Here is a 55241-nt window from a genome sequence, read left to right on the forward strand (position 1 = left end):
GTTGTGGTTGATCCCATAGACGGTTCCTACAACTTCGCCGCGGGAATACCGATATTCGCCTTCAGCTTTGCGGTTTTCAAGGGGAAAAAGCCAGTTTACGGGGCCATCTACGAATTCGTGCCGAAGCACTTCTACGAAGCTGTGCCGGGAAAGGGTGCGTTCATGAACGGCAGGCGGATAACGGTCAGGAAGCCAGAGCGCGGGAAAGAGGCCCTGAGCTTCTACACGCGCGGAAGGTGTACCGGACTGATAAAGAGGGTCAAACGCGTTCGCGTCCTCGGGGCGATAGCCGTTGAGCTTACCTACCTGGCAAAGGGGGCCCTCGATGGCGTTCTGGATATCCGGAACTACGTCCGCCCGACGGATATAGCCGCCGGTGCGCTGATAGCGAAGGAGGCGGGGGCCATCGTGACCGACGAGACCGGTAGGGAGCTGGAGATACACCTGAGCGCGACCGAACAGACGAACATAATAGCCGTGAACGACCGCTACCTGCTCGACATGATAATGGAGGAGCTGGAAAATGGGCGTTGAGAGATATTTCTACCGCTACGGAAAGGCGACGTTCACGCTGTTCCTGATAAACGTGGCTGTTTATGTGATCGAGGTAATCCTCAGCGGAAACCCGCTCAGCATAGGCATCGAGGTCTTGGCAAGGCTCGGCCAGTGGAACTACGCGGTTCTTTACCTCAACTACTGGTGGCAGCTCCTCAGCGCGATGTTCGTGCACGTCGGCATACTCCACATAGGCTTCAACATGTACTTCCTCCTGATGATGGGCAGGCAGCTCGAGGGCATACTCGGGCCGAAGAGGCTCGTCATGGTTTACCTCGTCTCGGGCCTTGCCGGGAACCTTCTGACGCTTCTCCTGTTGCCCCTTAACTCGGTCAGCGCCGGCGCGAGTGGGGCGCTCTTCGGCATAGTCGGGGCGCTGATACTCATAACCGGAGTCGTCGGTGGCAACATGCAGGGGGCGTTAATAAACGCCTTCGTGCTCTTCCTGATAAACAGCCTCCTGCCGAGCGTTAACATCTACGCCCACCTCGGCGGGCTCGTCGTCGGAATGGCCATTGGCTACTACTACGGCAAACGGATTAAGAGACACCTGATGGCGAGGATGTATGGGTACGGGTGGTGACGTCCCGTTTTTTCAATTTTATGAATGTCCGAGGGTCATAACTCCCCAGTGACCAGTTTAATCCCTAGATAGTAAAACGCTGTGGACGGTAGTTGGGGAGTAAATTCGGGAATATTTTTAGAATCGCACGTGATCTTCTGTCAACGCTGAAGCTTTTGGAAAATCTTCACCAAAGAAACTTTGCGCAGGCAAAGTTTCATCAAAGTTTGTGATTCTTCCTTAAAGTGCAGTTGGGGGGAGTTTGCACTACCAAACTATCATTTTCAAGCAGGAATTCACTCTCAGAGCTCCTGAAACGTGGGTTTAAACTCCTAAAGCGCTCCAACGGAGCGCGGGGAAAGTAAACCCACTCAAACAAAGCAACTTGAACAAGGAATTCCTCAATAAAAACCACACTCAAAGAGGCAAACCCTCCCAGAGAAGCACCTTAGAAGAGAATCACGAACCTTGATCAAACTTCGCGAAGGCGAAGTTTGAATGGTGCCGGGGCGGGGCTTTGAACCCCGGACCTCTCGGTTTCTCAGGCTCCCCCGAAGGGGAGCGGCCCTATGAGCCGAGCGCTCTGACCAGGCTAAGCTACCCCGGCACTGCCCGAGCGCTCGGGTTATACCTTTCGGGGGGCCTTTTTAAATCTTTCGCCATTTTCCCAGAACCTCTTGAGGTAGAGTCTCATCCTCCCCAGATCAACGGGTCTCACCGTTTCCACCATCCAGTCCGGCAGGTCTTTCTTTATCCCTCTCCAGAGCAGGCGGTAGTCGAGGACCACTATTGAACCCTTCTCCTCCGCCGAACGGTGCACCCTTCCCGCCGCCTGGACGAGCTTTCTGTGAGCCGGCAGGTAGTAGCCGTAGTACCTGCCCTTCTCCGGGAACTTGCGTTCGAAGTACCTTATCCTGGCCTGAACCCTCGGCGTTGGCCTCGCGTAGGGGATTCCGACGAGCACCACGCCGTTCATTTCATCCCCGCTGTAGTCCTGTCCCTCGCTGTTCCTGCCGCCCATCACGCCGAGCAGGACCGCCCCGTTGCCCCTCGCGTGGGCCTTGAACTGGGCGACCATGAGGTCGTTCTCGGCCGAAGAGACACCCTGCTTCTCGATGAAGACCGCTTTTCCCGTCTCCTCCAGCCTAACCTGGAGGTTCGCCGATAGAAGGCCCTGGAGAACCTCGTAGGATGCCGCGAAAACCCCGACGTTCTTCGGGATTATCCTCGCCGCTTCCACTATGTAGTCCACCATCTTCCTGTAAACCTGGAGCGAGCGCTCATCGCCCCTAGTCGAGACGTCTTTGGCCACCAGAACCTGGGCGTTCTCGCGCTTTACCATCCTCGGGAACTTCTTCAGGCGGGCGTTCTCCACGCCCATGACATCGCGGAAGGCCTCAAGCGGGGTGAGAGTTCCGGACATGAATATCGCGCTCTGGACGTCCTTTATGAAGCTCAGGGCCTTGGATGGGTCGAGGGCAACGAGCTCGAGGCTCAGGCCCCTGTCCCTGCTCATGAGGAACAGGTAGTCCTCCCTTCCGATGAGGGAGAGCCACAGGAGAAGGAACTCGCCGACGCGGCCGATGTAGGAGCGGGGCGGCTTGCCCTTCTCTATTCTGTCCTCCCTTATCGAATCCCCGACCGCCACCATGTCGTTGAGTGTCTTGACGAGCCACCTCGTGTCCAATCCAAGAACCTCGACAACGTGAGAGAACACCAGCTCCGGCTGGATCGGGGTCTCCTGGATGTCCTTGCTCCCAAGCTTCTCCTGGAACAGTATCTCCAGTCCCCGGCCCAGGATGCTCAGGAAGTTTGCTATCTCGTGCTCGTTGTATTCGTCGGCCTCTTTTATTGCCCTGTTAATTGTGTTTATGCTTATTTTATCGCTGAGTGCCGAAATCGCCTGATCCGGAAGGTTGTGGGCCTCGTCAAAGACGACTATCATGTCGGAGTAATCGAGGTCCAGGGAGCTTATGAAGTTCTCACGTATGGTGGGGCTGAGGAGATAGAGGTAGCTGGCGACTATCACGTCGGCCTTCTCCGCTATCCTCTTGGTTAAATCGTAGGGGCACAGCTCCAGGGTCTGGGAGTAGTCGAGTATCTCCGCGGGGTGACTCGGCTCCCCGAGGAAGAAGCGCACCAGCTCGTCGAACTCCGCCTTTTTCTTCTTTTCGTTCTCGTAGAACTCGCACTTGCCCATCTTCTTGAGGTTCTTGCAGACGACCATTGCGGTGTATGCGTCGCTCGTGAACTGGGTGAGGTACGTGTGCAGGCAGAGGTCCTTCCTGCTCCTGAGCTCAACGCCGGAAACGGGGCTCTTCCTGCTTATTGCCTTCAGCTCCTCTATGACCCTGTCCATCTGCCTGTGTGTTCTGGCCAGGTAGAGCACCTTGTAGCCCATTTCCTTGGCGTGGGGGAGTACTCCCGCCAGGACGCTCACGGTCTTTCCGAATCCTGTGGGTGCCTCGATGATGACGTTCTCTCCGTTTTCAACTGCCTTTGAGACCAGTTCTATGAAATCGCGCTGGTTCGGTCGCAGGTTTTTGTATGGAAAGTAGTCGGTCATGGGAAAGAGTTTTAACGGCTCGCTTTTAACTTTTCCCCAGGTGACAGTAATGGACGAGAAGACGGGCAGGTTCATCGAATACGCGGTTGAGGCCCTCGTGGTGACGTGGCTGGGATACCTGTTCCTCTATCAGAACTACCTGCTCTATCGGTGGCACCGTGGTCTCCCGCTGCCTTCCAGATTCCCGTTCATCATCATCGGGGTAATTCTTGGGATTCTGTTCTTCTGGTACGAGTGGAACCGGTTCGAGAAAGAGCTCGCCAAGAGGGAGGAAGCCGCCAGTGAGTCTGCGATCCCCGTGGTCTCCCGAAGCTCGAATTCCCCCGAGGAGCCCTCCGAAGGGGCATCGGAGACGGGAGAAAGCGAAGGGACTACTCCCTGATCCTGATGACGTACTCTCCCCTCGCATCTATCCCCTCAAAATCCTCCGCCCCCACGTTTAGAATCCCCTTCTCCACCTCGATGATTGAACTCCCTGAATCAGACCCGTACTCGACCCTTCTCACGATGTCGTTCTCCACCGTGACCGTGAACCACTCCCCTCCGTTCTCGCCCCTGAGGGTGAACGAGGGGCTTCCGATATTGAACCGGACGTACCTTATCGTGTGTGCCATTAGGAAAGGCTCAAAGTTTCTTATTATGAAGTTCCGGGGGGAGCCGAAGGCCCTGGCCGCTATCGTGTGGTGACTCTCCGCCATTCTGACCAGGGCGGTGCCGGAGCCCTTCGCCAGAAACTCAAGCTTCCTTCCCATCATCCTCTCACCGGGGATGTCGGCCGAGGCCCTCGCCACGAGCTTTTCCCCGAGGGCGGCGAAGGAGAGTATCAGAAGCCCCTTATCCCCCTTGATGACGTAGGTGACGTGGGGTTTGTTGAACGTGAACTCCAGAACTCCCTCAAACTCGAACCTGAGCAGAAACTTCCTGATGGCAAACCTGGCGAAAACCTTCTCACCCCTCTGGGTTACCCCGGCCTCATACTGAAACGTCGAGAAAACCCTCTCCGGCCTTGAAGCTACCCCCACAAGCGCTTCCCACCCTGCCGAGAAGGGCACCTCTGCCGTCCTTGACTCCATGGGGCGCACCCTTGTGCATTCGTCCCCAGAATGTACTCGAACGGGTTTTTAAATTTGGCGATGAAAACGAGGAAAAATAGGGGGAAGGTTCAGAGCTTGAGCTCCGGAATCTCCTCAAGAACCTTGACGGTCAGCTTAACCGCCGCATCGACGTCGCGCTCGTCAACGACCTCCGTGTTGGAGTGAATGTAGCGCGCTGGAATGCTTATTCCGCCGCTCGGAACGCCGGCCTTGTTGAGGTGTATCGCTCCCGCGTCGGTTCCGCCGCCGGTGAGGATGTCCCACTGGTAGGGAATCTCGTGCTTCTTGGCGAGCTCCTCCATCCAGCGGACGATGGTCGGGTGGCAGATGACGGAGCGGTCCATTATCTTAATCGCGACGCCCTTTCCGAGCTGGGTTATCTGCTTGTGCTCCGGCGTTCCCGGAACGTCGGCCGCTATGGTGACGTCAAGGGCAAAGCCGTAGTCGGGGTCTATGCCGAAGGACGAGACCTTCGCACCGCGGAGGCCGACCTCCTCCTGAACGGTCGCGACGAAGTAGACATCTGCGTCAGTCTCGGCCAGCTGCCTCGCGGCCTCGACGAGGATGTAAACCGCTATCCTGTCGTCGTGGGCTATGCTGACGAGGCGGTGCTTTCCGAGCCTCTCGAGCCTTCCGTCCCAGGTGATGACGGTGCCTATCCTAACGCCCATCTCCTCGGCCTCTTCCTTGCTCTCGGCGCCTATGTCTATGAAGACCTGGTCCCAGGTCGGGGCCTTGCTCCTCTGCTCCGGCTTCTGGATGTGCGGCGGAACGCTTCCACCGACGCCGTAGACGAACTCGTTCGGGCCGATCCAGACCTTGAAGCGCTGGGCGATGAGCGTCCTCGGGTCAACACCGCCAACCGGTGCAACGCGGAGGAATCCGTTCTTCTCGATGTGGGTCACCATGAGGCCAATCTGGTCCATATGTCCAGCGAGCATGACCTTCGGGCCCTTGCCCTTCTTGTGGGCGATAACGTTGCCGAGCTTGTCGACGGTTATCTCGTCGACGTAGGGCTTAAAGGCCTCGATAACAACGTCCCTGACGCCGAGGAACTCGTAGCCGGAAACGCCCGGCGCCTCTATAATCCTTTTGAGAAGCTCGTAGTCAACCATCACAACACCCCCTTCGTTTAGATTTCCATCTAAATGCTCATGGCTGGGATATTTAAGGTTTTAGGTGGGGTTCACACCCAGTTGACTCATGGGTAAATCTTAACCCCCATTTTATCCTCGCCGTTGTCGTATATCTCACGGATCTTGAAGAGATACGCCGGCGTTCTGCTCCAGTCCCGTGGCTTTTTTGGCCTGTGGAAGATGTCGTGGAGGGCGTTGGTGTACTCCCACACGGGGCCATCCTCATGTATCTCCACGTCGCATCTGACCTCGTAGGAGGTGCTGGGCGGGGTGAAGAAGAGCACCGTTGCCTCCTTCCTTCCCTCGGTTAGGTTTTTCCAGGTGTGCTTTCTGGCGAGCTCGAGGGACACCAGTTTCGTGAAGTCTATCCTTTCCCTCACGTAGATTTCCTCCAGGAGAAACCTGCCCGCGTTTAGTGGGTTGTAGGGCCTCCTGAGTTCCTCCCTCATCTTTTCGATGGTCTCGGCGAGAAGTTCCTCCCTGTGTATGAAGCCCACGCCTTTAATAGAACCGTTCACGCCGGCGGGCCCGCAGGTGATTATCGCCGCGTTGTGCCGTGTGAAGCTTATCAGAACCTCCGGGCCAAACTTTCCGTTCAGGAGGTGCTTTATTCCCTCGACCCTTTCCTCGAACGCGTATCTGATGAACTCCTCGGGGAGCATGTTCCCACCGTGTCCGATACGGCGCTATCGTTAAAAGCCCTCCCCCGGAGGAGGTTCGGGATTGAAAATGACGACCCTGCTGAAGCTCAGTGTGGTCCCCTGCATCTTCCGCAAAAGGCTCAACCGCTTCGTGGCGCTGGTCGAGGTTGATGGTGAGGAGAGGAGAGCCCTGGTGACCAACACCGGCCGATTGGAGGAGTTCATGGTTCCGGGCAGGAAGGCCTTCTGCACGCCCAAGACCGGCGGAAAGACGGACTTCGTTCTGGTTGCCTTCGATGACCATGGAGGAAAAGGAGCGGTGATAGACACCAGAACCCAGGCCAAAGCCTTCGAGCAGGCGGTGGAGCTTGGTTTGGTACCCTGGCTGAGCGGCTGCCGGATAAAGCGGAAGGAAATCGCGGTCGGCAAATCGCGCCTCGATTACCTCTTTGAATGCCCCGAGGGCGAGGTCTACGCCGAGATGAAGAGCGCCGTCCTGCGAGGGGGTGAAAGAGGGGAGTACGCGATGTATCCGGACTGTCCGAGCGTCAGGGGGCGGAAGCACATCAGGGAGCTTATAGAGCTCTCGAAAGCTGGGAAGAAAGCCATGATCTTCTTCATCGGCGCGATGCCGGGCGTTGAAAAGTTCAGGCCCTACGGGAGGGGCGACTCGGAGATAGCGAGGCTCCTTAGAGAGGCGGACAAGGTAGGCGTTGAAATCCACGCGCTGGGCATATCCCTTCTGCCAGATGGGAGGGTCGTTCTTGAGAGGCCGAGTCTTGAAATCGAGCTCTAAACCGCCGTCCGCGGGGTCTTGTACCACACCTTCTTGGCCTTTCCAGCCTCCCACAGGCCGGCCAGTGAGATGAATATCCATATCTGGGAGTAGGTGTAGTACATGAGCAGCGCAAGGAGCCAGCAGCCAACGCTCCTTATCTTCCCGTCGTAGAGGCCGGCGAATATCTCCAGCAGGAATGATAGATAGACGAAGCTCAGGATGGCCCCTGTGAACCACGTGATGTTTCCGAAGGTTACCAGGAGCGCTATGAAGGCCACGTCCGCCACTATGACGGCTATCGCCAGGAGGTAGTACACCATCAGCGTGAGGAGCAGGTCAAAGCGCAGGCCCCATCCGGGAATCTCGCGGAACCTCTTTATGTGCTCCCTCACGGTGTAGACGTTTCCGGCCGCCCAGCGCGTCCTCTGCCTGAACCACACGCGCCAGCTCTCGGGCTCCTGCTCCCAGGTGATGGCGAGTGGATTGTAGGCTATTCTCTTACCCATGGCCATTATCCTGAATGACAGCTCCAGATCCTCAGCTAGGGCTTCTTCGTCCCAGCCGCCGAGCTCTTCGAGCAGGTCTCTCCTGATTACGAAGTTCGTTCCCGGGAGCACAGCGGTTTTGTAGAGTTTGCTCTTTCCGCTCTGGCCGGCCAGCTGGAAGTAGAGGTACTCCATGCATATGAACCTTGTGAGGATGTTCCTGTTCCAGTTTATGGTTCTCACCTTGCCTGTGACTGCCGGCGTCTCATCGTCCAGCATCGAGACGAGCATCTTAAGAGCGCCCGGCTCCGGCCGGTTGTCCGCGTCGTAGACGGCTATAACTTCACCCCTTGCCAGTTTGAGGCCGTAGTTCAGGACGTAGCTCTTCCCCCTGCCGCCGCCCTCAACGCGGACTACCCTGATGAACGGGTACTCCCTAGCGACTTCCTCGGCTATCCTCACCGTGTCGTCCGTGGAGCCGTCGTCCAGGAGGAGAACCTCCAGTTTATCTTTGGGATATTCGAGGTTTGCCATCGCCCGGAGCGTGTCCTTTATCACCACGGCCTCGTTCCGGGCGGGGATGAGGATGGTGACGGAGGGCAGGGCATCGTCCGGCGGTATCGGGGACTGCTTGAAGCGGGAGTTGTACCTCAACCCGGCCATCGTGAGAATCACGTAGTACAGGAAAATGGGGTATATGACTATCCCCGCGAACAGCCAGATTAGGTACAGAATGGATATAACGAGCCCAGCGGCGGTGCCGAGGTCGACCATGCCGTCCCCCTATCATGTTACGGCCCTTCCGCTTATAAGGGTGACCTTTCGGGCTCGTCACGGAGCACGGAAGCGTTTTAAACCCGTAGGGGGAGAGAAAGTCAGGTGATGCGTATGGCCATAGTCGATGTTAGAATCCTCGTGGAAGGTGCGAGCGACGTTGAGGTTGTAAGTAAGGCCCTTCAGGGCTTGGCTTTGGGAAGCGAGTACAACATCACGATTTCCGCGATAATCCCGACGACCAACGTAGAGATAGCGAAGAGCGCCGCCGCGGGCGCTGACCTCCTCATCATAGCGACCGACGCCGACAGGGTCGGAAGGGACCTGGCCGAGAGGCTCTTCAGCGAGCTGGGGGAGATGGTCGGGCACGTTGAAAGGATGAAGCTCCCCCTCGGCCACGATCTCGAGCACGTTGACGTTGAGCTCGTCAGGAAGGAGCTCAAGAACACCCTCGTCCGCGCCGGTCTCAAGAGCCTCCAGATACTCCCGGAGTACATGGCGCTCAGGAACCAGCTCCTCGACCTCAAGGGCCGCTACGATGGTCTCACGGATGAATACAAGCGCCTTCACGGCGAGTACGAGGCTCTGAGAAAGGCCTACGACGAGTTGAAGGCAGAGAGTGAAAAGCTCGCCGAGGAGAACTCGGGTCTTAAAGCCCTTCTTGAGAACAGTAAGAACGTTTATCGCGTTGAGGAGGCCTGGAAGTCCCTCTTCCCTGCCGAGCCGGTTCCGGACGAGGCGTACATTGGAACGGCCGTTGAGAAGCTCGGACTTACCGGCAGGGTCATAGTGGGTCAGGGATACATCTTCGCCGAGGACAGGTCTCTTGTGGACGAACTCCTCAGAACCGTCTACCTCAGCATAGCCATCCGGGAGGAGCCGGAGCCAAAGCCGCCCCGGCCGGAGCCTCCAAAGGAAGAGCCCCCCGCACGGGCCGAGCCAGCCGGGGAGGAAGAGGTTGCCGAGAGTGCGGAAGTGAAGCCTGAGGAGCTTGAAAACCTCCTGAAGGGCCTGTGATATGGAAGTCCCCGAGCTGATAGAGGAGTACGAGACCTACCTCGACCTCGAGGGGAAGAGCCCTAACACGATTAGGATGTACTCCTACTACGTGCGCCGGTATCTGGAGTGGGGCGGCTCCCCAAACGCCCGCTCCGCCCTCCGTTTTCTCGCCAGGCTTAGGAAGGAAGGTTACTCCAACAGGAGCCTCAACCTCGTGGTTCAGGCCCTGCGCTCCTACTTCCGCTTCGAGGGCTACGATGAAGAGGCCGAGAAGCTCAAGCCCCCGAAGGTCCCCAGGAGTCTCCCGAAGGCTCTGACGCGCGAGGAGGTTAAGAGGCTTCTCTCGGTTATTCCGCCGACAAAAAAGCGCGATAGGCTTATAGTTCTCCTCCTCTACGGCGCAGGTCTGCGCGTCAGCGAGCTGTGCAACCTCAAGAGGCGCGACGTTGACCTGGAGCGCTCCACCATCGTGGTTCGGGGAGGCAAGGGTGCCAAGGACCGCGTCATACCCATTCCGGAGTTCCTTGCAAAGGAGATACGGGCATACCTCGAAACGCGCTCCGACGACAGCGAGTACCTCCTCGTCGAGGAGAGAAGGAGAGAAAAGGACAGGCTCTCCACCAAAACCGTGTGGTACCTCCTGAAGCGCTACGGTGTCAGGGCCGGCGTTGAGGTCACGCCCCACAAGCTCCGCCACAGCTTCGCGACCCACATGCTCGAAAACGGCGTCGATATAAGGGCCATCCAGGAGCTCCTCGGCCACTCGAACCTCTCAACGACGCAGATTTACACCAAGGTTACCGTCGAGCACCTCAGAAAGGCGCAGGAGAAGGCGAGGCTGATAGAGGGGCTGATGGAGTGAGCCCGAGCAGGAACTTCCAGAGCGGGACAACGTTTATTCTGCGGCCATCCATTTCAATGGTTTCCTCCTCCTCGAGTGTCACAACCGTGAGATTCTCGCAGCCGAGATTTTTGCCGGCTCTAACGATGGCAGATAGCTCCCGCTCCCGTGCATCCTTGAGGCTTAAGGTCACCTGAATCAGTTCCACAGTCTTTCCCGACTCCGAGACGACGAAATCAACCTCCTTCTCGCCGGAACCACCGTAGTAGTAAATGTTGAGAAGCGGGTTCAGATAGTGCTTCCTTCTGAGAAGCTCAAGGAACACGGCGTTTTCAATATCCCTTGCGGGGTCCTTTTTTGAAAAAAGGGCCAGGCCGGTATCGATGAGGTAAACCTTCTTGGGGGCTCTGAGGGACTCTTTTTCGGAGCGGGCAAACTTCGGAAGGAAGAAGACGAAGAATGAGTCTTCAAGTGCTCTGAGGTATTCGAGGACCGTCGTTTTTGATGTTCCAAACTCGGACTTGAGGAAGCGGTGGATTGAGCTGTACGAGGTGTACTTCGCGTAGTTCGAAAGCAGAAGCTTGACAAGGGCCTCAATCAGGGCCACGTTCCTTATCCCGTGCCTCTCTACGACGTCCTTCGTTATCATCACCGAAAGGTACTCTTCAAGTATTCTAACCTTATCGCCGAGCAGGGCCACCTCAGGGAAGGCGCCGTATCTTAAGTATTCATCCAGAAGATTTTTTATCACATGTACCTTTCTGCCGTAGAGGTCGCGCTTTTTAAAGTCCACCCCCCTAAATCGGAGGAACTCCCGAAACGAGAGGGGGAGGAGTGTGTATGAAATTCCGCGTCCTCTCAGCTGGGTCGCAACCTCCCTTGAAAGCAGCCGTGAGGACGAACCCGTAACCGCAACCATGAAATCCTCGTCAAGGAGATACCTTACGCCGATTTCCCAGTTGGGGACGTTCTGAATCTCGTCGAGAAGGAAGAAGACCTCGCCCCCAACGTTCTCAGGATAGAGGTCAAAGTACGCATCAACAACTCCAGGAAAGTCCCGTCCAGTTATCCCGAACAGGAGGGGGTTCTCAAAGTTCAGGTAAACGTAGCGTTCCCTTTCATCTCCAACTATGGAATAAAGGAGATACGTCTTCCCGGAGCGTCTTGGACCAATTATCACCGTTGCCTTCCCCTTGTTCAGAGAGGGCTCTAGCTCCCTTTTCACAACCTGTGGTAAATCCCTCTCATGGAAAAGGCGGATATAGCGTTTGATGTCCTCAGACTTCATGGTACGATATACTGTACCAATCTTTAAAAGCATTTGGTACGCTGTACCGTACCAAAAATATTGAACGTTCAAAGCGCCCCCTTCTTCCTCAGCATCGCGAGGTAGCTCGTGAAGGCCCCGGCGGAGATTGTGTCGCCCAGGCCCACCGTTGAGACCGGGTTCCTGACGAGCCTCGTCGGGATTATGACGACCTTGTACTCCCTGGTTCTCAGGCGCCTCTTCGCCTCCTCGAAGCGCAGTTTGACGTACTCCCCGCGCTCGTTGTACGGTACGCTGGTGCCCACTTTGAAGTCCTCCGGCGAGCGGATTTCCCCGAGGGACGCGCGGGCAGCGGCCAGGGTTGTTGCGAGCTCAAGACTGCTCCTCAGCTCGTCCTCGCTCAGCGGGTTGTCGGAGTGGGTGATGTACATGATGTAGTAAATCGTGTGTATCTGGAGCACCTCGAGGTTCATCTCGTCTATGAGGATTTTTCCGCCGAGAACCGTGTCCTCGATGCGGTTGTATGTGAAAATCCTGTCCGAGAGCTTGGAGTAGCCGAGGGCGTTGAGGACGTGGGCTATCTCCGCCTCGTCCATGCCAACGCTGTCAACGAGCGGGAAGAGATTGTAGATGACCTTCTTCCTGAGCTCGCGGTTCTGTATCGAGGCGAACTCCAGGTGAACCTTAACGTCCTTCTCGCGCTTGAGCAGGAGTATGTCCTTTTTGGCCTCCCTGAGGTAGTGGTTCGCGTCCTTCCCGTCTGAATAGCGGAGCTTTATCCCCTGGTAGCCAGACAGAATGGCTCCATCAACCTGGAGGCCTATCTCCGGCAGAAACGGCTTCAGCTCGGGGTCGGTGTAAATCCTTATGCTCTCGAAGCGGGCCGAGACGATGAACCTGCCCGAGAATGGAACCTGTATCGTCTCGTTTCCGAGCCTGAAGGTCGTTCCCGCGCGGAACTCGAAGATGCGGTTGACCTTTATCGGGTCGCCCTCCCTGTAGGCCTCGCGTGGGTGTTTGAAGGCCAACCTGCCGTCCTCGACGACTGGGTATGCAAGGTTGGGCCTGTCCATGAACATCTTGGCCTGCTTCCTCGCGAGGTGGGGGGTGTAAACCAGCACCCGCTTGAAGTCCAGATTCGCCAGGAGATTGGCTATGATTCCGGCCTGACCGCCCATCCTCTCAACGTCGTATTTGAAGTGGGAGTCAAACCACGCGTGGAGCTCCTCGTTGACGAGGGGCACCGCCATCGGCTTGCCTGTCTTGAGAGCGTGTACCAGCCTGGCAACGAAGTCCAAGGGCTCGTTTATCTCTCTGGGATAGTCATCCATTCGCTTCCTGACCGCTTCGGCCCCAAACTCGTCTATGAGCCTCTGCACTATATCCCCTTTCAGAAAGGTTATCGCATCGACGTTCGTGTTGTAGGCCGTGTACACCGAAAGCTTCCTTGCCTCGTCCAGGAGCCCCATATGTATCACCCTCAGTGACTAACACCTAAGAAATGTGGGGGAGTTCTTAAAAGGATTTCGGAATGAAGGGGCGGAAGGAAGGGAGTCAGAAATCGATGAATAACCTCCCCAACCCGGGGATCCGCTCCATAACATCCATCTGGCGGAGGGCCAGCCAAAGCGATGCCTGGTTGCTCGTAACGACCGGGACGCCGAGGTCCTCCTCGAGAACTTCGATTATCTCGAAGGTTCTGAGGTTGGTGCAGCTGATGAAAATCGCATCGGCCTCGTCCATGAAGCTCGCCTTGGCGAGGCGGTAGGCCTCGTGGGGTTCGAGCTTTCCAATCTGGGTGTTGTCCTCTATCCCCAGTCCCCGGATGTCAAGAATCTCGAAGTCGTTGGCCTCGAGGAACTCCTTCTCCCGCGCGTTTATCTCGTCGGTGTAGGGGGTTATCACGAGTACCGCCTGGGCGTCGAGTATCTTAAGGGCCTCGACAACGGCCGTACTCGTGCTGACCACGGGAACGTTTACCTCCTCCTCGATCTTCGCCTCGATTTCCTTCTCGTAGTCCTTTCCTCCTATGAATGAGCCGCTCGTGCAGCCGTAGAGGATAAGCTCAACGCCCGCGTCACGCAGAAGCCTGGCACTCTCAACGGCCATGGCGTTCATCTTGACAAGTTCTTCCTCCGTGACGTTCTTCAGCGGAACCCTCGCCGTGTGAAGGGAGACTCCTTCGGGGAGCGCGGAGTGAAGCTCCATCTCCATTGTAGTGTTCGATGATGGAACGATAAGACCAAGCCTGCCTCTCCATCCGTACATGCTTTCACCTCTTGGGGATTACTCCGGAGTTCTCTTAAACCTTTGGTTTCGGAAAGGCTGATTAAGGCCGGTGAGAAACCTCTGGGGGTGATAGCGTGGAGCTGGACGACGCGATATTGAACAGGACTTCCGTGAGGTATTTTGAGGAGAAGAACGTCCCTGAGGAGCACGTTAGAGAGCTTGTGGAAGCCGCGGTGAGGGCACCGACCGCGAGCGGTCTGGAGAACTGGAAGTTCGTGGTCTTTGGGAGTGAAAAAGCGAGGGAAAAGCTCTACGGCCTCATAGCTGAAGGCATGATTCGATACTACCGCGCCGTGAACCTGCCCGATGAGAAGATAGAGAAGCTCAAGAAACGCATGTACGAAAGCGGAATGTACCGTGCGCCGGTTTACATCGCGGTCTTCATCGACAGGCGCGTCCGCTTCCTCAAAGGGAGCGAGTTCGACGAGCCTGAGTTCATCTGGAGTGTGGAGAGCGCGGCGATGGCCATCCAGAACCTCATGCTCAAGGCCGTTGAGCTCGGTCTCGGGACGGTCTACATAGGCGTTACTAATTTTCGGGGCATAGAGGAGGAAGTCCGGGGGCTTGCGGGCCTCGACGAGAATCACTACCTCGTTGGGGTCATCCCGGTCGGCTATCCGCGGGAGGAGGCACGGCCTAGAAAACGGAGAAAAAGCATCGACGAGGTGCTCAGGTTCGTCTGAGTTACCTTTTTATTCCCCCCACCCTACCAACCTCCGGTGGGACGATGATAGAGTTCGTGATACTGCTCGGGGTCATAGGCGGCTGGATAATAGTGGCCTCGACGCTCTTCCTGATGCTCGCGCTGGGCCAGACGTGGGGCCTTATCGGCGTCGCCCTGCTCATCGGATTCATCCTGGTCAACCATTCCCTCAAGAGGAAGTACATGAGCACGATAGTCGATGCGACGCCCAGGGCCAAGGCCATAGCGGCGCACATCTTTGAGATGAACGAGCTCATCCTGCTGTCCTCGTATCTGGTTTCCCTGCTCCTCTACGAGGGCATACAGAAGTACGTGGAGATAATCATTAAGTTCCCTGGTACGGTGGGGTGATTCTATGTTCAACGTGGTTATCGTCAGATACGGTGAGATAGGAACGAAATCCCGGCAGACGAGGAGATGGTTTGAGAGCATACTCATGAACAACATCCGCGAGGCCTTGGTGAGCGAGGAGATTGAGTTCAAAAAGGTCGAGGCGAGGCACGGAAGGATTCTCGTGAAGACGAATAAAGCGGGAGAGGCCGTTGACGTTCTCAGGAGGGTCTTCGGCATAGTGTCGCTCTCTCCCGCGATGGAGATCGATGCCGAGCTGGATAAGATAAACAAGACTGCGCTCAAGCTCTTCCGGAAGAAGAAGCGCGAGTTGAATCTCGAAAGGCCCCGCTTCCGTGTTACCGCGAGGAGAATCACCAAGGAGTTCCCCCTCAAGAGCCCAGAGATTCAGGCCAAGGTCGGCGAGTACCTCCTTGAGAACGAGGAGAGCGAGGTTGACCTCCACAACTACGACATCGAGGTCGGCGTCGAGCTGATGGAGGGCAAAGCATACGTCTTCGTTGACAAAATCTACGCCTGGGGCGGTCTTCCCATCGGCACCCAGGGCAAAGTGGTGGCACTGCTCAGCGGCGGCATTGACTCGCCGGTTGCCGCTTTCCTCATGATGAAGCGCGGCGTTGAGGTCATTCCCGTTCACATCTACATGGGCGAGAAGACCCTCGAGAAGGTGCGCAAGATATGGAACCAGCTCAAGCGGTACGGCTACGGCGGAAAGGGCGAGCTGATAGTCGTCAAGCCCAAAGAGCGCGAGAGAATCCTTGAGAAGTTGCGCGAGATGAAGAAGGAGAAGTACACCTGCGTCTTCTGCAAGTACATGATGGTGAGGCACGCGGATAGAATAGCGAGGGAGTTCGGGGCGAAGGGCATCGTCATGGGAGATTCCCTCGGACAGGTCGCCTCGCAGACCCTTGAGAACATGTACATAGTCAGCCAGGCGACGGACCTGCCGATATACCGTCCGCTCATTGGGCTCGACAAGGAGGAGATAGTCAGAATCGCCAAGGAGATAGGAACCTTCGAGCTCTCGACCCTGCCCGAGGACGAGATACCCTTCATCCCAAAGCATCCGGTCATAAGGGGCTCCTGGGAGGAGTTCAGAAAGCTCTACCGGGCGGTCTTCGGAGAGGAGCCCAGGAAAAGGCAGTGCTGAGGTGAGACAGTGGAATCTGGGAAGCTCCCCGCCTATCTCTCGACCCTCCTCCTCGTTATTTTCCTGGTGGGATTGGCGGTAGTTCTCTGGAAGAACCCCTGGTTCTCCTTCACGGAAAACGCCCTGAGCGACATGGGCTCAGTACGGAACCCCGTGAACTACTACTTCAACGGCTTCCTGATGGTCTTCGCGGTTCTCGGTTTCATAGCCGCCATCGGCACTCTGAGAAACGGTCTGTCCTACCTGATGCCCCTCGCGATGGTCCTCCTGTTCCTCGTGGGAGTTTTTCCCGAGGAGTACGCGCCGCACGCTCCAGCCGCTGTTCTCTTCTACGTCCTAGCTCTGGCGGACATAGCCATCGTCGGAATAAAACTCGGCCGTTCAGGTGCATCTGCCGGTTATGTCTGGAGCGTTCTGGCGGTTCTCACCTTCGCCCTGATGCTCTATCTCGTTAAGGCGAGGGTCTTCAAGGGGCTCGCGATTCCGGAGCTGGTTGGTGCGGCCACTATACTTGCGTGGTTCACCTACATCGGCCTGCTCCAGCTCAGGGGTTTCAAACTCTGAGTTGAGGAAAGCTTCATATATCCTCCCCCGCTTTCATCAACCATGAAAGCAGTGGCGCTCTTAAGCTCGGGCATAGACTCACCGGTGGCAATCTACCTCATGCTCAGAAAGGGCTTTGAGGTAACTCCGGTTCACTTCAGGCAGAGCGGCACGAAGGAGTCCAAGGTTTTTGAGCTCTGCGAGGTTCTCGGAAGGTACGGAAGGCTGAACGAGCCTGTCGTAGTTGACGCCTACGAGGAAGGGGCGCCGGTTTTCTCGAGGCTGGCCGAGATTGGAAAGGGGAAGTGGACGTGCCTTTTCTGCAAGTGGACGATGCTGAGGAAGGCCTGTCGGATAGGGCATCGGATTGGGGCAAAGGCGATAATCACCGGCGACAGCCTCGGCCAGGTGGCGAGCCAGACCCTCGACAACCTGCTCATCATAAGCACCGCGAGCGACCTTCCGATTCTGAGGCCGCTCATAGGCCTTGACAAGGAGGAGATAGTCAGAATCGCTAAGGAAATAGGAACGTTCGAGATAAGCATTGAGCCTGAAGAGCCGTGCCCCTTCGTTCCGAGGTATCCCGTTGTCAGGGGCTCCCCCGGTGAGTTCAAGAGGATAAAGGAGAGGCTCGTGAGGGAAGGGGTGCTTTGATTACCCAATTCTGTCCATAACTGTTCGTTTTGGGAAGTTCTCAGGGCTCCCTCCCACCCGTTTTCGGAGCCTATGAGAAGATCGCCGAGGAACCCGGCGATAGAACTTACGTCCTCGTCTTTCCGGACGATGGGTTTAAATACGTGGAGCTCTTTGAGAGCTATCTGGGGATGACATGAAGCGACTGGGCCTCGCCACTCTCCTCCTTTCTATCAACGGTGTTCTGCTCCTCTACTACGCCTACGCTTGGGGTTCGCTCGTCTACCTAGCTTTCGCCCTCTTCAGCCTTCTCCTGGCTTACGGCGTCGGTCAGGAGAACAGAACCGCCATCAAGGTGGCCCTCATCTACGCGGGAATAGAGTTCTTCTTCGGCCTGCTGTTCCTTATCGCCGGCAACCTCCTTTCGGCTATCGATGCCGCGATAAGCTTCTTCATACTCCACGACATTCTGAGCTACATCAAAGAGGTGGCCCGGGAAGAGGGCGAGGAAGAGTCTGAAGCCGGCGCAGGGGATGAGTGAGTTGTCTCTCGTAAACAACTGGGGATGCAGAGTGTGAGAACAGGCTCCAAGGCCCTCTACCTCATCCTTATCGCGGGATTCTTCGCGATCCTGGGCTCCACCATGAGCAAGTCCCCCACACTTCCCCTCTACGCCCAGAGCATCGGGCTCGGAAAGGAGGAAATCGGTCTCGTTGCTGCAGCCTCGACGGTGACGGGAATCTTCATAAACTTCGCGTCGGGCCTTCTCAGCGACGTTTACGGAAGGAAGAGGCTCCTCAAGATGAGCGGCTTCGTTTTTCTCAGTGCACCATTGCTGTACTTCCTCGCGGGCGACGCGTTGAGCCTAGCCCTCGTCAGGGTTTACTACGGCGTTGCGACGGCCATCTTCGTCCCGGTGTCCTTCGCCCTGGTCAGCGACCTCTATCCGGACAGGAAGGGCACCTTCATGGGGTTCCTGAGCTCGTCAACACTCGTCGGCCGCGCCCTTGCCCCCGTCCTCGCGGGAAGCATCGTATACTTCCTCGGCTTCTCCGTGGTCTTCGTTCTCTGTTCGCTGACTGGCCTGGTGGTTTTTGCCCTCACCTTCAGGTTTCCCGAGACGGGGGGCGAGCTCAGGAGGTTCGAGTTCACGTTCAGTGGGGAGCTCCTCCTGATCGGCCTGCTAGATGCGGCCGTGTACATGGCCTACCAGGGCATAGAAACCTTCCTGCCCCTCTTCTACTACCTCCAGGACAAGGCCTGGCTCTCCGGGCTGATACTGACGGTGGAAATCGCCATAATGGCGGTCGTTAAGCCCTACGCGGGTTACCTCAGCGACAGGATTGGCAGAACGAAGCCGATAGTGGTTGGCATGACAATGGTTGGCCTGGCGATGTTTGCGTTTGCCCTCTCCGACTCCCTTCCGCTGGTGGTTCTGGGTGCGGTGGTCTTCTCGGTGGGCGCCTCGATAAGCGAGGCCTCGACGAAACCCCTGGCCACAGAAGTCTCGAAGCTCCGCGGAACCGCGCTGGGTTTCCTGGAGAGCATAAAGGACATAGGTCAGGCGCTGGGGCCGGTTTTGATAGGGTTCCTCGGGTTTAGAACAGGCTTCCTCTTCGTGGGCGTGTTTGGGTTGGGAGCACTAGCGGTTTTTCTCCTGCGGGCCAAGGGAGGATTCTCGCAGGGAATCAGCCGCTGAAAAGTGGAAGAAAGGGAAATCAGCCTTTCAGGATTATCCTGGCGTCGACGACGACGGCACCCTTGCCCTTTTCGTAGACGAAGACCGGGTTGAGGTCCATCTCCTTGATGTAGTCCCTGAGGTCGTCCACGAGTTCGCTGACCTTGAGGAGGAGGCTGACTATTGCGTCTATGTCCGCCGGCTCCTCGCCGCGGGCCCCCGCGAGAATCGGGTAGCTCTTTATGTCCCTTATCATCTTCCTGGCGTCGCGCTCGGTTATTGGGATTATGCGGAAGGTGACGTCCTTGAGAACCTCGACGAAGATTCCGCCGAGGCCGAACATAAGGGCGTGGCCGAACTGCGGGTCTTCGGTGACGCCGATGATTATCTCCCTGCCGACTTTGAGCATTGGGGCAATGAGAACGCCCAGGATTTCAGCGTCCGGGCGGTATTTGCGCGCGTTCTCGTGGATGAGCTCCCACTTCTCCTTAAGCTCCTCGGGGGTCTTTATGTTGAGGAGAACAACCTTGGCGTCGCTCTTGTGGAGAATCTGCGGGGACATCAGCTTCATGGCGACGGGATAGCCGATTTCCTCGGCGTACTTGAGTGCCTCGTCAAGGGTCTTGGCGAGCTTTTCCTCCGGAACAGGGAGGCCGTAGGCTTTGAGAACCTGCTTTGCCTCGTACTCAACGAGCGAAGTCCTTCCGGACTTCAAAACCTCTTCAATAACTTTAAGGGCTTCCTCCTTCATGATACCACCACCGGAAGATTGAGGGGGTCAGGCCCCCCTCCTGAGGTATTCAGCGTACTTAACAAGGCCCGCCAGGGCGCGGACACCCCTCTCGGGGGTCGGGTAAACGGGAACCCCCTTGTCCTCGAGGATTCTGGCGTAGTGGTCGGTCTTCTTACCGCCCATCGCTACCGCAACGATCGGCTTGTTGCTCTTCTTCTGGTACTCGGCCAGGATGTCGATTATCTTCTCCTCCTCGAGGAGCGGGACCTGGAAGAGGACGATGACGACTATGGCATCGACGTTCGGGTCGTTCACGAAGCCCTCGATGGCGATTCTGTACCTCTCGGCGTCGGTGTCACCGACGACGTCGGTCGGGTTTCCTGCCACCGCGTGCGGCGGGAAGTTCTCCTTCAGGTATTTGAGGGTCTCCTCGCTGAGGTCGGCCATCTTGAGGCCGAACTTCGCTACCGCATCGCTGGCCATAACGCCGGCTCCACCGCCGTCGGTGATTATTCCTATCCTGTCGCCCTTCGGGAGCTTGCCCTTGAGTGCCGCGAAGGCCTTCGCGAGGTCGAACATGTGCTCGAAGTCCTCGGCGCGGATGACGCCGGTCTGCTTGAAGACGGCATCGTAAATCGTGTCGGCGCCGGCGAGTGAACCGGTGTGGGAAGAGGCTGCCTTCGCTCCGTATTCGGTCCTTCCGCTCTTGAGGGCTATAACCGGCTTGACTTTCGTAATGCGCTTGGCGGCCTCTATGAACTTCCTGCCGTCCTTGACGCCCTCGATGTAGAAGGTGACGACGTTTATGCCCTCGTCGTGGATGAAGTAGTCCATGAGGTCGGCGTCGTCAACGTCGAGCTTGTTTCCGTAGCTGACCATCTTTCCAATGCCGATACCCGCTCCAGCAGCCCAGTCAAGCATTGCTGCTGCGAACGCGCCGCTCTGGGTAACGAACGCTATCGGTCCGCTCTTCGGCCTGTCCATCTTGCTCTCCGGCAGGAAAACGGTGTCAACGCCGGTGTCCGGGACGTAGACGCCGACACAGTTCGGGCCGATGACCCTTATCCCGTTCTCCCTGGCTATCTCAAGGATCTCGCGCTCCATCTTCTTTCCTTCCTCACCGAGCTCACCGAAGCCGCCGGTGATGATGATGACTGACTTTATTCCCTTCTTGGCCACGCCCCTCATGGTGTCCGGGACGAACGGGGCCGGAATCGAAATGACCGCCAGGTCCGTGTCCTCCGGAAGCTCCTCGACGCTCTTGTAGACCTTGTATCCGTCAATCTCGTCGAGCTTGGGGTTCACAGGGTATATGTTGCCCTTGAAGATTCCGCGCTCCTTGTTCATCTTGAAGTTCTCAAAAATGACGTTTCCAACTTTACCCTTCTTGTTTGTTGCGCCGATGATAGCGACCGCCTTCGGCTCGAAAAAGGGCCTCATTTCTTCCACTATCTTTTCCGCCATTGGTATCCCTCCACCAGAAACTGCTTCTCGCAAGAACTTCATTTTAAATGTATAAAAGAGTTGCGTTTTGTAAAAATAGGACGCCAATGAACTGAAACGTCCATCAATGCAGACTTCTCAAAAATTCGAGGCTTCTCCGGGCAGATTCGATGTCCCCAACTTCGAGGGCCCAGGTCACCCTCGGGAGCCTTGGAAGCACCCTGGCCCAGGGAACCGTGCCGTCACCCAGGGCGAGGTGCTCGTCCCTCTCGCCCCGGTTGTCGTGGAGGTGAACGTGAACTATCCTGTCCCCGAGAACCTCCAGGAAGCGCTCGAACTTTCCGGTTGTCGTGTTCAGGTGCCCAACGTCGAAGGTTACCCCTATCTCGACTTCCCCGAGTATCTCCCACAGCCTCTCGCACGTCTGGGCATCGAGGATTACGAAGCGCGGCATGTTCTCGACGCCGATCTTTATCCCGTACTCGAGCCCCCATTCCGAGATTTTCCTCAGGGATTCCCTGTGTATCTCCAGGTACTTCCTCCTGTTCTTCACGCTGATCGGCGAGCAGTGCCCGGGATGTATCGTGACCGAGAGGGCATCAAGTTCGGCCGCCAGCTCGATGGCCTCGCGGATTATCTCCAGAGACGTCCTCCGCAGCCTGTCGTTGAAGGAGCCTATGTTGACGTCGCTGAAGGGTGCATGGACTGTTCTCTTCATGCCCCTGCAGTCAAGAACCTCAGCGAAGAGGCGGTAGTTGTCCCTCGTCAGGTAGTGGGGCCATTCGCTTAGAATCTCGATGAAATCAAAGCCCAGTTCTTTCGCCCTGCCCACCCATCCTTCAAATTCGAGGGGGTCCCTTCCGGAATATGCCGTCATAGAGAGACCTATCATTCAACCACCCACCATCAGCTTGGCCATGAGCACGACGTAGATCGTGCCGAATATATCGCTGTTGTTCGAGATGAGCGGTATCGCCACGTGGTCGGGGTCTATGTTCTTCTGGAAAAGGAAGTAGGAGACCGTGTAGGAGTAGAGCATGATGAACAGGACCATGAACGGGTACGTGAGGACTATCATCCAGGCGGAACCCGGAACCGTCATCCCGGTAGTCAGCTTCACAAGGGCGATGCCTATGAGGAGCTTCGTCGTTCCGATGACCGGCGCCGTCGTGAATAGCGCCAGGATGTCAGTGAGGGGCTTCCAGCAGATGAAGCTCTCTATCTCACCGAGGTGGAGCTTCGTCGAGGTTTTCGCGGCTATTATGGAGCCGTAGTTTCCGAAGCTGCTGAGGAGCGAGGGGTAGATGAAGCTCAGTATGACCGACGCCTGGATTATCCCGCTGAACCTCGCGAGTATTGAACCGGATATCGTCGAGAGGAGCGCCAGCCCGGTTATCGTTATGAAGACCTGCTTCAGCTCGAGGAACTCCACCTTTCTGACCCTGCTCATCGCGGCAACGATCAGGAAGAGGGCTATCATGGCGTAGTTGAAGAGCCTGAATCCCTCCGGCGAGCGCTCTATGAGGAGGATAAACAGCACCAGCGAGGGAACCGTCAGGAAATCGCCCATTGAAGCGACCAGCGGTGCCGCAACGCTGTCCGGGTCGGTGCCGCGCCTGAAGGAGAATATTGTGACGAATGAGGTGAAGTAGCCGAGGATGAATGACACGAGTATCGTCGAGGTAACGACTATGAGGAGGACGTCAAGGGCGTTCTTCTTCACCCCCGTGGCAACGCTTATGACCCACAGCATGACTATCGGGATGAGCGAGATGAGCATTCTAAGGACTATCTCCTTGAGGACCTTCTTGTCCCTCACCGAGGGTTCGAGGTCACCGAGGTAGAGCATCGTGGAGAAGCGCGATGCCATTGAGCCAAAAACGTTCCCGCGGAGGCCCATTATACCCGGCAGAACCACCAGAAGGCCAGGGAACTGGGTTCTTATCGTCTCGAAGTACTTACCCAGAAACGTACCGCCGAATAGGCCGAATATCTGTGAGGTGAACAGGGACGGCAGCGTAACCTGGTAGGCTTCCTTGATCTTTCCCTTCAGCTCCCTCCTGACCTCTCCGCCGATCACTGCCATCACTCTCCATCGCTCTCACCCCGTAGACGTTGACCTTCGCGGGTATTAAACTTTTCGAGGCGAAAACTAAATAAGATTTCCCCCCTTTCCCCCATCGGTGAGAGCCGGGTGGAAGAGTGGGACGAAATCGAGGTTCCTAGAAACGTCAAGGACATCTTCATAGAGATGAAGAACACCGCCGAGCTGATGGTGGACCTGGCCTACTCCTCCATACTCTTCAACGAGGAGGAGATGGCCGAGGAGGTGCTCGAACTTGAGGAGTACCTCGACCTGCTCAACTACCACCTGATGGTTCACGCGGTTCTGGCCGCGAGAAGCCCCAAGGAGGCGGAGCAGATAACGTCCATCCTTCACATGGCGCACGCCATAGACGACATGTCCAACGCCGCGGCTGATCTGGCGAAAATGGTCATCGACGGCGTCGAGCTCCATCCGGTCATAACCGAGGCGATACTGGGCAGCGAGGAGATAATCGGCAAGATTTTTGTCTCCGCAGAGTCCATACTCGTCGGAAAAACGCTGGAGGAGCTGGACCTCGCCGCCAACACCGGGGTCTGGATAGTGGCTGTTAGGAGGGGCAAGCGCTGGATTTTTGACCCCGACGGGGACTTCAAGATATTCCCTGGAGACATACTCATCGGGCGCGGGACGAACACCTCGGTGGACTATCTCAAGGAGATAGCCCGGGGCAACATCAAGGTGATGTCCAATGAATGAGCTTGAGGAGATCAGAAACTGCCTCATCGAGATGAAGGATCTCTCGTCCCTGATGGTTGACCTGGCGTTCTCCTCTGTCATGTACAAGAGCGAGGACATAGCGGAGGAGGTTTACCTGCTTGAGGAGCGCATGGATGAGCTCACCCTGAAGGTCAAGAAACTCGCCCTGAGGCTCGCCAAGAGCGAGGAGGACCCGGAGAAGCTCCTCAGCGTCATAGACATGGCCGAGATAAACGAACAGATAAGCGACGCGGCATACAAGATATCCGACCTGATCCTGCGCGATGTGGAGCCCCACCCGATAATTCTAAGGATAATGGAGGACACGGAAGAGGAACTCGGGAGGGTCACAGTCAGGCCGGGCTCGGTTCTCATTGGTAAAACCCTGCAGCAGCTCAAGCTTCCCAGCAAGATAGGCACGAGGATACTGGCAATAAAGCGCGGGAGCAGGTACATCTACAACCCCGGAAGAAACGACGCCCTCAAAGAGGGTGACGTTCTCATAGCGGTTGGCTCCGACCTCGACAAGCTGAGGAAGCTGGCCGGCGAGGAAGTGGAAGAGGAGGAGTGACCTCTTCCATTCGAAAACTTTTTATCCTTTGGCGTAGTTTCTCCTACAGTGGTCGCAGTGAAGCCCAGGAGTCTAGCCATAGTATTGGGGGTTCTTCTCCTGACTGCCTATTCCCTCACGTGGCTCCATGAAAGGACGCTGGCATATTCGGGAAACTCCCGCGTTTTCTGGCTGGGAGGGGAGAACATAACTTCAAACGGCTCGAACCTGTCGAGTATCCTCGGGGACTGGAGGGAACTGGGCTTCGTCGAGAGGGAATGGAACGACCCCATTGACCTGCGAATCCGGTACTTTCCCCAAGCGCTGTGGGCCACCGCCGGCCAGTGCCGGATTGAGGGACCCCTCTGGATAACGCTATCCCCAAACCGCACGGTTTCAATAGACCACATCTCAGTTAGGGCCACGCTCACCGGCGACGGCTGGGCTGAGGAAATCTGGCCCGATTTTTCAGACCCAAACCCGGTTATCACCCCTCCGGAATTCGAAGGAGGGCTCGGCTGTCCCAACGAAAGCGATAAAAGCTTGTGCGCCAGGTTCTGGGCGCTTAAGCCCCTCCGGGGCAGGGAGGTTCGGCTGTACCTCCACCCAGACTTCACCCTGGTTCAGAACGGTTTCACCTGCAACGGGAGCGTTCTCTTTGAGGTCCGCGTTGAATACCTCGTGAGAACGGGCTTTCTCACATCCTGGAGGGAGACGGTTGTTCTCAGACTTCCCGTGAAGTTCTACATCCATGACCTCCCAAAGCCGACCTTTAGGATAGTGGTGAAGTACAAAAACGAAACTACCGTATATCCTCGTCCTTGACGAGCCCCTTCGCGTAGGGGCACAGCTCCCTCAGCGGGCACTCATCACACTTCGGCCCTATCGGCCGGCATATGCTCTTTCCGTGGTCCACCATCGCGTGGTTCACGTAAATCCACTTCTCGTAAGGAATCAGCTCCGCGAGGTACTCCTCGACCTTCTCCGGCTGAACGCGCGGCGGAGCCAGGCCGAGGCGCTTGCTTATCCTGTTCACGTGGGTATCAACCGGAATCGCCTGTCTGCCGAAGCCGTAGGCCAGGACTATGTTGGCGCACTTCCTCCCGATTCCAGGGAGCTTCATAAGCTCCTTAATGTCGTCCGGAACCTTTCCGCCGTATTTTTCGAGTATTATCTGAGAAGCCTTCACTATCCACTCGCCCTTGGTCTTCCAGAGGCCGACACCGTTCTTTCTCAGGAACTCCTGCATCTCCTCGACGGGCGTGTCGGCTATCCTGTGGATGTCTCCGTATTTCTCAAACAGCCTCTCCCAGACCTTGTAGGTTACCTCGTCCCTCATGCGCTGTGAGATTATACAGTGGACCAAGGTCCTGTAGGGATCGCCTATGAGGAGCTTCTCCCTCGGGTGGGTCTTCATCAGAATCTCGACGATTTTTTCCGCACGCTTCCTCTTCTCCTCCCAGCTCTCATCGAAGGTGAACTTTTCAAGGCTTAATGAGCCTGATTTTGCTCCCGCCATGGATTATCACCACCCTTCCTTTGGCCACCCTAACTCCGTTAAGGTTATCGAACTCATCGCTATAAATCTTTTGCCCGTCCCGGTTCAGAATCAGAACCTTACTTGCGAGCACAACGACGAATCCCTTCTCAAAGGGGATTACATCCCTAACGGATTCATCGAACTCAAAATCAACGACTTCAACCTCGCCCTGCGAGAACTCTATCCTAGTGCTCCTGTTCACTTTCAGCGGCGAGGGCTCCGCCAGGACGACCTTGAAGCGGAGGGACTTTCCGAGGAGCTCGACTTCGATTTCCTCTCCAGTTCTAATTTCCTCTCCAATGAGCTTGCCCTTTATGACCTCGCTGAAATCCGCCGGCAGTTCGGCCTCGAATAGGGGCTTTAGAACGGCCCTCATGGTATCACCCTCTCCCGCATGCATGGATGATAAGCGTTTCAAAGGGAAGGTTTATAAGGATGACATATCGAACGATATATCGGTGAAGAAAATGGAACGTCCCAATTTTCGCGGTCACATGAAGGTGCTTATCCTGGACCTCCTCAGGGAACCGATGCACGGATACGGGATAATGGCGGAGCTGGAAGGGAGATACGGCATGAAGCTGAGCGCGGGGACGGTCTATCCAATCCTCGCGTCCCTGCGGAAAAGCGGCCTGATTGAGGTGGCCAGCAAAGGTGAGCGGGAGAAAAAGACCTACGTGATCACCGAGAAGGGGCTGGACTACCTCGCGGAGCACGCAGAGGACCTCGCCGAGGCAAAGCGCAGGATGCGCGCCTACAAGGCCTTCCTTGAGCTGGGGGGTGACGAGCTCAGGACGGCCTTCAAGGAGTTCTTTGAGGCCGTGGATGAACTGACGGATGAGCAGAGGGAGAGGGTTAGGAGGCTCTTCACAGGCTGCGCGAAGGAGTTGAGACTGGTTCTTCTTGGAGGTGAGATGTATGAACGCGATTGAGGTTGAGAACCTCGTGAAGAAGTACGGGGACTTTGAGGCCGTCAGGGGGATATCTTTCAACGTGAAGCAGGGTGAGATATTTGCCTTCCTGGGCCCCAACGGTGCCGGGAAGACCACCACCGTCCACGTCCTCACGACGTTGTTGAAGCCGACGGCTGGAAAGGCCGTAGTTGCCGGCCATGATGTTGCAAGGGAACCGATTGAGGTCAGGAGGAAGATAGGCATAGTCTTCCAGGATCCGAGCGTTGATAGGGAGCTTACCGCCTACGAGAACATGCTCATCCACGGCAGGATATACGGTCTGAGCGGAAGCGAGCTGAAGGAGAAGATCGAACGCCTCCTCAAGTTCGTTGAGCTGTGGGAGTTCAAAGACCGGCCCGTTAAGTTCTTCTCCGGCGGAATGCAGAGGAGGCTCGAGATAGCCCGCTCCCTCCTCCACGAGCCCGAAATCCTCTTCCTCGACGAGCCGACGATAGGCCTCGACCCGCAGACTAGGGCCCACATCTGGGACTACATAAGGGACATGAAGGAGGAGCACAACATGACGATTTTCCTCACCACGCACTACATGGACGAGGCGGAGCAGCTGGCCGACAGGATAGCCATAATGGACCACGGTGAGATAATCGCGGAAGGCACCGCGGAGGAGCTTAAGAAACTCGTGGGCAACGACATAATCTACCTGAAGCTCCAGAGCCCGAGGGAGGAGCTCAAGTGCCTCAAGGCTGACTTCATCAAGGGCTGCAAGATGCTCCCGGACGGGAGGATACGGCTCGACGTGGACAACGCCGCAGAGTCTCTGCCAAAGCTCTTTGAACTGGCGAAGGAAACAGACGTCAGGATTCTCGAGGTCACCTATCATCGGCCGACGCTCAACGACGTCTTCCTGCACCTCACGGGCAGGGAAATCAGGGAGGAAGGCGGCGAGGGAAACGTGGCGAAGATGATAATGAAGGCCAGGATGAGGAGGTGATGGCATGCAGGTCTTTTTCACCATGATATACCGCGAGCTGAAGCGTTTTTCGCGCTCCCGTGCTAGGGTCATCGGAAGCCTCATCAACCCGCTCATCTGGCTCATATTCTTCGGAAAGGGCTGGAGCGGCGTCTTCAACAATCCCATGGCGGCCCCGATATTCGGCGGCGTCGACTACATGACGTACCTCGTGCCGGGTATAATCGCCATGACGGTCTTCAACATGAGCTTCATGCAGGGTATAACCATCATCTGGGACAAGCAGTTCGGCTTCCTCAAGGAGATCCTCGTCGCCCCCGCGAGCAGAACGGAGGCAATACTCGGCAGAATCACCGGCGGCGCTTTGATGGCCATGATACAGGGCGTCATAATCCTGGCGCTCAGCTTCACCCTCGCCGACCTCAAGGTGAGCGGGGTCATTCCAGCCCTCGGCCTCAGCTTCCTCGTCGGAATCGCCATAGCGGGCATGGGGGTTGCCATAGCCCTCAAGATGAGCAGCATGGAAGGCTTCCAGATGATCGTTATGATGATAATGCTCCCCATGACGTTCCTCAGCGGGGCCTTCTACCCGATAAAGACGATGCCGGAGTGGATGCAGTGGCTGGCCAAGGTGAACCCGCTGACCTACGCGGTGGACGGTTCCAGGCATTACCTGGCTGGGGTTGAGCCTACCTTTGGAATCGTCACCGACTGGCTGGTGCTCATCGGCCTGGCGGCTCTGTTCGCCGGAATCGCGGCACTGGGCTTCAGAAAGGCGACGATAGACTGAGAGGCACACTCCGTTATTTCTCTTTTCAATCGAAATCTTTTTAATCTTTCGAGTTCTAAAAACCTCGATGCGGAATGGATGAGATAACCCTCGCGGCTCTCCTGATAATGATATCCATCCCATACTTCGGCATCTATCCCGCTTACCTCTTCAGAAGGGGACGGCTCTCTGCGAGCTCCCTCGCGGTTTATATCTCCTTCACCCTCTCGATGGTTTTCATGGCAATCGGCGCAGTGTTCGATTCCCTCCCACTCGTTCTCCTGTCCTTTACCGCCTTGATTGTGACCGGTCTGCTGGCCTACCTCTCGAGGAAGAAACTTGAAGAGGATGCCTACTCGGTGGAGGTGGACCCAGATGAACACTTCAGACCCGAATGGCTCGTCCGGCTCGACGCCACCTTCTCGGTGTGGCTTGCCTACCGGCTGGGTTCTACAAGGGCGGCTCTCCTGAACGTCCTGCTAACTTACGTCACCGTGGTTGGGGTCATCGCACTCATGAATCACTCCTTCGGCGGCCACTTCCCCCTGAAATCCTTCGCGGCGCTCTACGCGGTTGTAATGGTTTTCCAGTTCAGGGGTGCCTACCGAAGGCTCTACGAGAAAACCGGAATCGACTGAACGCGATAGATAGTTTTTTTCTCTATAATACCATTCACGTTGAGCTAGGGAATTCTATTGAAAAAATAAGTTAGCTACTTGTTATTGCCATCGCTAAAAAGTTATATGGGAATTTAGATTGCACGTCGGAGGCTACAGTCTAGTGGAACTAGGTCGCTTAAAGATAATGTCCCATACTTTTAACCCTCGCACTTGGTAGGGGGAAGAAATTACTTTTTTGATAACTTTAAGAGATATTTGGTCTAATCATTCGTTAATTTTATTAAATGTATGAGGCAAGTAATTAACTAGGTGGTTATATGCAGAAAAAGACGACTCTCTTGATTGTTGGAGTCGTAGTGATACTACTTACTGTTATGATTATCCAGAAAGACGACCATGACCTTTTGAGCTTTAAGGAAGAACTGACAACATACAAAACAGACCCCTTCAACCCTGATACGGATGGGGATGGGTTGCTAGACGGCGAGGAAGTCAAAATATACAAAACAGATCCCTTAAATGTGGATACAGACAGAGATGGTTTAACTGACGCTGAAGAACTAAAGATACATCACACAAATCCCTTAGGACAGGACACGGATGGTGATGGATTAACGGATAGGGAAGAACTTCAGTTTAGCACTAACCCACTGTCAAAAGACTCTGATAACGATGGGCTCTCTGATTTTGATGAGATAACGACGTACAGCACAGATCCTACTACTCCAGATACAGATGGAGATGGATTAACAGATGAAGAGGAGATTAAAGTTTACTTTACAAAACCCGCAGAACAGGATACAGACGGTGACGGTCTAACCGATATGGAAGAAGTTCGGAAGTATGACACTGACCCACTAGATTTAGATACAGATAAAGATGGAGTAAATGATCTCCAAGAGATAACAAAAAACACAGACCCTCACAAGGTGGATACTGATAATGATGGTTTAACGGACAAAGAGGAGATCTTTGACTTCGGAACTAATCCGTTGTCAAATGATACTGATGGAGACGCGCTCTCTGATTTAGAGGAGTTAACAATATACAACACTGACCCTTCTCTCCCTGATACAGACGGAGATGGCTTAGTCGATTCTAAAGAGCTATCTCTTAAAACAGACCCTATTAGTATGGATAGTGATAAGGACGGTCTTACAGACGGTGAAGAAGTTTTAACGTATGGTACTGATCCATTAAAGCCAGATAGTGATGACGATGGGCTAATAGATGGAGAAGAGGTAGTCAATTATAAAACCAATCCCCTGCGGGCAGATACTGACGGGGACTACTTGTCGGATAGTTATGAAATTCAGTTAGGAACTGATCCGACTTATGACTGGAGAAACAGGTATGATGAAGAGGCGTTTAGGGCAGGCTTGAGCAAGTACTTTAGAGAGAAACTCCGATCAATAACAATCCGTTTTGAAAAGTATGATGCTCCGATAGACAGAGCTTGGGCTATTTTGAAGTGGATTAATAACACTATCCAGTATGATTATACAAAATCTGGCTATGTTGACACTATAATTTACAACTGGTCAAAACTTACTTATGCACAACGGGAACGCTATATCAATCTCACGAGAATTTACTCACCAACTGATACTGCTTACTACTATAAGAGGGGTATTTGTACTGACTATGCAATTCTGACAGCAGCAATGTTGTTGGACTCTGGTATATCACCCGTATATTTATTGGATATCAATTACGAAAACTCCGAGATTGGACACGCTGCAGTAGCAATTGAGGTCGAAGGGGAACTCTTCATTCTAGATCAACGATTGCCCATGATACCTGTGGGTAACTATTATTGGTATTGGCTTGTTGGAAATAAACCAAAGATGATTTCAAACATAACCTTTTATGAAATAAAACTCGACAAGAACGGAGAGCCCGAAATAACAAATAAGTGGATGTGGGATGGATCGGAAATAAAAGAAAAAGCATACATACTAAGTGAAAAGGACCTAGAAACAATTACAGAAATTACAAAGCAGGAATTTTTAAAGCTCTATCAAGGGTATCAAGAAGATTCCAGGTTGGAACCGCTTGCAGAGCAAGATATGAGGTCTTTGAAGTCAACAGGTGAGCCCTCGGATGCGTACCTTCCATCTGACTTTACAACGGGATGGCTACTTTGGTTACATGATGAAAGCTTCTGGCTGTATTACCATCCAATTACAGCTCAGAAAGTAGTGGAATACTGGATAGTGCCAATATTTCGGAATGAAGATTGGGCAGAGAAAATCCAACAATGCCACAGATTCTATTTGCTTGTTGATTATTTAGAACTAACAAAGACAATAACAATACCTACCACCATTTTCACCACGTCCGACGGGTTGCCAATTCCTCTTTCATTAACAATAAACATGGACATTGCAATACCAAAGGTTATATTGGCGATTGAAATTGCAAGTTAACCATATTTTTTCTTCTTATCAAACTTTCCAACAAAGATAGTTAGGATGCTAAAAGGTTAAATCCCGAAGCGCGTAGGAAAGACCGGGGGTTCGATGGCGGAAGGGGCCGAAGCGGGCGGAGAAGTCTCCAGACGGGAGGAACTGGAGGAGCTTGAGGAGGCACTGAGCGTAGCCGACCACGTCCACAAGGTCTTCGTGATGGCTCTCATAGTTTCCACCATAATCTCTGGGGGCATATGGATCTACGAGAGGGTCGTTCATTCGAAGGCGGTTCCGATTCCCCTCGAGATACAGGCGATGGTGGTTTTCCTCGTGGCCTTCGCCGCGACCTTCTACATAACAAACGCGAGAAAGATGAGGCACGGCTACGCCATCACCGGGGCCGTTCTGCTGCTTCTGGCCCTCTGGGGCGTTGAAACTGTTCTCAGCAGGGTCGAATCGGCGGAGGAGAGGATACTGATAGTTTCATCCCTCATCCTTGGAATCATAGGGCACGTTCTCTACTCGAACAGAAAACTGATGGAAAGGGTCGAGTGGCTCCTGATGCTGCTCCTTGGGGGCATCCTAATCGCCGTGCTCCTCGTCTGGCTGTTCACCCTTCGAGCAGGTCTTTAAATCGTTCGTAGCTCTCCCTGAATGCCTCCAGGACTGGGAGCTTTTCACCGGCGAAGAAGCTCAGCATCGCGCCGCCGCCTGTGGAGACGTGACTTATGCCCGTTATGTTGTGCTGGTATATGCTGGCTATGGAATGTCCTCCCCCGACTATGCTGAAGGCCGGGCTCTCCCCTATCGCCCTGAAGACGCCGACTGTGCCCACCGCGAACTCCTCGCGCTCAAAGACTCCCATCGGTCCGTTGGCGACTATTATCTTTGCCCCCATGAGCACCTCGCGGTACTTCTCAACGGTCCTTGAACCTATGTCGAGTATCGGGTGCTCGTCGAACAGCCACTTATCCTCGCTCAGCAGGTCAACCTCAACGCGCTCCCCCCTGTAATCGACGGCAAAATCAACGGGGGTCCTCACGTAGGGGTAGAACTCGTTGAGTATCTCCTCGGCCCAGTCCACCAGTTCGAGAAGGCCCTTCCTCTCCATGAACTCGAGGTTAGAGTCGCCGAGGTGGAAGCCCTTGGCGAGGGTGAACACGTGACCGACCAGTCCTCCGGTGAGTATGACCTCGGCCCTGCCGTTCCTCAGAACGTTCTCAGCCACGCGGAGGGAGTCGTCAACCTTCGCACCGCCGAGCACGTAAACACGGGGCTTCTCCTGGGTCTCGTATGCCCTTGTGAGTGCCTGGACCTCCTTCTCCATGAGGAAACCCATTATCATGGGCTTCAGTCTTGCGAAGCCCACCAGGGAAGGCTGGGAGCGGTGGGTCGCCGCGAAGGCATCGTTCACGACGTAATCTATCAGGGGCGCGAGTTTTCTCACGAAAAACGTCTTCTCGCAATCTTCAATCGGCTTGTATTTGACCTCCTCCGCGGCGAAGCGGAGGTTCTCTAACATGATGGCCTCTCCGGGTTTCAGCGCCGTTATCTTCTCGCGGGCGTATTTTCCGAAGATGTCCTCCACGTACTCCACTTCCTGGCCGAGCAACCCGCTTAGTATCTCGGCGTGCCCCTCTGTGGTGATGTAGTCCCCCTTGTACGGCTTGCTCTGGTGCGTCCCTATGACGAGTTTGGCCCCGTGCTCGAGGAGGTATATTACCGTCGGGAGAACCGCCCTGAACCTGGCGTCGCTGATTATCTTCCCGTCAGTGACCGGCGAATTTAGGTCTGCCCTCAGAAAGACGGTTTTTCCGTGATAGTCAAAGTCGGTGAGCCTGAACATTTCATCACCGCGTGGATGTTAAATCGGCGGGGTTAAAAACTTATTTTGAACACCTGCGGTGATAACAGCGCCTCCGGGGAAAGAGATTTATAAAATAAAGACGAAAGAATCGTGATAATGGACTTCACTTTCATGGGTGAGACTGATGCCGTGGACCCCGGATTTAATAAGGCTGGCATCCAGGGAAACGCTCGTTGGAGACGTAATCGAGCTGCTGAAGAGAATGGGCTTCAGGGACTACGAGAGGGTGGCGGGCAGGAAGGAGTGGGGAATAGACGTCGTGGCGATAAGGGACGACCCCATAGCTGGGACCGAGAAGGTTGTTCTGGCGGTTCATTCCAAGGGGCTGGCCTCTTCGAGGGACGTCAACGTCTTCGCTGACCTGGTGAACAAATACAGGGCGGATAAGGGAATACTGATATCCCCCGCAGGATTCACGAAGGACGCCAAGGTTCTAATATCCAGGGAGCATAGGGGGAGGGTGGTTCCGTGGGACGGCGAGAAGCTCGCCTCCCTGTTCAACAACTACCGGATGGAACCGCCCGCCGATCTTGTGGAGCGGCTTAAGGCCGAGACGGAGACGGGAGAAGAAAAAAGTCCCCTGAATGAGTTCGAGCTCGATGCCCCGCTTCTCCATGACTTTTCACCCGAGGCAGTGCTCGGAAAGGTGGCATCGTTCGCGGCTTCCAAATACCCTGTGAAGCCGGAGGAGGTGAAGCTCGAGTCCATCTCAGTCTCCCTGTCCAGTGCGTACATATTCTCCTGGTCCGTCGAGGGGGATGGTGAAAAGGACAAGGCGGTGGTGTTTTCGGAGGACCGCATAGTCCTCAGGGCAACGCAGGACAAGAACCTTAGCGTCCCCGTAACCAAGGCCCTCCTGAACGACGGCTCGATTATCCACGTCACGGAGCGTGAGGTGGAGGTTCCCCTCAGTCCAAGCGAGGCGGTCTTCGTCCTTAAAGCCGTCGCCGCAAAGGAGCTCGGCGTTCCAGAGGGCCGGGTGACCATCCATGAGAGGAAGAAAGTCTACGTTCCCAAAGAGGCCAGACTCGAGGTCCGGGTGGGTGAAAACCTGGCCAGTGCCAGGGTCGATCTGGAGCGCGGAGAGGTAACCTTCGAGATGAACCCCCTGCCCGATGACTACTTCGTTGAGAGGGTTCGGGACATCGTTCGGAAGCAGACGGGGGAGGAAATCGGCGAGTACGAGCTCAAGAGAACAAACGGGAAGGTTAAGGTATCCGGAAAGACGGAGCGCTTCTCATTCGAGGCCCAGTTCAACGGCTACACAGGCAGGCTTCTTGGGATGGAGGCCCTCATGAGCGACGACGCCCTCAACGAACTACTGAGAAACGCCTATCCGCAGGGCAGGGTCATCAACCTCGAGAAGGGCAAGAAGGCCGCCATCGCGGACATACTGCTTGAGGGGGGCGTGGCCGTTGTCAGCGTCGATCTCACAGACGGCAGCTATGAGGAAGTTAGGAGGCTCCCATCGCCCGAAGACGCCTTCGAAAACGCCCGGACTGTCATAGAGGGCAACTTTCCGCTGAGAGACCTGGTTATGGAATCATACCGTGTGCTGGAGCACAAGTACCTGGAGCTGGTTCTTGAGAGCGCCGATGGAAAGGCCGTCGTGAAGGTGGACGGCTCGACGGGGGACGTCCTCGACTACCTCGTCGAGGTGACGCCCGAGAGGGCGAAGGAGATAGTCTCCGAGAAGTATCCCGACTTTGAGATAAAGTCCATCGAGGGAACCGAAACCGAGTACACCGTTACCGCCGAGAACGACCGCCACATGGTAACCGTCAGAGTCAGCAGGGACGGAAAGCTCATCGAGGAGACTGACCGTGTTCTGAGAAGGGACCTAGCCGAGAGGATGGCAGTCGAGGCCGCGAAGGAGATAGACGAGGAGGCTGTGATAAGGTCGGTAACGCTCAACGAGAACTGGGAGGTCGAATTCGCCGGAAGAACGAAGGTCGGGAGGTTCGTCCTCCACAGAACCACTGGGGAAGTTCTGAAGAGCGACGTCCGCTTCACGGAGATGGCGATAAAGGAGTCCTACCTCGCGCATGTGAGGGAGAAATACAAGGAAGAACGGCCCGCGGTGGAGCGCCTCGTCCTCTACGAGGAGAGGGGCTACGTCCACATCAAGGTGGCGGGGAAGGAGACTCTCTACTACGCAAGGATAGACACAGGAACCGGGAAGATAATAAGTGAGGACAGGGCGCCGACAAAGGGAATAACGGCAAAGCTGAAGCAGCTTCAGCTGGACAGCAAATACAAGTGATCAGGCCATCAGCATGCTTTCTATCATCCTGATGGCTTCCATTATCTTCCTCTCTGGCTTTTCTTCGTTCTTCGGTATCTCGAGGTTTATAACGAGCCGCTCCTCCTTGTCGTCCTCGAAGTCGTATATCTCCAGCTCCTCCACCTCGACGTCCTCGAAGATGCTCTCCAGCTCCGGGCTGAGTATCTTCTTGTCGTTGCCGTAGACCTCGACGCGGACCACCTCGTCGGTCGTTGAGGCGACGACGACTATGTCGTAGGCGCCGACCTTCTTGACGAAGCGCAGCGCACTTCCGTAGCCCTCCACTTCCTCCTTGAAGCCGAGCTGGCGCATGGTGCTCCTTATTGCCTCCGTCTTGCTCTTTATCCTGTTGAGAATCCTCTCGCGGAGTTTGTAGCTCTCAAGGAGGGCCTTCTTTATTCCCTCTCCGGCTTCCTCGACGGTACCCTCCCATATACCGGTAACCCGTATGCCGGATGATGTGGGCTTGAGCTCGATCTTGATGGAATCAACGTCAAAGTCTCGCAGGTCGTCTATTTTAAGCTCGCTGAGCGTGAGAATGTCGAACTCCATCCTCACAATGTTCCCGAAGGCTTTGCCTTTGAACTTCACCTTCATCACCATGGGGGGCTTATGGGGACGGTTTAAAAACTCTTCCCCTATTGAAGAAGTCCGCTGACAGCTTTATCTGGCCTTGGCGGCCCCCATGGAAGTGCTCCGGAAAAGAAACGGATCCAGCACCTCCAGTCCGGTGATGGGGCCTTCGGGAGAGAAAATTGAAAGAGGAGATGGTCACTTCCTCTTCCTGAGGAGAACCGGGAGGAGTGCGAGGCCCACGATGAGGGCCGGGCCGCAGGTGCTTCCCCCGCCCTCGGTGGTCGTCTGGCTCGGGCTGCTGGTGCTGCCTCCTCCCACGGTGTAGGTCGCCTCGCCGGTGTTGCCGTAGAAGTCCACGGCGGTGACCTTCACGGTGAAGCTGCTGGCATCGACTCCCGGAACCTCGGTGAAGTAAGTGGCATCGACACTGATGGGCTTCAGGGAGAACGCTGGATACTCCGCGATGACCTTTCCGTCGGAGATTATCTGGACCTTCATTTCCTTGATTCCAACGTTGTCACCCGCGATTATGTAAACCTTGAAGTTCCGCCCGGGTTTTGGCTTGCCTGGGGAGAGGTAGCCGATTTTGACCTCCGGAGCCTGGGTGTCGGCTTCCTTGACGACGGTTATCTGGCTGACGCCCTGGGGAACGGTGACGTTGAGGAGCATGTAGTAGGTGCCGCCAATCTCCCTCTCGCCCAGGACGGTGTAGGTTATGTTGGTGTGCTCGGGATCCACCTTGGCCCCCTCGGGTATCTCGAGGACGAAGGGGCCGCTGACTTCCTCGCCGAGCTCGTTCACGAACCTGGCCGCGGTTCCATCCTCGCCGTTCTGCCTGTAAACTATGAACTTCTGCGGTATCGGGAGGGAGCTTATGCCCTCGTGGAGGACGTCCCCCGCGAGCGGGAACTTCACTGTGCCGTTGTCGTAGACGTAGATAACCTGCGAACCGTACCAGCTCGGGACGGTGTATCCCCTGTCCTGGTCGGCTTTGCTCGGCGGGTTGCTGGTCTTGTCGGGTGCGCCGGTGGTGGTGACGGTGTAGAACCAGTGCTCGTTGCCCTCCTTGTCGATGTAGAGAACCGGCTTGTCCTTGTGGATGTGTCCGGCGAGGACGAGCCTGATGTTGTACTTCTCGACGAGCTGGAGGAAGGTTCTGGCTATTTCATCGTACTCGCCGTTCTTGCCCTCCCAGTCCCAGCTTATGAACTTGGTCAGGGCGTTCCAGTCGCCGTCGTCAAAGGCCGTGTAGCCCTTTATGGTTCCGCCCCACTTGCCGTCGGGGGTGGTGTACCAGAACGGGTGGTGGACGAGGACTATGACCGTCTTGTTGGGGTGGCTCTCAAGCACGTTCTCCATCCACTGGAGCTGCTCGAGTTCGGGGTGCCTCTCCTCACCGCGGCTGTCCAGGCCTATTATGAGGAAGTTGCCTATGACCTCGTAGAAGTATCTTGGACCAACGTACTTGGTGTAGTAGGTCGGGGGGTGGTCGTGGTTGCCCTTGATGCCTATGAAGGGCATGCCAGCGGCGGTGCCGTGGATTATACCCGTGTCGAACATCTTGTATCCTTCGCTGTCGCCGTTGGTATCGACGTCGTCGCCGGTGCTTATTATGAGGTTAACCACGTTCTCGCCGCCCGCTCCGGTCATTGCGTAGTACGTCATGAAGCTGTCGTGGGCGGTGTAGCTGTGCATTGCGTAGGGATGCTCGCAGTACTTGAGTATCTCGGGGATGCTCTTCTGGAAGTACTCGCCGCAGACGAAGCCCATCTTTGAGCCGCTCGTGACGTGGAGGTCGCTGCCGTGGGCTATCCTGAGAACCGTCGGGGCGTCCTTCATGACCCACACGCCGTTGGGTATCGTGACCTCGCCCTTATCGCTCCTGACGACGAGGAAGTAATCGTCCGGCACCGCGTCCTCGGGTATCTTGGCCTTGATGACGCCGTTCTCCGTGCCCACTATCTGGAGGTCGTAGGGCCCGTGAAGTATTGAGACTATCTGAAGGGAATCGATGGAAACCCCCTCGGCGGGGTGTATTTCAACTATGTCTCCGGGCTTTCCTATCGCTGGAATTCCCGGGAGCGGCTGAACGAGGATCTCTCCCGGCGTCACGCTGCTTGAAGCGGCCCAGACGGTGCTCACTGGAACCGCCGCTATGGTAAGCAGGGCCACCAAAAGAGCCATAAGCTTGCCTGCCTTCATGGTATCACCAAGAAAAGCTGAAATAAATCGGTTATAAGCTTTCCCTTGTCTGAGGGGCGCTCCTTTACCCATCTTCGTCCAGTGCCGCCCTCATAATCTCCGCCAGTTCCGAGCTCCCCCCAAACCGCCGGTAGGATGAATAGTTCTCGATTATCCTTCCTCGCAGCTTCCCGGCGGCCTCCGTCTTCCCGTTCCTCATCGCCACCTCCCACCGGGTGAAGTCCACGGCCATCTCCAGGAGGTGCCAGTCGGCCCTGCTCGGAGGTTTGGGGGGCAGTATTCCATCGATGGTTCCCTCCGGCTCCAGCGAACACCTCAAAACGGTGGTTTTCCCGAGATAATCCTCGTGGGCTTCCTCGGTGAACGTGACCGGTCCGTACACCCCCGGGAGTCCCCGTATCCACCTGTGCGCCCCCATGTTCTCGAACTCAAGCTCCACCGGCAGGTTGAGGGCGAGCTTTACGATCAGCTCAACGTCGTTGGTCACCTGCACCGACGCGTATGGATGCTCCCTCAGCTCACCTGCGCTCTTTCCACCGAAGAGTTTGAAAAACAGCTTGTTCCCTCTCCTTACAACGCCCACTGGGGTGGCATTTGACCTCGTGACGAGCAGAACCTCGTAGACCTGCCCCTCGTTGAGGAACTCCAGAAATCCACGCATGCGACCACCTAAATGAAATGGGAAAAGGGGTTTAAAGCCGCTGCTTCGGGAGGACGATGATGTCGTCCCTCTCGACGTAGAACGTCACCTGCTGGAGCGGCCTGAGTCCCGCTATCTCCCTGTCGCTGATGGTTCTGGCGATGATCCTGGTGTCCCCGAAGAGACCGACGACCTCGATGAAGAATCCGTAGTACTCGATGAGGTCAACGGTTCCGGTGAATGAGACCGCGTTCTCGACGGGCTTGAGCTTTATCCTCTCAGGCCTGATGACTATGACGACGTCGTCGCTCTTGTCAGTGTAGTGGAGGCCGTCGAGCCTTATGCCCTCGAACTCGACGGAAACGCGGTCGCCGTTCCTCTCGACAACTTTGGCCGGGATGACGTTGGTCTTGCCCATGAAGCTGGCGACGAATTCAGTCCTCGGAGTCTCGTATATCTCCTTCGGTGTTCCCACCTGCTCGACGGTTCCGACGTTCATGACGGCAATCCTGTCGCTTATGGCCATGGCCTCCTCCTGGTCGTGGGTGACGTAGATGACGGTGATACCGAGCTCGCGCTGGATTCTCCTTATCTCCGAACGCATCTCAAGCCTGAGCTTGGCGTCGAGGTTGCTCAGCGGCTCGTCGAGGAGGAGAACCTTGGGCTCGACGACCAAAGCTCTAGCTATCGCGACACGCTGCTGCTGACCTCCGGAAAGCTGGGTCGGGTAGCGGTCCGCGAAGCCCTCGAGCTTGACGAGTTCGAGGGCCCACTCCACCTTCTTCTTTATCTCGTCCTTTGGAAGCTTCTTGAGCTTCAGACCATAGGCGACGTTGTCGAAGACCGTCATGTGGGGCCACAGGGCGTAGTTCTGGAAGACGAGCACCGCACCGCGCTTGCTGGACGGGAGGTAGGTGACCTCCTCGTCGCCGAAGTGTATTGTGCCGCTGTCCGGGAAGTCCAGACCTGCTATGATTCTCAGCGTCGTGGACTTTCCACACCCGCTCGGTCCGAGCAGGGTGAAGAGCTCCCCTGCCTTTATGTGAAGGTCTATCCCCTTAAGGGCAACCGTTTCTCCGAAGGTTTTGACGATGTTCTCAAGCTTGACGTCAACCATCCCAACCACCTCATGTGAGACCTATGAATGAGTACCTCTGCTTGGTTATCACGTTCGCCAGGACTATGGCTATAATCTGCACCGTCATGAGGAAGACACCGAGCGCGGCCGCGAGGTTGGCGCTTCCAACGGCGCTCGTCATGAGCTCGACCATCCTGGCGGTTATCGGGTAGTACTCTGGGTTGATGGAACCGAGGGTGATGCCGACGCTGGTCTCGCTCATACAGTAGACGAAGCTCAGCATGGCTCCTCCAAGCAGGTTCAGGAGTATCAGGGGTATCAGAATTCCCGTCAGTGCCTTCCACCTTCCTGCGCCGAGGTTGAGCGCAGCCTCCTCGAGGGACACGTGAACCTGCTGGATTCCGGCCGAGATGGAGCGCGCCGCGAAGGGCAGACGCCTGATCGAGTACGCCAGCACGAGAACCATCGCGGGGTTGAAGCCGAGCAGGTTCGTGGGGTCGAGGGGCGTGTCCGGGAACACCTTGGCGAAGAAGAAGAAGTAGCTCATCGCTATGACGATACCCGGAACGGCTATGGGTATCGTTGAGAGGCTGTCGAGAACGGGTCCGAGCTGGCTCTTCTTGAACCTGCTGGAGGCGTAGGAGGCGGTGAGCGACAGGAGGAGGATGACGATTATTGCGGCGGTGGAATACATGATGCTGTTCATGATAACGCGTTCAATGTCCGGCTGGGTTATGATGCTCTGGATGTGCGCGGTGGTGAAGCCCTGAGGCCATGTTCCGGACCAGCTCTCGCTGAAGGCGAGGAGAACCACACCCACCTGCGGGAATATTGAGATGAGGAGCATAGGAAGGACGACGAGGTAGATGAGGACCGCCTGCCAGCCCTTGGGCTTGGCCACGCGCGGCTTCCACCTTCCGCCCTTGCTGAGCATGGCGTACTGGCGCAGGCTGACGTACTTCCTGATTCCGAGGAACATCAGGATGGCGATGGTGAGCATTATGAGCGCGAGGGCAGCGAGCTGCGGGCTTCCAACGTTGAAACCGCTGGTGAAGGCGCTGTAGATCTGGAAGGACATGAGCTTCCTGGCGAGCGGGTTGCCCTGGAAGACTATCGGCGCGGCGAGGTCCTCAAGGCTGAAGATTCCAACGAGGGTCGCTCCTGCCGCGATTCCCGGGAGGGCGAGCGGGAACGTAACGGTTCTGAAGAGGTGGAAGCCCCTGCTTCCAAGGTTCTCCGCCTGCTCCTCAAGGGTGGGGTCGATGTTGATGAAGCTCGCGTAGGCGTTGAGGTAAACTATCGGGTAGTAGGTCATCGCCTGAGCGACTATAACGCCCACGAGACCGTCGATAACGATTCTGTGCGGGAATACGTGAAGGATATCGTAGAACAGCCAGTTTATCAGACCGTTGGGAAGGAACATCTTCTTAACGATGAAGACGTTGACGAAGGGCGTAACGAGGAGCGGCACGAAGAGAAGAATCCTGACGATGTTCTTGCCCGGGAAGTTGTAGCGCGCCATGACGAATGCGAAGACGGTTCCCAGTATCGTGGTCAGGATCATGACGCTCAGGGAGACTATTATGGAGTTGAGTATCACTCCGAAGTCAACGCCCTGGACATAGTAGATCTGCTCCCCGCTGGGCAGGGTGACAAGTCTGGAGAACTCCCCGGTCGGCCAGCTGATGTAGTACTCCGACGTCAGTATGCTGGTGAACCAGTGGAAGGAGAAGTGACCGTTGTACTCGAAGGCCACCGCGAGCATTGCCAGCACTGGGATTATCAGGAAGGCCACCAGGTACAGGAGTGGGAACAGGAACGAAGTCGTAACGACCGGATCGAACAGGGGTGTTCCAAAGAGTCTCTCGCTCCACTTGCTTACCTTCATTGAGCATCAACCTCCGTTCTGCTTCTGACCATACCCGCCACTCTGAGTTGGTCGAGGTGGAGTCTATTTAAAGATTTCCAAGAATTTGTTGATTCGTCCGTATTGAAAAAGTGCCAAAAAAGAATGGAAATTCGCAGGGGGATATCAAACTCAACCGAGCATGCTGTTGAGGTCGTCGAGCACCTTCTGGTACTTGTCCATGGCGCCCTGGCGCCACTCCTGGACGAGCTGGTCCTGGAAGTTCCTGTCCTTGACGATCCTGTCGTTTATCTTCTTGGCGTACTCCTCGGTGAAGGTAACTGTCTGACCGGTCTCGGGGTCCTTGAACTCTATCGGGGCGGTGAGCTCGTCCTTGAGCTGCTCGAACTGCTCATCGGTTATCTTGCCCTGCTTGTGGGCCTGGACTATGGCGACCCATGCGTCGTGAAGCTTCTGGTTCGGGTCAACGAGGGTGGCCTTGAAGTAGTACTGGAGTGCGCTCACGGTCTCAAGGGCCCTCTTGTCGTCGAACTCGATTCCCTCGGCGTGTATGGCATCATCGTAGGCCTTCTCAAGGGCGGGCCTGGCTTCGCCGTAGGTCTTGCCCTCGTTCTGGCCCTTGAAGATGACGTCCGCGTAGGGCTTGGTGATGGTCATATCGAATATCTGCGGGTTGATCGGGAGCCTGTTGACGTCGGGGCTCATCCAGACGGCCTGACCCTCGGTGAGAACCCAGTATATGAAGGCCTGAGCCGCCTCGGGGTGCTTGGCGTTCTTGAGGAGTGCTATCGGGTCGCCGTTTATGATGCTCTCTCCCTTCGGAACGACGTAGAGACAGTCGGGGTTCTGCTGCATGGCGGTGTAGCCGTAGAAGTCGATGGTGTTTCCTGCCGCTATCTCACCGTTGATAACGGCGTCCCTGACGGCGTCGCTGGCGAGGTAAACCTTGGAGTTGGCCGTGATGAGGGTCATGATGCGCCAGCCCTCCTCCCAGCCGAAGGCCTGGAGGATAATCTGGTATATCCTGGTGTTCGAGGTGCTCCTGGTCGGGTCGGCTATTCCGTACTGCGGCGGGTTGAGGGCCCAGTCCTCACTCGCTATGTCCTCCCACTTGTCCGGTATCTGAAGGTTCCACTTCTCGAGCTGCTTCTTGTTGACGGTGTATCCGAAGGAGGAGAGCGCCGCGGCTATCCAGTAAACTTTGCCGTCGTCGTCCTTCCTGACCATGGGCATTCCCGCGAGCTCGGTGGGGAGCGGGTTGCCGAGGAGACCGAGAACCTTCTCGTCGGTTATCGGGGCGAGGTAGTTGGCCTTGTAGAGGTCGTCGAAGAGCGTCGGTCCGCCTCCCCAGCCAACGTCGGCGCCCTTCTCGATGTAGCTGGGCCAGAGGCTCTCCGGGACCTTGATGAACTTGATGTCCTCAATGTTGTACTGCTTGGCGACATCGCTCTGGAGGAAGGTCTGCTTGACCATGTACTGTATGGTCGCGTCGTGCCTGGTGACGATGACAAGGGTTATTCCGGAGGTTTCACCGCCGTTTCCTCCGCTTATGCAGCCGCTGGCCACGACGCTGAGGGCAAGAAGCAGGATAAAGCCAATTGCCACGGGCTTCTTCATGGTTTATCACCTGGTTATGTCAATCGTGGGTGGTTCGAGAAACTTAATAAAAAATTAATGGTTCAGCAAGCAAAAAAATGGAGGAGATCACTTCCTCCTCCTGTAGAGGGCAAGCGGTATGAGGGCGAGACCGATCAGAGCCGCCGGGCCGCAGGTGCTTCCGCCCTCGCTGGTCTCTTCCTTGCCGAGGTTGCTCTGGACGGTTATGGCCCAGTGGATGAAGTTGGTGACGAACTGCGGGCCGTCGAGGTCAACGCCGTGGTAGGTCGGGCTCCACATCGGCTCGTAGCCGCCGTAGGGGGTCTCACCGCTGACAACGAGGACGTTCTTCTTGTCCTCGAAGAGCTGGACGGCCATGAGCGGGAACTCGCCGACGTCACCGGCGGTGTAGGCCTGGGCCGCCGGGTCGGTGTTCTCAACGATCTGGCCGTCGGCGCTGGTGGTGACTATGATGTATATTCCATCGGCGATTCCGCCGTGGAGGCTCTGCCAGTTGCCGTTCTCATCGACGTAAGCAACGACACCCGGTCCGTGGAAGAGGACCTTGCCGCCGTTCTTGAAGTCCTTGGTGAGCATGTCCTTGTCGGGGGTTCCGCTGTCCGGGTTCACGAGACCGACGACACGGTAGCCGGCTCCAGCGTTGCTGGTGGCGTCCTCAGCGGAGCACTGGTCGAGCCTGAGGTTGGCGCCGATGGCGTCGAGGATGGTGTTGGCGAAGTCAATCCTCTGCGGGCCGTCGCCGTAGTCAGAATCAGCCGCAACCCAGAGGATCCTGTTTCCGTCGTTCCACCACTGGACGATGGCCTGAACCTCGTCCGGGCTGAAGGCCTGGGTCGGCTGGCCGATGATAAGGAAGTCCACGTCCTTGATGGCGTCGTAGGTTATCTTCTCGCCGAGCTGATTGATTCCAAGCTCATCGGCCTTGTCGGCCGGTCCTATGTAAGCCCAGCTGACGTCGCTGATGGTCTTTATCATTCCCTCAGCGAGAACGTTGCCGTCCTTGTCGGTCAGAACTGCCAGACCCTTGTCGCTCTCGCCGTGGGCGAGGTCAACACCGACGGTCGTAGCACTGGCCATGGCAAATCCAAAAACACCAAAGAAAACAAACACCGCAAGTATTATTGCAGCCTTCCTCATGGTATCACCGGGTTATCTAAGGCCCAGGAAGTTATAAATCTTATGAAGTGGGAAGTTTTTCGATTCAGTTAAACTTTTGAGCCATCCCCGAAGCCGTCGGCTGTACTTCCCCCGCAGTAAAACCCTTAAAGGCTTGTACCGTTCAGGCTTCAGGTGGTGAGTATGGACATTGAAAGAAGGATAGAACTCATCAAGAGAAAGCCAACGGAGGAGCTCCTGACGGAGGAAAACCTCAGGCACCTGCTCGAAGTCGGCGTTCCAATGCAGCACTACATCGGATTTGAGATAAGCGGTTACATTCACCTCGGAACCGGACTCATGGCGGGAGCGAAGATAGCCGACCTTCAGAAGGCTGGAATCAAGACGAGAATCTTCCTCGCCGACTGGCACAGCTGGATAAACGACAAGCTCGGTGGAGACCTGGAGGTCATCCAGAAGGTCGCGCTTAGCTACTTCAAGGAGGGCATGAAGCAGAGCATAAAGGTCATGGGCGGTGACCCTGAGGAGGTCGAGTTCGTCCTCGCGAGCGAGATACTCGAGAAGGGCGACTACTGGCAGACCGTCATAGACATCTCCAAGAACGTCACCCTCGCGAGGATGATGCGCTCCATAACGATAATGGGCCGCCAGATGGGGGAGGCCATAGACTTCGCCAAGCTCATCTACCCGGCGATGCAGGTTGCCGACATCTACTACCAGGGCGTCACCATAGCCCACGCCGGAATGGACCAGAGGAAGGCCCACGTCATAGCCATCGAAGTGGCTCAGAAGCTCAAGTACCACGCCCTCGAGTGGAAGGGCGAGAAGCTCAAGCCGGTCGCTCTGCACCACCACCTCCTGCTCGGCCTCCAGGAGCCGCCGGTGTGGCCGATAGAGAGCGAGGAGCAGTTTAAGGAGCTCAAGACCCAGATGAAGATGAGCAAGAGCAAGCCCTACTCGGCGGTCTTTATCCACGACACACCGGAGGAAATCAAGCAGAAGCTCAGGAAGGCCTTCTGCCCGGCGAGGGAAGTCAGGTACAACCCGGTCCTCGACTGGGCAGAGTACATAATCTTCCGCGAGGAGCCTACGGAGTTCACAATCCACCGCCCGGCCAAGTTCGGCGGCGACGTCACCTACACGACCATCGAGGAGCTCAAGAGAGACTTCGCCGAGGGCAAGCTTCACCCGCTCGACCTCAAGAACGCGGTCGCCGAATACCTCATCGAACTCCTCAAGCCGGTCAGGGACTACTTCGAGAGGAATCCTGAGCCGCTTGAGCTGATGCGGGAGATAAAGATCACCCGCTGATTCTTCTTTTCCTTTCAGCTGGTGGAGCCGATGCCGGGAATAGACGAGAAGGACAGGGAGATACTCCGAATCCTCCGGAAGGAGGGCAGGATAACCCTAACCGAGCTCGGGAAGAGGGTTGGCTTATCCCCGGCGAGCGTGAAGAACAGGGTCGAAAAGCTGGAGAAGCTCGGGGCCATTAAGGGCTACTCCGCCATCGTTGACCCGGCTTTCCTCGATGAATACGTCCAGGCTTTCTTTGAGCTGCGCCTGGCCATAGACGACCACACGATAGACCAGATTCTGATGAAGATTGCCTGCTTGGAGGAGGTTCAGAGCCTCTACCGGCGCAGCGGTGAGAGACAGATACTCGTGAGGGCGAGCTTCCACAGTACCGACGAGGTTAAGGCCTTCGCCGGGAGGCTCAAACGGTTATTCGGCAAAAACCTCGAACGGGTGGAGGTTACGCTCATAATAGACACCTTCAAGGAGAACTGGGTGGCCTGTGAGAAGGGAAAGCGATGAGCACTTGGCGAGGGAGTGAGGATGCTCTTCGTCGTGAGACCTGGAAGGAAGAAGAACGAGCTTGAGGCATTCTTCATCGAGAACGAGCCCGAAAAGCTCACCGCCATGAAGAACCTGAAGGCCGAGAGGATATACCGCTTCATAATGCGAGAGGGAAGGCTCTTCAAGGTTCTTGAGGGCAGCCAGTATCGCAATCCGAAGGAAATCGAGAAGCTTCTTCGTCAGGCCAGAATCGTCCTTGTGAACGCCGACGAGTGGGAGGACTACTTCAGGAGGAGGCTCCAGAACAAGAGGGTTGAACGCGCCGAGCTCTGCCGCCTCTGCCTCCTCGACGGCAGGATAACCGTCCTCACCGAGGGCAACCGCATTAAATACCACGGCGAGTACATCTGCGAGCGCTGTGCCGAGGACGAGCTGAAGAGGGAGCTCCGCTTCAGGTTCAAGAGCGTTGCCATGTTCGACCAGGCGAAGAAGCTCCTCGACCGGTTCAGAGACCTGGATAAAGTCCTCTACGCCTTCGACCCCCGCTTCGACCCGACGAGGCATCCGGAGATAACCAAGTGGGATGAACTGAAGGCCAAGCACGTGCGCGTTGAGAAAATCCACATCGACGAGCTCCCGCTTCCCGAGAGGTTTAAATCCGTTCTTAAGGCGGAAGGCGTTAACGAGCTCCTCCCGGTCCAGAGCCTGGCGATAAAGAACGGCCTCCTTGAAGGCGAGAGCCTCCTCGTGGTTTCCGCCACTGCCAGCGGCAAAACCCTCATCGGCGAGCTGGCCGGTGTTCCGAGGGCCATGAAAGGCCGGAAGATGCTTTTCCTCGTCCCACTTGTCGCTCTGGCCAACCAGAAGTACGAGGACTTCAAGAGGAGGTATTCGAAGCTCGGGCTGAGGGTGGCGATAAGGGTTGGAATGAGCCGCATAAAGACCCGGGACGAGCTTGTGGTCGTTGACACGGGCATCGATGCGGACATCATAGTGGGAACCTATGAGGGCGTTGACTACCTCCTCAGGGCGGGGAGGAAGATCGGCAACGTTGGAACCATAGTGATAGACGAGATACACACCCTCGACGACGAGGAGCGCGGGCCGAGGCTTGACGGTTTAATTGCGAGGCTGAGGAAGCTCTATCCGAGCGCGCAGTTCATCGGCCTCTCCGCAACCGTTGGAAACGCCGGCGAACTGGCGAAGGAGCTCGGGCTGAAGCTGGTGCTCTACGATGAGAGGCCGGTTGACTTGGAGAGGCACATCATCATAGCGAGAAACGAGTCCGAGAAGTGGCGCCACATAGCGGTTCTCTGCCGGGCGGAGGCGATGAGAAAATCCCGGCAGGGCTACAAGGGGCAGACGATAGTCTTCACCTTCTCGCGCAAGAGGACGCACGAGCTTGCCGCTTACCTCACGAGCAAAGGCCTGAAAGCCAAGCCCTACCACTCCGGCCTGCCCTACAAGCAGAGGAAGCTCACCGAGATGGAGTTTTTAGCCCAGAGGCTCGACGTTGTGGTCACCACAGCCGCCCTTGGGGCCGGTGTTGACTTTCCAGCGAGCCAGGTCATCTTCGAGAGCCTCGCGATGGGCAACAAGTGGCTGAGTGTGAGGGAGTTCCACCAGATGCTCGGAAGGGCAGGAAGGCCGCTCTACCACGAGAAGGGCAGGGTATATCTCATCGTCGAGCCCGGGAGGAAGTATTCCGCCCAGATGGAAAGCTCGGAGGACGAGGTTGCATTCAAGCTCCTCATCGCACCGATTGAGCCTGTCCTCGTCGAGTGGAGCGACGAGCTTGAGCAGGACAACGTCTTAGCCCATTCCTGCGTCTTCAACCGGCTCGACGTCATCGAGGATGTCCAGTCCAAATGCCTCGGCGCCAACCAGAGTGCGGAAAAGGTCCTCGAAAAGCTTGGGGAGCACGGCTTTGTCCGGCTTAAAGGGCCGTCCGTGGAGGTCACCCCCTACGGAAGGGCCGTTAGTATGAGCTTTCTCCTGCCCAAGGAGGCGTCCTTCATAAGGAACAACCTCGGAAAGAAGCCCGCCCGGTGGATAGCCGTCAAGCTTTTGCCGTTCGAGAACCTCTACCTGAGCGGAACGCTCCAGAGGGAGCTTGAGGGTGCAGTGAGGGGAAGACTGAGTGCCAACGTATTCTCGCCGAGCTTTGCCTCGATCCTTGATGAACTTGACCGGGTTATCCCCGAACTCAGCCCCAACGCCGCCGAGAGGCTCTTCACGCTCTACCAGGAGTTCTTTATGTGCCCCGAGGACGACTGCACCGACTACGCGATGGAGCGCGTGAGCGATATGATAATCGAGCTGAGGAGGAGCGGTAAGCACCCCACGCAGATAGCGGAGCACTTCAGGAAGGTCTATGGATTGATAGTCTATCCCGGAGACGTCTTCACGTGGCTCGACGGCATTGTAAGGAAGCTTGAGGCGATAGAGAGAATCGCGAGGGTCTTCCGCGTGAGGAACACCGAGGAGGAGGCAAAGGTCCTGAAGAGGGAGATTGAGGAGGGCAGAACGATACGCAGGGACCGCGGGGACAACAGAGGTTACCATAGGTCTTCAGGCATGAGAGACCGGGAAAAATCGAGAGGACGGAACCAGACTCGAAAAGGGATGAACGGTAGGAGGAAGGGGCCGGGCTGATGCTCAGCCCCCTATCTGGAGCACCAGCTGGGCCGGGTCCCTGATGGCCGGCCCCAGACCGAGAACGTAAACCATGAGATACCAGAGCCTTCTTTCCTCTTCATCATCTACGAGCTTCTGGAGACCGTAGTAGACTATCACGAGGATGAAGGTTATCCACGGGTAGTAGAAGTACGCTCCAAAGTGCTGGACCAGGATGTTCTCAAGCCAGTGAACCTCGCGGTAGCCGTAGAAGTGTATGGCAACGACCGTTGATCCCATGTCGTAGAGGTGCGCTAAAACCGCGTAGAGGTAGAGCTTATCGAAGGGCCTGTACCTGTATATCAGCAGCGCGGGTATCCAGGAGACGAAGGTGTGAAGGAGCGTCAGCCCGTAGGGCTCCCAGCTCTTTGCGTGGGTGATCAGCAAATAGTTCGCCCACAGTGCCAGGAGTGCTCCCCAGCCGAAGGTCAGCTTCGGGTAGGTTTTCAGCTTTGCGTCCAGAACTATGGCGGGCAGCATTATGAAGAACGTGGTGAAGAAAATTCCCGGCGTGAGTATCAGGGGATTCTGGGGGAGTATGCCTCCATCGACGAGGGCCCTCACGGTGGATCCGAAGACGACCATCAGTGTAACCGCCATAAAAAGTGTCTTGTCGATTTTGATCTTGAGGGGTTTCAGTATATACCTATATGTATATATGGCCCCGAGGCCGAGCATGAGTGCATACACGAGCGTGTTTATCGGGTTGTAGCCGCTCCTGGTGAACATCGGCTCCCAGAAGTATTTGTACATGAAACCCCACAGTTCGTTCCACAGTGATTCCAGCATCTCTTTCCCCCAGGGTGAGTCTCCCTTCCGGTTTAAAGGTCTTTTGGGAACAAAAAAGAAAAGCTGATAAACGGTGGGATTTTAAAAATGTAAGGGGTGATGGAATGCCGTACGGACCTGCGATGGTTTTTGGTATGGGCGCCGCGATGATACTGGGCTTCCTGCTGGCGCTCTTCATAGCAGCGCTGTTCCTGTGGATGGCGGCGAAGCTGATTGGAATCCAGAACGCTTCGATAGGGAAGGCAATGATCGCGATACTCGGTGGGGGCATCCTAGCGGCCATCGTTGGCTCTCTGGTCGGAGCGGTTCTGGGACCCCTTGGCCCCATAGCGGCGTTTATTACAAACCTATGGGTCATCAAGGCAGTTTTTGACACCGGCTGGCTCAGAGCCTTCCTCGCGTGGATACTCTCGGCCGTGATAGCGGCCATAGTCATGGGAATCCTCGCGTTCCTGGGAATATTCACAATCGGCGCACTCGCGGCGCTCTGAGTTTCTCTTTATTTTGGTTTGGGGTAAGGTATAAATATCCCCAGCGCGCTAAACTATGTGATGCCTATGTTCTTCAAACCGGCCGAGCTCCAATCCAGGGAGGTGAAGCCCTTCGATGGGTTCCCCTTCGGCCTCAGCGAGGGGAGCCTAGCCGGGATAATCTCAACCGACGAGCTGGCCGAGACGGCTTTTCTGTACCACCTCGTTGCAAATTCCCTTGAGAACGGTCCCGTCTATCATATCGGCCCCGGAGCATCGTTTTCCGTTAAGGTTCTGAAGCGCCTCACCGAGGACGTTTCCAACCTGTACGCCGGCAACGTCTACTCGGTTGAGGAACTCCTCCAGGCGCTCAATGTCGTTGAGGATGGCTCCCTCGTGGTGGTCCCGCTCTTTCCGGCGCTTCTCAACCGCTCCGCCGAGGGGGTAGTGGAGGTTCGAAAGCTGGTTGACAGAAAGGGACTCATCCTGGTTCTGGGACACACAACCATAGAGCTCAACGAGCTCGACCTTCCCGGCGAGTTTAGGCGCCTCTATGACCTTCCGGAGATATTCGAGGCGCTGGCCGTTCTGAGAACCAGCTCCTACCGCGGTCACTACAGGCTCAACATGACCGTCCTGAAAGCGCCCCCCGACTACGTCTCCGCCGTGGGGGACCACTCGATACCGATAGACTCCCTGATAAAGCCCCTTCTCTAGCCGTATATGCTCACGTGGCCGAATCCCAGGCCGTAGCGGACGTAGAGCGCCAGTCCGAAGAGGATTAATATGATTGCAGTGGCCGCGTAGTCCCTGCCCTTCATCTCGATATCGTAGAGGAACGTTCTCTTTTTGCCCGCCCCGAGCGCCCTGCTCTCAAGTGCTATGCTCAGCTCGTGGGCGGTTTTGAGGGAGGCAACGAGCAGGGGGATGAGAACGGCGGTCATCTTCTTTGCCCTCACCAGGAAATTCCCCTTCTCGACTTCCCAGCCGCGGCTCCTCTGGGCATCGGTTATGTTCCTGGACAGCACGTAGAGTGTCGGAATGTAGCGGAGGGCTATTGAGATTGTCAGGCCGAACTCGTAGGGCATGCCCAGCCTTACGAAACCCAGTATCAGGTCGCGCTGGGTTGTCGTCATCAGCAGGAGGAACGTTATCAGCGCAAACGTAAGGAGTCTCATGGCGAAAGAAACTCCGAAGAGCAGCCCCCTGAGCCTCGGCTCGTAGATAATCGGCCACACCACGAGGGTTATGATGACTATCGGCAGGAGGGGCTTGAGGAGCTTTATCTGCTCCCGTATCTCCACCCCGCCGAGAAGCCTTCCGACGAGCAGGAAAGCGAAGAACAGGGGTATCAGGATTTTGGGGTCGTTGTACAGCATAATCGCCGCTATCCCGGCGATGGTTCCGATTATCTTGACCCTGGGGTCGAGGGAGTGCAGCGGAGAGCTCTTCTCCGTGTAGAATGGGTATATCATACCGCACCACCCGCCAGGGCATCGACCAGCTCACGAACGCTTCTCACAAAGCCCACTCCCGCGCCCTCGCTTATCCTGAGAAGTTCGGGCTTCTCGAGTCCGAAATCATGAAGATCAAGCGAGAAGAACTCCTCCACTGGGCCATCGAAGACCTTTCTGCCGTCGTGCAGCAGGAGGACCCTCTCGGCCAGCTCCAGAACCAGGTCCATATCGTGGGTTATGAGCAGTATCCCGTGCCCTTCGGAGCGGAGCTTTCTCACGGCATCGACGACACTGGAGGAACTCCTCGCGTCCAGCCCGGTCGTTGGTTCGTCCAGGATGAGGTACTTCGGCTTCATCGCCAGAACGCAGGCTATCGCCAGCCTCTGCTTCTCGCCGCCGCTCATCGAGTACGGTGTCCTCTCCAAGTAGCCCTCCAGATTGACCGCCCTCAGCGCCCACCGAACCATCTCTTCAATCTCCTCCTCGCTCAGCCCGAGGTTCCGCGGCCCGAAGGCAACCTCGCGGAACACGTTCTCCTCGAAGAACATGTGCTCGGGGTTCTGAAAGACGTAGCCCACCTTCGTGCTCAGCTCGGCGACGGTGTGTTCGCGCGTGTCCATACCGTCCACCGTCACCCTGCCCCGCGTGGGCTTCAGGAGGCCGTTGAGGTGCTTCGCGAGGGTGGTTTTTCCGCTCCCGTTGGGGCCAACTAACGCGACTATTTCCTCCCCCATCTCGAAGCTTACGCCCTTCAGGGCTTCCCTACCGGTCTCATAGACGTGCCAGACGTTTTCCACCCTCAGCATCGCTTTCCACTTCCGTCCGGGAATTTAAAAAAGTTCCCAGTGAGTCCATGAGCTCGCCGAACAGAACCCTGGAAACCTCAAGGAGGGACGGTGCGTCCCCGAGTATCTCAGCAACCGAGGCCGCGCCCGCCGGCACGGGATTGGAGACGTTGAGGCCGACACCTATGACGGCGTACCTCACCATATCCAGCTCACCCGCGGCCTCCACCAGCACGCCGGCCGTTTTTCTCCCCTCCACGTAGACCCCACATTCCTGCCGCTCCGCTTCGATTCCGTAGCGGGACAGTGTCCGGGCAATCGCGTCGAGCGTCGGGGGCACCAGCCCGGAAACATCCGCCAGCCTCAGATCGGGCCGGAGGATAACGGAGAAGTACAGTCCTCCCCTCCTGGATTCCCAGCGCCTCCCCCTGCGTCCCCTGCCCGATGTCTGCTCCCGGGCTATCACAAACGTCCATCCAGGCTCCCCATCCTCTGCGAGCTTCCCTGCAACGTCCATGGTCGATGGCGTTCTCAAAACGTAGTAGCTCCTCACGTCCAGCTCCCACGGGTACGGCTCCCCGGGCTCGGAGAGGAGCGTATAGCCCTTCCTGGAGGAATCTATGGTATAGCCGAGGGCGATCAGCTCCCTCACGTGCTTCCATATAGCAACCCTGGACACGCCCAGCTCCGCGGCCATGGTGTCGCCGGATACCCTCTCACCCCTCCGGAGTATGCCTAGGATGCCCCTCTTAACACGGCTGTCCCTGATGAGTCCCCTCATGGCCACCGAGTTTCGTTAACTAAAACATTTTAAAGATTAACGTCCGCCTGCGGGTGACTGAAAGGGGGTGGCAGGATGCACAGTAGGGACGTGGCGTTTGCGGCTCTCTTTGCCGCTCTGACGGCGGTTGGTGCTCAGATAAGCATCCCGCTAGGTCCGGTTCCGATAACGCTTCAGGTTCTGTTCGTTCTCCTTGGGGGGCTCGTCCTCGGTGCCAGGCTCGGCTTTTTAAGCCAGCTCGCTTACGTGGCCATGGGCGCGGTTGGAATTCCCGTGTTCGCGGGCCTTCAGGGCGGCTTCGCCGCCCTCTACGGGCCGACCGGGGGCTATATAGTCGCCTTCCCGATAGCGGCCTTCATAGCGGGATACCTAACTGAAAAAACGGAGAAAAAAGCGGGCATGCTCGCGGGCTCCCTGGGCGGCATCGCGGTCATCTATCTCATGGGCTGGCTCAGGCTCGGCTTGTTTATGAACGGGGACTTTGAAAGTGCCTTCACGCTTGGGGTGCTGCCCTTTATTCCAGTGGATGTTATAAAAGCTGCCCTGGCGGTTTTGATAGCCGACAGGGTAATAAAAGCAATAGATTTGGGGTGATGGCGTCACCAGTCCGCCATCGCCTCTTCAAGTATTCCTACCGCCTGCTTCTGGTGAAGCGCCGCCTTTCTCAGATCTATGAAGATGTAGATCCTCGGGAAGTTGGAAACGACCGGCCCGTACTGGCTTGCGTTGGCATAGTACTCCGCAGCGGTTGAGTTCTGGATCTGGGCTATCCCCAGTGTCTCGTTGTCCATTCCCCCTTCCACGGCCTCAGTATAGAGCACGTTGTATTCATCGAGAGCCCTGTGGTACTGGATGTAGTAGTAGAAGTTGAAGAGCATCACGTCTATTCCCCTCTGAAGCGGCGCCTTCGGAGGAAGCACTATTGAGGAATATCCGAGGTTGTCCATAATAATCCCCCTGTAGAACGCTTCCCATTCAGGCCCCTTTCTTGCGACGCTGAATTCTATGGTCAGTCCCGTAACAAAGACCTTACCGTTTCCGAAGGTGTACGTCGCGGTGCTTGGCCTGGTGTTGTCAGGGGTTCCCGTGGGTGCCTGGACGGTGATTATCTCGGCGTTCGCCGGAAGACCAACGAAGTAACCGTGGCTTGCGTAGCTGCTGGTGAGCGTCGTGTTGTTGGCGAGTACGTAGTCGTGGTTTGAATAGCTCTTCTTTATCTCCACCCCTCCGGGGAGTGGCGTGGTCCACAATCCACCGCCCCATCCCCAGTTGGCGGCGTGGATTTCGAGAACCTTTCCGGCTTTCACGTACTCCTCAAGCTTGCCCATCTGCGGGCCTATCTCGTTGTAGAACTGCTGTCCCTGGTCGCTGACGATGATGATCATGTCGTACGCACCTATGAGGTCCTGAGCCGTTTTGTTCTGGAGCTCGGTGCTCGTCA

The 55241-nt window shown here is 56.2% G+C and carries 57 protein-coding genes and 1 tRNA gene (2 of these 58 only partly in view); 30 read left to right on the forward strand and 28 right to left on the reverse strand.

Annotation, left to right across the window (positions count from 1 at the left end; all coding sequences use genetic code 11):
- Positions 1–534: the 3' portion of a bifunctional fructose-bisphosphatase/inositol-phosphate phosphatase gene (locus GQS_RS10355; RefSeq protein ID WP_014013643.1), read on the forward strand. 237 nt of this gene lie to the left of the window's left edge; 534 of the gene's 771 nt are visible here — the last part of the coding sequence; its start codon lies off the left edge, out of view; its stop codon occupies positions 532–534.
- Entirely contained in the window at positions 524–1138 is a 615-nt protein-coding gene (locus GQS_RS10360) for a rhomboid family intramembrane serine protease (protein WP_014013644.1), read from the forward strand. The genes GQS_RS10355 and GQS_RS10360 overlap by 11 nt, the downstream gene beginning before the upstream one ends.
- 478 nt (positions 1139–1616) lie before the next feature.
- Here the strand turns inward: GQS_RS10360 and GQS_RS10365 are convergent.
- Positions 1617–1724 (reverse strand) — tRNA-Met (locus GQS_RS10365).
- Between the two features lie 18 nt (positions 1725–1742).
- Complete coding sequence (locus GQS_RS10370) at positions 1743–3683, reverse strand: helicase C-terminal domain-containing protein (protein WP_048056587.1); 1941 nt, start codon at positions 3681–3683, stop codon at positions 1743–1745.
- Between the two features lie 49 nt (positions 3684–3732).
- On the opposite strand from GQS_RS10370, the gene GQS_RS10785 reads away from it, so the two are divergent.
- Positions 3733–4065 carry a hypothetical protein gene (locus GQS_RS10785; RefSeq protein ID WP_014013646.1) on the forward strand — a complete coding sequence of 111 codons (333 nt, stop codon included), beginning with the start codon at positions 3733–3735 and terminating at the stop codon, positions 4063–4065.
- On the opposite strand, the gene GQS_RS10380 is transcribed toward GQS_RS10785, so the two are convergent.
- From GQS_RS10380 to GQS_RS10390, 3 genes are all read right to left on the reverse strand, one after another.
- Positions 4055–4756, reverse strand: a complete 702-nt coding sequence (locus GQS_RS10380; protein ID WP_014013647.1) for a hypothetical protein — start codon at positions 4754–4756, stop codon at positions 4055–4057. The two genes, GQS_RS10785 and GQS_RS10380, sit on opposite strands and share 11 nt — an antisense overlap.
- An 89-nt stretch (positions 4757–4845) precedes the next feature.
- Positions 4846–5892 (reverse strand): M42 family metallopeptidase, encoded by a 1047-nt coding sequence (locus GQS_RS10385; protein WP_014013648.1) that lies wholly within the window; start codon positions 5890–5892, stop codon positions 4846–4848.
- A gap of 86 nt (positions 5893–5978) precedes the next feature.
- Positions 5979–6575, reverse strand: a complete 597-nt coding sequence (locus GQS_RS10390; protein ID WP_014013649.1) for a hypothetical protein — start codon at positions 6573–6575, stop codon at positions 5979–5981.
- Between the two features lie 67 nt (positions 6576–6642).
- Between GQS_RS10390 and sfsA the strand changes: the two genes are divergently transcribed.
- Positions 6643–7350: a DNA/RNA nuclease SfsA gene (sfsA, locus tag GQS_RS10395; protein ID WP_048056672.1), complete on the forward strand. Its 708-nt coding sequence runs from the start codon at positions 6643–6645 to the stop codon at positions 7348–7350.
- Here sfsA and GQS_RS10400 read toward each other — a convergent pair.
- Positions 7347–8591 (reverse strand): glycosyltransferase family 2 protein, encoded by a 1245-nt coding sequence (locus GQS_RS10400; RefSeq protein WP_014013651.1) that lies wholly within the window; start codon positions 8589–8591, stop codon positions 7347–7349. The two genes, sfsA and GQS_RS10400, sit on opposite strands and share 4 nt — an antisense overlap.
- 114 nt (positions 8592–8705) lie before the next feature.
- Between GQS_RS10400 and GQS_RS10405 the strand changes: the two genes are divergently transcribed.
- Both GQS_RS10405 and xerA read left to right on the forward strand, forming a co-directional pair.
- Positions 8706–9608, forward strand: a complete 903-nt coding sequence (locus tag GQS_RS10405) for a toprim domain-containing protein (RefSeq protein ID WP_014013652.1) — start codon at positions 8706–8708, stop codon at positions 9606–9608.
- 1 nt (position 9609) lies between these two features.
- Positions 9610–10452 (forward strand): site-specific tyrosine recombinase/integron integrase, encoded by an 843-nt coding sequence (gene xerA / locus GQS_RS10410; protein WP_014013653.1) that lies wholly within the window; start codon positions 9610–9612, stop codon positions 10450–10452.
- Here the strand turns inward: xerA and GQS_RS10415 are convergent.
- From GQS_RS10415 to GQS_RS10425, 3 genes are all read right to left on the reverse strand, one after another.
- Positions 10403–11791 carry an ATP-binding protein gene (locus tag GQS_RS10415; protein ID WP_238515774.1) on the reverse strand — a complete coding sequence of 463 codons (1389 nt, stop codon included), beginning with the start codon at positions 11789–11791 and terminating at the stop codon, positions 10403–10405. The two genes, xerA and GQS_RS10415, sit on opposite strands and share 50 nt — an antisense overlap.
- On the reverse strand, positions 11788–13167 hold the full coding sequence (gene pfkC / locus GQS_RS10420) for an ADP-specific phosphofructokinase (RefSeq protein ID WP_014013655.1): 1380 nt from the start codon (positions 13165–13167) through the stop codon (positions 11788–11790). The genes GQS_RS10415 and pfkC overlap by 4 nt, the downstream gene beginning before the upstream one ends.
- Before the next feature lie 85 nt (positions 13168–13252).
- Positions 13253–13966, reverse strand: a complete 714-nt coding sequence (locus tag GQS_RS10425) for an aspartate/glutamate racemase family protein (RefSeq protein ID WP_014013656.1) — start codon at positions 13964–13966, stop codon at positions 13253–13255.
- Positions 13967–14061: 95 nt separating this feature from the next.
- Here GQS_RS10425 and GQS_RS10430 point away from each other — a divergent pair, with 95 nt between their 5' ends.
- The 8 genes from GQS_RS10430 to GQS_RS10460 are packed head-to-tail and all read left to right on the forward strand — an operon-like array spanning position 14062 to position 19066.
- Positions 14062–14670 (forward strand): nitroreductase family protein, encoded by a 609-nt coding sequence (locus GQS_RS10430; protein ID WP_014013657.1) that lies wholly within the window; start codon positions 14062–14064, stop codon positions 14668–14670.
- A 44-nt stretch (positions 14671–14714) separates the two neighbouring features.
- Entirely contained in the window at positions 14715–15041 is a 327-nt protein-coding gene (locus GQS_RS10435; RefSeq protein WP_014013658.1) for a hypothetical protein, read from the forward strand.
- A gap of 4 nt (positions 15042–15045) precedes the next feature.
- The gene (gene thiI / locus GQS_RS10440) at positions 15046–16191 is read left to right on the forward strand and encodes a tRNA uracil 4-sulfurtransferase ThiI (protein WP_014013659.1); all 1146 of its coding nucleotides are present in this window, start codon (positions 15046–15048) and stop codon (positions 16189–16191) included.
- A 9-nt stretch (positions 16192–16200) separates the two neighbouring features.
- Entirely contained in the window at positions 16201–16755 is a 555-nt protein-coding gene (locus GQS_RS10445) for a DUF998 domain-containing protein (RefSeq protein ID WP_014013660.1), read from the forward strand.
- A gap of 42 nt (positions 16756–16797) precedes the next feature.
- Positions 16798–17388, forward strand: coding sequence for a hypothetical protein (locus tag GQS_RS10450; RefSeq protein WP_048056589.1), 591 nt, complete (start codon positions 16798–16800; stop codon positions 17386–17388).
- Positions 17389–17417: 29 nt separating this feature from the next.
- Complete coding sequence (locus GQS_RS10965; RefSeq protein WP_014013662.1) at positions 17418–17567, forward strand: cysteine synthase; 150 nt, start codon at positions 17418–17420, stop codon at positions 17565–17567.
- Complete coding sequence (locus GQS_RS10455) at positions 17564–17908, forward strand: hypothetical protein (protein ID WP_014013663.1); 345 nt, start codon at positions 17564–17566, stop codon at positions 17906–17908. The genes GQS_RS10965 and GQS_RS10455 overlap by 4 nt, the downstream gene beginning before the upstream one ends.
- A gap of 24 nt (positions 17909–17932) precedes the next feature.
- Entirely contained in the window at positions 17933–19066 is a 1134-nt protein-coding gene (locus GQS_RS10460) for an MFS transporter (protein WP_083818290.1), read from the forward strand.
- Positions 19067–19085: 19 nt separating this feature from the next.
- Here GQS_RS10460 and GQS_RS10465 read toward each other — a convergent pair whose 3' ends face one another.
- From GQS_RS10465 to GQS_RS10480, 4 genes are all read right to left on the reverse strand, one after another.
- A complete protein-coding gene (locus GQS_RS10465; RefSeq protein WP_014013665.1) occupies positions 19086–19796 on the reverse strand; it encodes an acetate--CoA ligase family protein in 711 nt (236 codons plus the stop codon).
- 27 nt (positions 19797–19823) lie between these two features.
- Complete coding sequence (locus GQS_RS10470; protein WP_014013666.1) at positions 19824–21242, reverse strand: acetate--CoA ligase family protein; 1419 nt, start codon at positions 21240–21242, stop codon at positions 19824–19826.
- Positions 21243–21345: 103 nt separating this feature from the next.
- On the reverse strand, positions 21346–22113 hold the full coding sequence (locus tag GQS_RS10475; RefSeq protein ID WP_014013667.1) for a sugar phosphate isomerase/epimerase: 768 nt from the start codon (positions 22111–22113) through the stop codon (positions 21346–21348).
- Positions 22114–23307, reverse strand: a complete 1194-nt coding sequence (locus tag GQS_RS10480) for a magnesium transporter (protein ID WP_014013668.1) — start codon at positions 23305–23307, stop codon at positions 22114–22116.
- Between the two features lie 108 nt (positions 23308–23415).
- On the opposite strand from GQS_RS10480, the gene GQS_RS10485 reads away from it, so the two are divergent.
- The 3 genes from GQS_RS10485 to GQS_RS10495 are packed head-to-tail and all read left to right on the forward strand — an operon-like array spanning position 23416 to position 25399.
- Positions 23416–24024 carry a potassium channel family protein gene (locus tag GQS_RS10485; protein ID WP_014013669.1) on the forward strand — a complete coding sequence of 203 codons (609 nt, stop codon included), beginning with the start codon at positions 23416–23418 and terminating at the stop codon, positions 24022–24024.
- Positions 24017–24595, forward strand: a complete 579-nt coding sequence (locus GQS_RS10490) for a potassium channel family protein (protein ID WP_014013670.1) — start codon at positions 24017–24019, stop codon at positions 24593–24595. Before GQS_RS10485 ends, GQS_RS10490 begins: the two co-directional genes overlap by 8 nt.
- A 48-nt stretch (positions 24596–24643) precedes the next feature.
- Positions 24644–25399 (forward strand): hypothetical protein, encoded by a 756-nt coding sequence (locus GQS_RS10495; RefSeq protein WP_148236391.1) that lies wholly within the window; start codon positions 24644–24646, stop codon positions 25397–25399.
- On the opposite strand, the gene nth is transcribed toward GQS_RS10495, so the two are convergent.
- Together nth and GQS_RS10505 are read right to left on the reverse strand one after the other, a co-directional pair.
- Positions 25377–26093, reverse strand: a complete 717-nt coding sequence (gene nth, locus GQS_RS10500) for an endonuclease III (RefSeq protein ID WP_014013672.1) — start codon at positions 26091–26093, stop codon at positions 25377–25379. The two genes, GQS_RS10495 and nth, sit on opposite strands and share 23 nt — an antisense overlap.
- Positions 26059–26490, reverse strand: coding sequence for an ATPase (locus GQS_RS10505; RefSeq protein ID WP_014013673.1), 432 nt, complete (start codon positions 26488–26490; stop codon positions 26059–26061). Before GQS_RS10505 ends, nth begins: the two co-directional genes overlap by 35 nt.
- 91 nt (positions 26491–26581) lie before the next feature.
- Between GQS_RS10505 and GQS_RS10510 the strand changes: the two genes are divergently transcribed.
- From GQS_RS10510 to GQS_RS10535, 6 genes are all read left to right on the forward strand, one after another.
- On the forward strand, positions 26582–27046 hold the full coding sequence (locus tag GQS_RS10510; RefSeq protein WP_014013674.1) for a PadR family transcriptional regulator: 465 nt from the start codon (positions 26582–26584) through the stop codon (positions 27044–27046).
- The gene (locus tag GQS_RS10515) at positions 27033–28019 is read left to right on the forward strand and encodes an ATP-binding cassette domain-containing protein (RefSeq protein ID WP_014013675.1); all 987 of its coding nucleotides are present in this window, start codon (positions 27033–27035) and stop codon (positions 28017–28019) included. The genes GQS_RS10510 and GQS_RS10515 overlap by 14 nt, the downstream gene beginning before the upstream one ends.
- A gap of 4 nt (positions 28020–28023) precedes the next feature.
- Positions 28024–28788, forward strand: coding sequence for an ABC transporter permease (locus GQS_RS10520; protein WP_014013676.1), 765 nt, complete (start codon positions 28024–28026; stop codon positions 28786–28788).
- Positions 28789–28862: 74 nt separating this feature from the next.
- Entirely contained in the window at positions 28863–29405 is a 543-nt protein-coding gene (locus GQS_RS10525; RefSeq protein ID WP_014013677.1) for a hypothetical protein, read from the forward strand.
- A gap of 299 nt (positions 29406–29704) precedes the next feature.
- The gene (locus GQS_RS10530) at positions 29705–31816 is read left to right on the forward strand and encodes a transglutaminase-like domain-containing protein (RefSeq protein WP_014013678.1); all 2112 of its coding nucleotides are present in this window, start codon (positions 29705–29707) and stop codon (positions 31814–31816) included.
- A 93-nt stretch (positions 31817–31909) separates the two neighbouring features.
- Positions 31910–32431, forward strand: a complete 522-nt coding sequence (locus GQS_RS10535) for a hypothetical protein (protein WP_014013679.1) — start codon at positions 31910–31912, stop codon at positions 32429–32431.
- Here the strand turns inward: GQS_RS10535 and GQS_RS10540 are convergent.
- A complete protein-coding gene (locus GQS_RS10540; RefSeq protein WP_014013680.1) occupies positions 32409–33644 on the reverse strand; it encodes a phosphoglycerate kinase in 1236 nt (411 codons plus the stop codon). The genes GQS_RS10535 and GQS_RS10540 overlap by 23 nt on opposite strands.
- 145 nt (positions 33645–33789) lie before the next feature.
- On the opposite strand from GQS_RS10540, the gene GQS_RS10545 reads away from it, so the two are divergent.
- A complete protein-coding gene (locus GQS_RS10545) occupies positions 33790–35928 on the forward strand; it encodes a restriction endonuclease (RefSeq protein ID WP_014013681.1) in 2139 nt (712 codons plus the stop codon).
- Here the strand turns inward: GQS_RS10545 and GQS_RS10550 are convergent, their stop codons facing one another.
- From GQS_RS10550 to GQS_RS10580, 7 genes are all read right to left on the reverse strand, one after another.
- The gene (locus GQS_RS10550; RefSeq protein WP_048056590.1) at positions 35929–36552 is read right to left on the reverse strand and encodes a hypothetical protein; all 624 of its coding nucleotides are present in this window, start codon (positions 36550–36552) and stop codon (positions 35929–35931) included.
- Between the two features lie 168 nt (positions 36553–36720).
- A complete protein-coding gene (locus tag GQS_RS10555) occupies positions 36721–38727 on the reverse strand; it encodes a metallophosphoesterase (protein WP_014013683.1) in 2007 nt (668 codons plus the stop codon).
- Between the two features lie 64 nt (positions 38728–38791).
- Entirely contained in the window at positions 38792–39388 is a 597-nt protein-coding gene (locus GQS_RS10560; protein ID WP_014013684.1) for a DUF447 domain-containing protein, read from the reverse strand.
- A gap of 31 nt (positions 39389–39419) precedes the next feature.
- Positions 39420–40484, reverse strand: a complete 1065-nt coding sequence (locus GQS_RS10565) for an ABC transporter ATP-binding protein (protein ID WP_014013685.1) — start codon at positions 40482–40484, stop codon at positions 39420–39422.
- Between the two features lie 10 nt (positions 40485–40494).
- Positions 40495–42333: an iron ABC transporter permease gene (locus tag GQS_RS10570; RefSeq protein ID WP_014013686.1), complete on the reverse strand. Its 1839-nt coding sequence runs from the start codon at positions 42331–42333 to the stop codon at positions 40495–40497.
- A 150-nt stretch (positions 42334–42483) separates the two neighbouring features.
- A complete protein-coding gene (locus GQS_RS10575; RefSeq protein ID WP_014013687.1) occupies positions 42484–43929 on the reverse strand; it encodes an ABC transporter substrate-binding protein in 1446 nt (481 codons plus the stop codon).
- An 87-nt stretch (positions 43930–44016) separates the two neighbouring features.
- Entirely contained in the window at positions 44017–45066 is a 1050-nt protein-coding gene (locus tag GQS_RS10580; RefSeq protein ID WP_014013688.1) for a CGP-CTERM sorting domain-containing protein, read from the reverse strand.
- Between the two features lie 162 nt (positions 45067–45228).
- Between GQS_RS10580 and GQS_RS10585 the strand changes: the two genes are divergently transcribed.
- The 3 genes from GQS_RS10585 to GQS_RS10595 are packed head-to-tail and all read left to right on the forward strand — an operon-like array spanning position 45229 to position 49497.
- The gene (locus tag GQS_RS10585; RefSeq protein WP_014013689.1) at positions 45229–46356 is read left to right on the forward strand and encodes a tyrosine--tRNA ligase; all 1128 of its coding nucleotides are present in this window, start codon (positions 45229–45231) and stop codon (positions 46354–46356) included.
- 30 nt (positions 46357–46386) lie between these two features.
- Positions 46387–46860, forward strand: coding sequence for an Lrp/AsnC family transcriptional regulator (locus GQS_RS10590; protein WP_014013690.1), 474 nt, complete (start codon positions 46387–46389; stop codon positions 46858–46860).
- A 21-nt stretch (positions 46861–46881) separates the two neighbouring features.
- Complete coding sequence (locus tag GQS_RS10595) at positions 46882–49497, forward strand: DEAD/DEAH box helicase (protein WP_014013691.1); 2616 nt, start codon at positions 46882–46884, stop codon at positions 49495–49497.
- A 3-nt stretch (positions 49498–49500) separates the two neighbouring features.
- Here GQS_RS10595 and GQS_RS10600 read toward each other — a convergent pair whose 3' ends face one another.
- The gene (locus tag GQS_RS10600; RefSeq protein WP_014013692.1) at positions 49501–50307 is read right to left on the reverse strand and encodes a DUF63 family protein; all 807 of its coding nucleotides are present in this window, start codon (positions 50305–50307) and stop codon (positions 49501–49503) included.
- A 104-nt stretch (positions 50308–50411) separates the two neighbouring features.
- On the opposite strand from GQS_RS10600, the gene GQS_RS10605 reads away from it, so the two are divergent.
- Both GQS_RS10605 and GQS_RS10610 read left to right on the forward strand, forming a co-directional pair.
- Positions 50412–50798 (forward strand): hypothetical protein, encoded by a 387-nt coding sequence (locus GQS_RS10605; protein WP_014013693.1) that lies wholly within the window; start codon positions 50412–50414, stop codon positions 50796–50798.
- Positions 50799–50858: 60 nt separating this feature from the next.
- Positions 50859–51494 (forward strand): hypothetical protein, encoded by a 636-nt coding sequence (locus GQS_RS10610; protein ID WP_238515776.1) that lies wholly within the window; start codon positions 50859–50861, stop codon positions 51492–51494.
- On the opposite strand, the gene GQS_RS10615 is transcribed toward GQS_RS10610, so the two are convergent.
- Genes GQS_RS10615 through GQS_RS10625 form a run of 3 tightly spaced genes read right to left on the reverse strand, consistent with a single transcriptional unit; the run spans position 51491 to position 53800 of the window.
- A complete protein-coding gene (locus GQS_RS10615; RefSeq protein WP_014013695.1) occupies positions 51491–52252 on the reverse strand; it encodes an energy-coupling factor transporter transmembrane protein EcfT in 762 nt (253 codons plus the stop codon). The two genes, GQS_RS10610 and GQS_RS10615, sit on opposite strands and share 4 nt — an antisense overlap.
- Positions 52249–53040 carry an energy-coupling factor ABC transporter ATP-binding protein gene (locus GQS_RS10620; RefSeq protein ID WP_014013696.1) on the reverse strand — a complete coding sequence of 264 codons (792 nt, stop codon included), beginning with the start codon at positions 53038–53040 and terminating at the stop codon, positions 52249–52251. The genes GQS_RS10615 and GQS_RS10620 overlap by 4 nt, the downstream gene beginning before the upstream one ends.
- Positions 53006–53800, reverse strand: a complete 795-nt coding sequence (locus tag GQS_RS10625) for a biotin--[acetyl-CoA-carboxylase] ligase (RefSeq protein ID WP_014013697.1) — start codon at positions 53798–53800, stop codon at positions 53006–53008. Before GQS_RS10625 ends, GQS_RS10620 begins: the two co-directional genes overlap by 35 nt.
- Before the next feature lie 75 nt (positions 53801–53875).
- On the opposite strand from GQS_RS10625, the gene GQS_RS10630 reads away from it, so the two are divergent.
- The gene (locus GQS_RS10630; RefSeq protein ID WP_014013698.1) at positions 53876–54394 is read left to right on the forward strand and encodes a biotin transporter BioY; all 519 of its coding nucleotides are present in this window, start codon (positions 53876–53878) and stop codon (positions 54392–54394) included.
- Positions 54395–54399: 5 nt separating this feature from the next.
- On the opposite strand, the gene GQS_RS10635 is transcribed toward GQS_RS10630, so the two are convergent.
- Positions 54400–55241, reverse strand: the 3' portion of a protein-coding gene (locus tag GQS_RS10635) for a pyrolysin (RefSeq protein WP_238515779.1). The gene runs 154 nt beyond the window's last position; 842 of the gene's 996 nt are visible here — the last part of the coding sequence; the start codon falls outside the window, past its right edge; it ends in the stop codon at positions 54400–54402.

Source organism: Thermococcus sp. 4557 (assembly GCF_000221185.1).
Taxonomy (GTDB): domain Archaea; phylum Methanobacteriota_B; class Thermococci; order Thermococcales; family Thermococcaceae; genus Thermococcus.

Excerpts from the sequence above, each read along its gene's own strand:
- thiI (WP_014013659.1), top strand. The coding sequence starts at position 15,046 with ATGTTCAACGTGGTTATCGTCAGATACGGTGAGATAGGAACGAAATCC.
- GQS_RS10575 (WP_014013687.1), bottom strand. The coding sequence starts at position 43,929 with ATGAAGAAGCCCGTGGCAATTGGCTTTATCCTGCTTCTTGCCCTCAGC.
- GQS_RS10490 (WP_014013670.1), top strand. The coding sequence starts at position 24,017 with ATGAATGAGCTTGAGGAGATCAGAAACTGCCTCATCGAGATGAAGGAT.
- GQS_RS10385 (WP_014013648.1), bottom strand. The coding sequence starts at position 5,892 with ATGGTTGACTACGAGCTTCTCAAAAGGATTATAGAGGCGCCGGGCGTT.
- GQS_RS10785 (WP_014013646.1), top strand. The coding sequence starts at position 3,733 with ATGGACGAGAAGACGGGCAGGTTCATCGAATACGCGGTTGAGGCCCTC.
- GQS_RS10540 (WP_014013680.1), bottom strand. The coding sequence starts at position 33,644 with ATGTTCAGGCTCACCGACTTTGACTATCACGGAAAAACCGTCTTTCTG.
- GQS_RS10515 (WP_014013675.1), top strand. The coding sequence starts at position 27,033 with ATGAACGCGATTGAGGTTGAGAACCTCGTGAAGAAGTACGGGGACTTT.
- GQS_RS10360 (WP_014013644.1), top strand. The coding sequence starts at position 524 with ATGGGCGTTGAGAGATATTTCTACCGCTACGGAAAGGCGACGTTCACG.
- GQS_RS10465 (WP_014013665.1), bottom strand. The coding sequence starts at position 19,796 with ATGAAGGAGGAAGCCCTTAAAGTTATTGAAGAGGTTTTGAAGTCCGGA.
- GQS_RS10505 (WP_014013673.1), bottom strand. The coding sequence starts at position 26,490 with ATGAGGGCCGTTCTAAAGCCCCTATTCGAGGCCGAACTGCCGGCGGAT.
- GQS_RS10620 (WP_014013696.1), bottom strand. The coding sequence starts at position 53,040 with ATGCTGAGGGTGGAAAACGTCTGGCACGTCTATGAGACCGGTAGGGAA.
- GQS_RS10510 (WP_014013674.1), top strand. The coding sequence starts at position 26,582 with ATGGAACGTCCCAATTTTCGCGGTCACATGAAGGTGCTTATCCTGGAC.
- GQS_RS10400 (WP_014013651.1), bottom strand. The coding sequence starts at position 8,591 with ATGGTCGACCTCGGCACCGCCGCTGGGCTCGTTATATCCATTCTGTAC.
- GQS_RS10475 (WP_014013667.1), bottom strand. The coding sequence starts at position 22,113 with ATGATAGGTCTCTCTATGACGGCATATTCCGGAAGGGACCCCCTCGAA.
- GQS_RS10600 (WP_014013692.1), bottom strand. The coding sequence starts at position 50,307 with ATGCTGGAATCACTGTGGAACGAACTGTGGGGTTTCATGTACAAATAC.
- GQS_RS10480 (WP_014013668.1), bottom strand. The coding sequence starts at position 23,307 with ATGGCAGTGATCGGCGGAGAGGTCAGGAGGGAGCTGAAGGGAAAGATC.
- GQS_RS10370 (WP_048056587.1), bottom strand. The coding sequence starts at position 3,683 with ATGACCGACTACTTTCCATACAAAAACCTGCGACCGAACCAGCGCGAT.
- GQS_RS10450 (WP_048056589.1), top strand. The coding sequence starts at position 16,798 with ATGAAAGCAGTGGCGCTCTTAAGCTCGGGCATAGACTCACCGGTGGCA.
- GQS_RS10425 (WP_014013656.1), bottom strand. The coding sequence starts at position 13,966 with ATGTACGGATGGAGAGGCAGGCTTGGTCTTATCGTTCCATCATCGAAC.
- GQS_RS10570 (WP_014013686.1), bottom strand. The coding sequence starts at position 42,333 with ATGAAGGTAAGCAAGTGGAGCGAGAGACTCTTTGGAACACCCCTGTTC.
- GQS_RS10535 (WP_014013679.1), top strand. The coding sequence starts at position 31,910 with ATGGCGGAAGGGGCCGAAGCGGGCGGAGAAGTCTCCAGACGGGAGGAA.
- GQS_RS10560 (WP_014013684.1), bottom strand. The coding sequence starts at position 39,388 with ATGCGTGGATTTCTGGAGTTCCTCAACGAGGGGCAGGTCTACGAGGTT.
- GQS_RS10545 (WP_014013681.1), top strand. The coding sequence starts at position 33,790 with ATGCCGTGGACCCCGGATTTAATAAGGCTGGCATCCAGGGAAACGCTC.
- GQS_RS10530 (WP_014013678.1), top strand. The coding sequence starts at position 29,705 with ATGCAGAAAAAGACGACTCTCTTGATTGTTGGAGTCGTAGTGATACTA.
- GQS_RS10590 (WP_014013690.1), top strand. The coding sequence starts at position 46,387 with ATGCCGGGAATAGACGAGAAGGACAGGGAGATACTCCGAATCCTCCGG.
- GQS_RS10435 (WP_014013658.1), top strand. The coding sequence starts at position 14,715 with ATGATAGAGTTCGTGATACTGCTCGGGGTCATAGGCGGCTGGATAATA.
- GQS_RS10630 (WP_014013698.1), top strand. The coding sequence starts at position 53,876 with ATGCACAGTAGGGACGTGGCGTTTGCGGCTCTCTTTGCCGCTCTGACG.
- GQS_RS10585 (WP_014013689.1), top strand. The coding sequence starts at position 45,229 with ATGGACATTGAAAGAAGGATAGAACTCATCAAGAGAAAGCCAACGGAG.
- GQS_RS10615 (WP_014013695.1), bottom strand. The coding sequence starts at position 52,252 with ATGATATACCCATTCTACACGGAGAAGAGCTCTCCGCTGCACTCCCTC.
- GQS_RS10455 (WP_014013663.1), top strand. The coding sequence starts at position 17,564 with ATGAAGCGACTGGGCCTCGCCACTCTCCTCCTTTCTATCAACGGTGTT.
- nth (WP_014013672.1), bottom strand. The coding sequence starts at position 26,093 with ATGGCGGGAGCAAAATCAGGCTCATTAAGCCTTGAAAAGTTCACCTTC.
- GQS_RS10520 (WP_014013676.1), top strand. The coding sequence starts at position 28,024 with ATGCAGGTCTTTTTCACCATGATATACCGCGAGCTGAAGCGTTTTTCG.
- pfkC (WP_014013655.1), bottom strand. The coding sequence starts at position 13,167 with ATGGGGCTCCTGGACGAGGCAAGGAAGCTTTCGGTGTACACGGCCTAC.
- GQS_RS10550 (WP_048056590.1), bottom strand. The coding sequence starts at position 36,552 with ATGGTGATGAAGGTGAAGTTCAAAGGCAAAGCCTTCGGGAACATTGTG.
- GQS_RS10605 (WP_014013693.1), top strand. The coding sequence starts at position 50,412 with ATGCCGTACGGACCTGCGATGGTTTTTGGTATGGGCGCCGCGATGATA.
- GQS_RS10565 (WP_014013685.1), bottom strand. The coding sequence starts at position 40,484 with ATGGTTGACGTCAAGCTTGAGAACATCGTCAAAACCTTCGGAGAAACG.
- GQS_RS10595 (WP_014013691.1), top strand. The coding sequence starts at position 46,882 with ATGCTCTTCGTCGTGAGACCTGGAAGGAAGAAGAACGAGCTTGAGGCA.
- GQS_RS10390 (WP_014013649.1), bottom strand. The coding sequence starts at position 6,575 with ATGCTCCCCGAGGAGTTCATCAGATACGCGTTCGAGGAAAGGGTCGAG.
- GQS_RS10380 (WP_014013647.1), bottom strand. The coding sequence starts at position 4,756 with ATGGAGTCAAGGACGGCAGAGGTGCCCTTCTCGGCAGGGTGGGAAGCG.
- GQS_RS10405 (WP_014013652.1), top strand. The coding sequence starts at position 8,706 with ATGGCCATAGTCGATGTTAGAATCCTCGTGGAAGGTGCGAGCGACGTT.
- xerA (WP_014013653.1), top strand. The coding sequence starts at position 9,610 with ATGGAAGTCCCCGAGCTGATAGAGGAGTACGAGACCTACCTCGACCTC.
- GQS_RS10610 (WP_238515776.1), top strand. The coding sequence starts at position 50,859 with ATGCCTATGTTCTTCAAACCGGCCGAGCTCCAATCCAGGGAGGTGAAG.
- GQS_RS10460 (WP_083818290.1), top strand. The coding sequence starts at position 17,933 with ATGCAGAGTGTGAGAACAGGCTCCAAGGCCCTCTACCTCATCCTTATC.
- GQS_RS10625 (WP_014013697.1), bottom strand. The coding sequence starts at position 53,800 with ATGAGGGGACTCATCAGGGACAGCCGTGTTAAGAGGGGCATCCTAGGC.
- sfsA (WP_048056672.1), top strand. The coding sequence starts at position 6,643 with ATGACGACCCTGCTGAAGCTCAGTGTGGTCCCCTGCATCTTCCGCAAA.
- GQS_RS10580 (WP_014013688.1), bottom strand. The coding sequence starts at position 45,066 with ATGAGGAAGGCTGCAATAATACTTGCGGTGTTTGTTTTCTTTGGTGTT.
- GQS_RS10525 (WP_014013677.1), top strand. The coding sequence starts at position 28,863 with ATGGATGAGATAACCCTCGCGGCTCTCCTGATAATGATATCCATCCCA.
- GQS_RS10470 (WP_014013666.1), bottom strand. The coding sequence starts at position 21,242 with ATGGCGGAAAAGATAGTGGAAGAAATGAGGCCCTTTTTCGAGCCGAAG.
- GQS_RS10555 (WP_014013683.1), bottom strand. The coding sequence starts at position 38,727 with ATGAAGGCAGGCAAGCTTATGGCTCTTTTGGTGGCCCTGCTTACCATA.